The 56,704-nt window shown below is 74.5% G+C and carries 44 protein-coding genes and 2 pseudogenes; 17 read left to right on the forward strand and 29 right to left on the reverse strand.

The features are described from left to right. Positions 1-696: 696 nt before the first annotated feature. The gene (locus ACZ6Y7_RS21905; protein WP_465759573.1) at positions 697-1,329 is read right to left on the reverse strand and encodes a TetR/AcrR family transcriptional regulator; all 633 of its coding nucleotides are present in this window, start codon (positions 1,327-1,329) and stop codon (positions 697-699) included. A 121-nt stretch (positions 1,330-1,450) separates the two neighbouring features. Here ACZ6Y7_RS21905 and ACZ6Y7_RS21910 point away from each other — a divergent pair, with 121 nt between their 5' ends. Next, complete coding sequence (locus ACZ6Y7_RS21910; RefSeq protein WP_465759574.1) at positions 1,451-2,197, forward strand: SDR family oxidoreductase; 747 nt, start codon at positions 1,451-1,453, stop codon at positions 2,195-2,197. 203 nt (positions 2,198-2,400) lie between these two features. After that, a complete protein-coding gene (locus tag ACZ6Y7_RS21915) occupies positions 2,401-2,742 on the forward strand; it encodes a hypothetical protein (RefSeq protein ID WP_465759575.1) in 342 nt (113 codons plus the stop codon). A gap of 4 nt (positions 2,743-2,746) precedes the next feature. Here the strand turns inward: ACZ6Y7_RS21915 and ACZ6Y7_RS21920 are convergent, their stop codons facing one another. The 4 genes from ACZ6Y7_RS21920 to ACZ6Y7_RS21935 all read right to left on the reverse strand — a co-directional run bounded on the left by ACZ6Y7_RS21920 (position 2,747) and on the right by ACZ6Y7_RS21935 (position 7,199). Next, positions 2,747-4,150, reverse strand: coding sequence for an SDR family oxidoreductase (locus ACZ6Y7_RS21920; RefSeq protein WP_465759576.1), 1,404 nt, complete (start codon positions 4,148-4,150; stop codon positions 2,747-2,749). 375 nt (positions 4,151-4,525) lie between these two features. Further along, complete coding sequence (locus ACZ6Y7_RS21925) at positions 4,526-4,675, reverse strand: hypothetical protein (protein WP_465759577.1); 150 nt, start codon at positions 4,673-4,675, stop codon at positions 4,526-4,528. Between the two features lie 160 nt (positions 4,676-4,835). Continuing rightward, on the reverse strand, positions 4,836-6,374 hold the full coding sequence (locus tag ACZ6Y7_RS21930) for a carbohydrate binding domain-containing protein (RefSeq protein WP_465759578.1): 1,539 nt from the start codon (positions 6,372-6,374) through the stop codon (positions 4,836-4,838). A gap of 225 nt (positions 6,375-6,599) precedes the next feature. Beyond that, positions 6,600-7,199, reverse strand: coding sequence for a choice-of-anchor C family protein (locus ACZ6Y7_RS21935; RefSeq protein WP_465759579.1), 600 nt, complete (start codon positions 7,197-7,199; stop codon positions 6,600-6,602). Positions 7,200-7,478: 279 nt separating this feature from the next. On the opposite strand from ACZ6Y7_RS21935, the gene ACZ6Y7_RS21940 reads away from it, so the two are divergent. Next, the gene (locus tag ACZ6Y7_RS21940) at positions 7,479-8,120 is read left to right on the forward strand and encodes a GDSL-type esterase/lipase family protein (RefSeq protein WP_465759580.1); all 642 of its coding nucleotides are present in this window, start codon (positions 7,479-7,481) and stop codon (positions 8,118-8,120) included. Between the two features lie 278 nt (positions 8,121-8,398). Continuing rightward, entirely contained in the window at positions 8,399-9,352 is a 954-nt protein-coding gene (locus tag ACZ6Y7_RS21945) for an aldo/keto reductase (RefSeq protein ID WP_465759581.1), read from the forward strand. Between the two features lie 150 nt (positions 9,353-9,502). Here ACZ6Y7_RS21945 and ACZ6Y7_RS21950 read toward each other — a convergent pair whose 3' ends face one another. From ACZ6Y7_RS21950 to ACZ6Y7_RS21965, 4 genes are all read right to left on the reverse strand, one after another. Beyond that, positions 9,503-10,126, reverse strand: a complete 624-nt coding sequence (locus tag ACZ6Y7_RS21950; protein WP_465759582.1) for a GNAT family N-acetyltransferase — start codon at positions 10,124-10,126, stop codon at positions 9,503-9,505. A 353-nt stretch (positions 10,127-10,479) separates the two neighbouring features. After that, positions 10,480-11,178: a nitroreductase family protein gene (locus tag ACZ6Y7_RS21955; RefSeq protein WP_465759583.1), complete on the reverse strand. Its 699-nt coding sequence runs from the start codon at positions 11,176-11,178 to the stop codon at positions 10,480-10,482. Between the two features lie 90 nt (positions 11,179-11,268). After that, the gene (locus ACZ6Y7_RS21960; protein WP_465759584.1) at positions 11,269-12,906 is read right to left on the reverse strand and encodes an ABC-F family ATP-binding cassette domain-containing protein; all 1,638 of its coding nucleotides are present in this window, start codon (positions 12,904-12,906) and stop codon (positions 11,269-11,271) included. 104 nt (positions 12,907-13,010) lie between these two features. Next, entirely contained in the window at positions 13,011-14,228 is a 1,218-nt protein-coding gene (locus ACZ6Y7_RS21965; protein WP_465759585.1) for a trypsin-like serine peptidase, read from the reverse strand. A gap of 563 nt (positions 14,229-14,791) precedes the next feature. On the opposite strand from ACZ6Y7_RS21965, the gene ACZ6Y7_RS21970 reads away from it, so the two are divergent. Next, positions 14,792-16,402: an ABC-F family ATP-binding cassette domain-containing protein gene (locus ACZ6Y7_RS21970; RefSeq protein ID WP_465759586.1), complete on the forward strand. Its 1,611-nt coding sequence runs from the start codon at positions 14,792-14,794 to the stop codon at positions 16,400-16,402. A gap of 48 nt (positions 16,403-16,450) precedes the next feature. Here ACZ6Y7_RS21970 and ACZ6Y7_RS21975 read toward each other — a convergent pair whose 3' ends face one another. From ACZ6Y7_RS21975 to ACZ6Y7_RS22000, 6 genes are all read right to left on the reverse strand, one after another. Continuing rightward, positions 16,451-18,061 carry a S41 family peptidase gene (locus tag ACZ6Y7_RS21975; RefSeq protein ID WP_465759587.1) on the reverse strand — a complete coding sequence of 537 codons (1,611 nt, stop codon included), beginning with the start codon at positions 18,059-18,061 and terminating at the stop codon, positions 16,451-16,453. Between the two features lie 490 nt (positions 18,062-18,551). Further along, positions 18,552-19,202 carry a Pr6Pr family membrane protein gene (locus tag ACZ6Y7_RS21980; protein WP_465759588.1) on the reverse strand — a complete coding sequence of 217 codons (651 nt, stop codon included), beginning with the start codon at positions 19,200-19,202 and terminating at the stop codon, positions 18,552-18,554. Positions 19,203-19,451: 249 nt separating this feature from the next. Then, positions 19,452-20,102 carry a response regulator gene (locus tag ACZ6Y7_RS21985; RefSeq protein ID WP_465759680.1) on the reverse strand — a complete coding sequence of 217 codons (651 nt, stop codon included), beginning with the start codon at positions 20,100-20,102 and terminating at the stop codon, positions 19,452-19,454. Between the two features lie 125 nt (positions 20,103-20,227). Then, on the reverse strand, positions 20,228-21,499 hold the full coding sequence (locus tag ACZ6Y7_RS21990) for a sensor histidine kinase (protein ID WP_465759589.1): 1,272 nt from the start codon (positions 21,497-21,499) through the stop codon (positions 20,228-20,230). After that, a complete protein-coding gene (locus tag ACZ6Y7_RS21995; protein WP_465759590.1) occupies positions 21,496-22,479 on the reverse strand; it encodes a hypothetical protein in 984 nt (327 codons plus the stop codon). The genes ACZ6Y7_RS21990 and ACZ6Y7_RS21995 overlap by 4 nt, the downstream gene beginning before the upstream one ends. Positions 22,480-22,711: 232 nt before the next feature. After that, entirely contained in the window at positions 22,712-23,248 is a 537-nt protein-coding gene (locus ACZ6Y7_RS22000; RefSeq protein ID WP_465759591.1) for a GNAT family N-acetyltransferase, read from the reverse strand. Between the two features lie 216 nt (positions 23,249-23,464). Here ACZ6Y7_RS22000 and ACZ6Y7_RS22005 point away from each other — a divergent pair. The 4 genes and pseudogenes from ACZ6Y7_RS22005 to ACZ6Y7_RS22020 form a co-directional block, all read left to right on the forward strand. Beyond that, positions 23,465-24,631: pseudogene (locus tag ACZ6Y7_RS22005) on the forward strand (CaiB/BaiF CoA transferase family protein); the annotation flags it as partial. Positions 24,632-24,882: 251 nt separating this feature from the next. Further along, complete coding sequence (locus tag ACZ6Y7_RS22010) at positions 24,883-26,025, forward strand: acyl-CoA dehydrogenase family protein (protein ID WP_465759592.1); 1,143 nt, start codon at positions 24,883-24,885, stop codon at positions 26,023-26,025. Positions 26,026-26,062: 37 nt separating this feature from the next. Next, a complete protein-coding gene (locus ACZ6Y7_RS22015; RefSeq protein WP_465759593.1) occupies positions 26,063-27,277 on the forward strand; it encodes an acetyl-CoA C-acetyltransferase in 1,215 nt (404 codons plus the stop codon). Positions 27,278-27,316: 39 nt separating this feature from the next. Next, positions 27,317-29,497 (forward strand): 3-hydroxyacyl-CoA dehydrogenase NAD-binding domain-containing protein, encoded by a 2,181-nt coding sequence (locus ACZ6Y7_RS22020; RefSeq protein WP_465759594.1) that lies wholly within the window; start codon positions 27,317-27,319, stop codon positions 29,495-29,497. 187 nt (positions 29,498-29,684) lie between these two features. Here the strand turns inward: ACZ6Y7_RS22020 and ACZ6Y7_RS22025 are convergent, their stop codons facing one another. The 4 genes from ACZ6Y7_RS22025 to ACZ6Y7_RS22040 all read right to left on the reverse strand — a co-directional run bounded on the left by ACZ6Y7_RS22025 (position 29,685) and on the right by ACZ6Y7_RS22040 (position 34,260). Continuing rightward, the gene (locus tag ACZ6Y7_RS22025; protein WP_465759595.1) at positions 29,685-30,491 is read right to left on the reverse strand and encodes a MerR family transcriptional regulator; all 807 of its coding nucleotides are present in this window, start codon (positions 30,489-30,491) and stop codon (positions 29,685-29,687) included. Positions 30,492-30,761: 270 nt separating this feature from the next. Beyond that, complete coding sequence (locus ACZ6Y7_RS22030; protein WP_465759596.1) at positions 30,762-31,805, reverse strand: isopenicillin N synthase family dioxygenase; 1,044 nt, start codon at positions 31,803-31,805, stop codon at positions 30,762-30,764. A gap of 368 nt (positions 31,806-32,173) precedes the next feature. Continuing rightward, the gene (locus ACZ6Y7_RS22035; protein WP_465759597.1) at positions 32,174-32,821 is read right to left on the reverse strand and encodes a response regulator; all 648 of its coding nucleotides are present in this window, start codon (positions 32,819-32,821) and stop codon (positions 32,174-32,176) included. Further along, a complete protein-coding gene (locus ACZ6Y7_RS22040) occupies positions 32,773-34,260 on the reverse strand; it encodes a sensor histidine kinase (RefSeq protein ID WP_465759598.1) in 1,488 nt (495 codons plus the stop codon). The genes ACZ6Y7_RS22035 and ACZ6Y7_RS22040 overlap by 49 nt, the downstream gene beginning before the upstream one ends. 277 nt (positions 34,261-34,537) lie before the next feature. Between ACZ6Y7_RS22040 and ACZ6Y7_RS22045 the strand changes: the two genes are divergently transcribed. Both ACZ6Y7_RS22045 and ACZ6Y7_RS22050 read left to right on the forward strand, forming a co-directional pair. Beyond that, complete coding sequence (locus ACZ6Y7_RS22045; protein ID WP_465759599.1) at positions 34,538-35,251, forward strand: ABC transporter ATP-binding protein; 714 nt, start codon at positions 34,538-34,540, stop codon at positions 35,249-35,251. Further along, a complete protein-coding gene (locus ACZ6Y7_RS22050) occupies positions 35,248-37,698 on the forward strand; it encodes an FtsX-like permease family protein (RefSeq protein WP_465759600.1) in 2,451 nt (816 codons plus the stop codon). Before ACZ6Y7_RS22045 ends, ACZ6Y7_RS22050 begins: the two co-directional genes overlap by 4 nt. Positions 37,699-37,999: 301 nt before the next feature. Here the strand turns inward: ACZ6Y7_RS22050 and ACZ6Y7_RS22055 are convergent, their stop codons facing one another. The 3 genes from ACZ6Y7_RS22055 to ACZ6Y7_RS22065 form a co-directional block, all read right to left on the reverse strand. Next, entirely contained in the window at positions 38,000-38,761 is a 762-nt protein-coding gene (locus ACZ6Y7_RS22055; protein WP_465759601.1) for a MerR family transcriptional regulator, read from the reverse strand. 266 nt (positions 38,762-39,027) lie between these two features. Beyond that, complete coding sequence (locus ACZ6Y7_RS22060) at positions 39,028-40,137, reverse strand: DUF2332 domain-containing protein (RefSeq protein ID WP_465759602.1); 1,110 nt, start codon at positions 40,135-40,137, stop codon at positions 39,028-39,030. A gap of 82 nt (positions 40,138-40,219) precedes the next feature. Continuing rightward, on the reverse strand, positions 40,220-41,341 hold the full coding sequence (locus ACZ6Y7_RS22065) for an SUKH-4 family immunity protein (protein ID WP_465759603.1): 1,122 nt from the start codon (positions 41,339-41,341) through the stop codon (positions 40,220-40,222). A gap of 256 nt (positions 41,342-41,597) precedes the next feature. Here ACZ6Y7_RS22065 and ACZ6Y7_RS22070 point away from each other — a divergent pair. Continuing rightward, positions 41,598-42,540: pseudogene (locus ACZ6Y7_RS22070) on the forward strand (hypothetical protein); the annotation flags it as partial. A 73-nt stretch (positions 42,541-42,613) separates the two neighbouring features. Here the strand turns inward: ACZ6Y7_RS22070 and ACZ6Y7_RS22075 are convergent. After that, positions 42,614-43,549 carry a hypothetical protein gene (locus ACZ6Y7_RS22075; RefSeq protein WP_465759604.1) on the reverse strand — a complete coding sequence of 312 codons (936 nt, stop codon included), beginning with the start codon at positions 43,547-43,549 and terminating at the stop codon, positions 42,614-42,616. A 561-nt stretch (positions 43,550-44,110) separates the two neighbouring features. After that, complete coding sequence (locus tag ACZ6Y7_RS22080; protein WP_465759605.1) at positions 44,111-44,308, reverse strand: hypothetical protein; 198 nt, start codon at positions 44,306-44,308, stop codon at positions 44,111-44,113. Between the two features lie 58 nt (positions 44,309-44,366). Between ACZ6Y7_RS22080 and ACZ6Y7_RS22085 the strand changes: the two genes are divergently transcribed. Then, positions 44,367-44,585, forward strand: a complete 219-nt coding sequence (locus ACZ6Y7_RS22085; protein WP_465759606.1) for a hypothetical protein — start codon at positions 44,367-44,369, stop codon at positions 44,583-44,585. A gap of 94 nt (positions 44,586-44,679) precedes the next feature. Here ACZ6Y7_RS22085 and ACZ6Y7_RS22090 read toward each other — a convergent pair whose 3' ends face one another. Continuing rightward, positions 44,680-45,270 (reverse strand): DinB family protein, encoded by a 591-nt coding sequence (locus ACZ6Y7_RS22090; protein ID WP_465759607.1) that lies wholly within the window; start codon positions 45,268-45,270, stop codon positions 44,680-44,682. 706 nt (positions 45,271-45,976) lie between these two features. Between ACZ6Y7_RS22090 and ACZ6Y7_RS22095 the strand changes: the two genes are divergently transcribed. Beyond that, complete coding sequence (locus tag ACZ6Y7_RS22095; RefSeq protein WP_465759608.1) at positions 45,977-46,465, forward strand: hypothetical protein; 489 nt, start codon at positions 45,977-45,979, stop codon at positions 46,463-46,465. Positions 46,466-47,162: 697 nt separating this feature from the next. Here the strand turns inward: ACZ6Y7_RS22095 and ACZ6Y7_RS22100 are convergent. From ACZ6Y7_RS22100 to ACZ6Y7_RS22110, 3 genes are all read right to left on the reverse strand, one after another. Then, complete coding sequence (locus ACZ6Y7_RS22100) at positions 47,163-47,735, reverse strand: dihydrofolate reductase family protein (protein ID WP_465759609.1); 573 nt, start codon at positions 47,733-47,735, stop codon at positions 47,163-47,165. A 119-nt stretch (positions 47,736-47,854) separates the two neighbouring features. Further along, a complete protein-coding gene (locus tag ACZ6Y7_RS22105; protein WP_465759610.1) occupies positions 47,855-48,592 on the reverse strand; it encodes an SRPBCC family protein in 738 nt (245 codons plus the stop codon). Next, a complete protein-coding gene (locus tag ACZ6Y7_RS22110) occupies positions 48,589-49,209 on the reverse strand; it encodes an ArsR/SmtB family transcription factor (RefSeq protein WP_465759611.1) in 621 nt (206 codons plus the stop codon). Before ACZ6Y7_RS22110 ends, ACZ6Y7_RS22105 begins: the two co-directional genes overlap by 4 nt. 246 nt (positions 49,210-49,455) lie before the next feature. On the opposite strand from ACZ6Y7_RS22110, the gene ACZ6Y7_RS22115 reads away from it, so the two are divergent. The 3 genes from ACZ6Y7_RS22115 to ACZ6Y7_RS22125 all read left to right on the forward strand — a co-directional run bounded on the left by ACZ6Y7_RS22115 (position 49,456) and on the right by ACZ6Y7_RS22125 (position 55,562). Further along, positions 49,456-50,223, forward strand: a complete 768-nt coding sequence (locus ACZ6Y7_RS22115) for a hypothetical protein (RefSeq protein ID WP_465759612.1) — start codon at positions 49,456-49,458, stop codon at positions 50,221-50,223. A gap of 61 nt (positions 50,224-50,284) precedes the next feature. After that, a complete protein-coding gene (locus ACZ6Y7_RS22120) occupies positions 50,285-52,114 on the forward strand; it encodes a DNA polymerase Y family protein (RefSeq protein WP_465759613.1) in 1,830 nt (609 codons plus the stop codon). Positions 52,115-52,172: 58 nt separating this feature from the next. Beyond that, positions 52,173-55,562 carry an error-prone DNA polymerase gene (locus ACZ6Y7_RS22125; protein ID WP_465759614.1) on the forward strand — a complete coding sequence of 1,130 codons (3,390 nt, stop codon included), beginning with the start codon at positions 52,173-52,175 and terminating at the stop codon, positions 55,560-55,562. A gap of 204 nt (positions 55,563-55,766) precedes the next feature. On the opposite strand, the gene ACZ6Y7_RS22130 is transcribed toward ACZ6Y7_RS22125, so the two are convergent. Next, on the reverse strand, positions 55,767-56,618 hold the full coding sequence (locus ACZ6Y7_RS22130; RefSeq protein WP_465759615.1) for a TIGR03084 family metal-binding protein: 852 nt from the start codon (positions 56,616-56,618) through the stop codon (positions 55,767-55,769). Between the last annotated feature and the right edge of the window lie 86 nt (positions 56,619-56,704).

The raw sequence follows: 56,704 nt of genomic DNA on the forward strand, positions 1-56,704 counted from the left end.
ACACCAAACCCCCCCCACCCCCCCCCCCCCCCCCCCCCCCCCCCCCCCCCCCCCCCCCCCCCCCCCCCCCCCCCCCCCCCCCCCCCCCCCCCCCCCCCCGCGGCCCTGCTGCCAGAGGACATATGTGGACCGGTCGTCATATTCGCCGCTGCCCGTCCCCCGGCCGGCTCAGGAAGTCGGCCCGGCTGACTTCCTGCGTACCGCGCTCCGCCTGTCCGGCCAATCTGTAGACCGGTCGTCATAGTTGAGGCGGGTTGGGGTGTGCGCGGCCGCGCGAGAAGTCGGGCTGGTCGACTTCTGGTGCACGGCACGTTTTCGGGGGGTAGGTCTGTGGGCCGGTCCTCGTGGTCCAGCGCGCGCTGCGGTGTCGTCGCGTGAGAAGTCGGCTGGGCCGACTTCCTGTGTCCGGTGGTTCGCTGCTGCCCCGATGGATTCTGTAGACCGGTCGTCATAGTTGATGCGGGGCGGGGTGCGCGGCCGCGCGAGAAGTCGGGCTGGTCGACTTCTCGCGCGGCAGTTGGTTGGTTGGCGGGTGGGTCCGGGAGCCGGCCTCCCTATGCCAGGCCGCGTTTTGTGGGCTGTTGCGTGAGAAGTCGGGTGGGTCGACTTCTGACGCGCGGCGGCGTGGTTGCCCTCGACCGGAAATCTGTAGACCGGTCGTCATATTCGGTCCCGGCTGGCTCGGTGGGAGGGGCCTCAGGTGGGGGTGTTGGGGGCGAGGAGGGTGTCGGCGAGGCGTTCTGCGGTGGTGGGGTCGAGGGGGGCGTGGCCGAGGAGGAAGCGGTACCAGAACACCCCGTAGACCTGGTCGACGATCAGGTCGAGGTCGGCGTCCGCGGCCAGTTCGCCGCGTTCGAGGCCCCGGGCGAGGAGGTCGCGCAGGGCGGTGCGGCGGGTGGCGGTGAAGGTCCGCATGAGGTCGGCGAGGTGGGGGTCGCGGGCGGCTTCGCGGGCGAGAGTGCGCAGCGCGGAGGCGGTGGTGCTCCGCTGGGCGGCGTCGAAGGTGGTGGTGACGAAGGCGCGGAGGTCGGTGCGGAGGCTGCCGGTGTCGGGGCCTTGGACGTCCTGGTCGGCGCGGTCGGTGAGGGCGTCGAGGAGGACGGCGCCCTTGGAGGGCCACCACCGGTAGACGGTCTGCTTGCCGACGCCGGCCGTGCGGGCGATGGCGTCGATGGTGACGGGGGTGCCGTCCGAGTCGGCGAGGAGTTGCAGGGCGGCGTCGAGGATGGCCCGGTGGGCGGCTTCGTTGCGGCGGCGTCCGGTGTGCGGGCGGGTGGACGGGGTGGCCCGCTCGCTCTCCCGCCCCGGCCGGGGTTCGGTCTCGTTCATGGTCGCCCTCATCTCCTGCCCGGTTCGCCCGGCGTTCCTTGGCCTTCCCTTGACAAGACTATCAGTCTCGACAAACATCATTGCCGGAACCAGCAGTCTCGACAAGCTGAAAGGCCTCACCATGAGCAGCACTGCGTCAGACCTCTTCGCCGGACAGCGCGTCGTCGTGATGGGCGGCAGCTCGGGCATCGGCGAGGCGGCCGCCACCGCCTTCGCGGCGGACGGCGCCGAGGTCGTGGTCACCGGGCGCGACCGCGAACGACTGGACGCGGCCGTCGCCCGGATCGGCGGCAAGACCACCGGCCGGCAGCTGGACGCCGCCGATCCCGCCGCGGTGACGGCCTTCTTCGCGGAGGAGGCCACCGTGGACCACCTGGTGGTCGCGGTCAGCGGCGCGGCGGGCGGCGGCCGGTTCGCCCAGCTGGACCTGGCCGAGCTCGCGACCGGCTTCGACGCCAAGTTCTGGCCGCAGGTCCGCGTCCTGCAGGCGGCGCTGCCGCACCTGCGCGCGGACGGTTCGGTCACCCTGGTCACCGCCGCCTCCGCCCGCGCCGCGATCCCGGGCACCGCCGGGCTGGCCGCGATCAACGGCGCGCTGGAGGCGATGGTCCCGCCGCTGGCCGTCGAGCTGGCCCCGCTGCGGGTCAACGCCGTGTCGCCCGGCGTCATCGACACCCCGTGGTGGGACCGCGTCCCGGCCGAGCAGCGCGCCGCGCTCTTCGAGGGACTGGCCGCCACGACCCCGGTGGGCCGGGTCGGTCGCGCCGAGGACGTCGCCCGCGCGATCCACATGCTCGCGGCCAACACCTTCGTGACGGGCGTCGTCTTCGACTGCACCGGCGGGGCCAACCTGCCCACCGGGCGCTGAGCGTCCGTACGGCCCGGCCAGGGGGCGCACCGTGCCCCCGGCCGGGCCGTTGTCACGGGCTGCGGCTGCGGTTCGACCGTGAACGTTCCCGAGCTGATCCCGATCCGGCGTGAACCGGAAGGGCGCACCCGCACCATCGGCCGCTGGCAGGGCGGTCAGGTCTTCGCCTCCGTGACGGGGCCGGCCGGCCGGGGTGTTATGCCGTGCTGCACCGCTTCGACGCCGACGGGCGGCACCTCGCATCGAGCATCGAGGCCGCCGGCACGGGCGCCGAGGCCCGCCGGGTGCTGGAGGAGTGGCTCGGCGCCCTGCCCGGTCGCGAGTACGGGGACATCGCGATCGCGCCGTTCGAGGTCCGGGTCGACGGCGAGCTGTTCGGGCTCGTCGTGGAGGAGGACGTCGAGGTGGGGGGTGATGAGGTGGAGGACGTCGAGGTGGAGGATGTCGAGGTGGAGGAGGGCGAGGAGGACTACCGCTTCACCGCCGAGCTCCACCCCGACGGCCTGGGCTTCCACGCCCCCTGGTGCGGCTGCTACGACACGTGAGCCGTCACCACTCCGCCACCCGGTAGTCCTTGAGGAACACTCCGGACACCGGGTGCCCGGCCTCGCCCCGGACGATCGGGTCGTAGACGCGGGCCGCGCCGTCGACGATGTCCAGCGGGGTGCGGAAGCCGCGGGCGGCGATCCGGGCCTTCTTGGGCGCCGGGTTCTCGTCGGTGATCCAGCCGGTGTCGACGGCGCACATGTGCACGCCCTGCGGGACGAGTTCGGCCGCGCTGGTGCGGGTGAGCATGTTGAGCGCGGCCTTCGCCATGTTGGTGTGCGGGTGCCGGGAGGTCTTGTTGCGGACGGCGAACCGGCCCTCGACCGCCGTCACGTTGACGATGTACCGGGCGGGGTGCGGGGAGGCCAGGAGGAGCGGCAGCAGCCGGTCGCAGAGCAGCGCCGGGGCGAGGGCGTTGACCAGCTGGGTCTCCAGGATCTCGGCCGGGTCGAGCGAACCGAGCGTGGCGGACCAGGAGTTGGCGGGGGCGAGGTCGGGCAGCAGCCCGGCCTCGTCGGTCAGGTCGAGCAGGTTGCCCACGCCCGGGGGGAGTTGCGCCTGCCCGGTGAGCGGTCGGAACCCGGGGGCGTGCTCGATCGCCCGCCGGTCGGCGGCGGGCAGGACGTCCCGCTCGCCGGCGGCCAGCAGCGCGTACGACTCGGGCGGGCGGCGGAGCGTCTGCGCGGCGTTGTTGACGAGGATGTCGAGCGGACGTCCGTCCGCGCGCAACTGCTCCGTCAGGCCGAGGACTTGGCGCGGGTCGCGGAGGTCGATGCCGACCACGGTGAGCCGCTCCCACCACTGCGCGCTGCCCTCGGCGGCGCGGAAGCGGCGGACGGTGTCCTGCGGGAAGCGGCTGGTGACGATCAGCTCGGCACCGTCGCGCAGCATCATCAGCGCGAGCTGGAAGCCGATCTTGACCCGCCCGCCGGTGAGCAGCGCGCGGCGTCCGCGCAGGTCGGTGCGCAGGCTCCGGCGCGCGGTGTTGTCGGCAGAGCAGTCCGGGCAGAGCATGTGGTAGAAGCCGTCGACCTGGCGGTACGCCTGTTTGCAGACGTAGCACCTGCGGGGGACCAGCAGCTCGCCCACGGGCCCACCCGCCGGGTCGAGCGGGGCGTCCTCGCGGCGGTTCCGGGCGCCGGTCGCGGTGGTGGCGAGGAGGTCGGCGTCGCGGTCGCGAAGGGCCTGCCGCGACTCCTGGCGGCGGCGCTTGCGGCTCTCCATGACGAAGGAGGCGAGCTGCCGCTCGGCGTGCAGGCGGGTGTGGTCGTGCGGGGGGAGCGCGCGCAGCCGGCCGAGGGTGCGGCTGAAGGCGTCGAGTTCGGCCGCGCTGAGGCCGTCGGCGCACGCGGTGTCGCTCGTCGGATGGATGGTGATCAGGTGGTCGTGGTCGTCCCGGACCGTCATGTCCGCCCCCTCGTGCCGTACAGGTGGGAGGGACAGTAGCCGACGGTCCGGGGCGATGAGATGTCAATTTCCCCCGGCTGGTCAGCCGGGCGGCCAGCCAGGCGGTCAGCCGCAGTCGGAGGTGAGGGAGCCGACCCGGCGGCCGTCGAGTTCGTGCTCGCCGAAGCCGGTGAGCGCGAGTTCGTCCCCGCCGAGGTCCGGATCGTCGTTCAGGCGGACGATGCAGGCGAAGTCGTCGGGGAGCGGATTGACGGCGGGCAGCAGGTGGATCGGCGGCTCGATGTCGTCCGGCTCGCGCAGGTCGAAGCCGTCCGACGTGACGTGGGCGTCCTCGTCGAGCAGGACGCGGCCGGTCTGGTGCGGGCCTTCGAGGAGTCAGAGGTGGCCCTTGGGGCAGTCCGCGGGGCCGGTGGGGCCGGTGGGGGCGGCGTGGACGGCGTGGACGGCGGGGGCGGGGGCGGTGGCCGCAGCGAGGCCGGGCGCGGCGGCGGAAGCGAGGGCGGCGCGGAGCAGCCGGTGGTGCACGGGGGCTCCCGGCACGAGACGGTGACCGACGGTGTCGTCAACGTCACCGCATGCTGGACGGCCCCTGGGCGAACGGCCGGTGCGGCGCGGGCTTTCGGACACCTCGACGCGTGGGTGCCGACGGCCCCCTGGCCCGTCGGCACCCCGGAAGCGCTGCGGTTCAGCCCGCGTACCGCCCGAAGATCTTGGCGAACTCGTACGGCTGCTGCGGGATGTTGGTGCACTTGGACAGCGAGCCGCCGGTGCAGGCGTTGGCGTCCCGGGTGGCGTCCCAGAAGGCGAGCAGGCCGAGGTGGTTCTGCTGGGCGAAGGCCACCAACTGCTGGGCGGCTGCCTGGTTGTAGACCTGGTGGTCGTCGTTCTCGCCGATCATCGGGGTGACGCCGACCATGGACCACAGCTGGGCGTCGGTCTTCGCCGGGTAGAGCGCCTTGAGCTGGCCGAAGAGCGACTGGGCGGCCTGGACGGCGGCGTTGCCGTAGTCCGTCCCGCTGCGGTAGTAGTCCATCGCCATGATGTTGACGAGGTCGGTGCTCACCCCCGCGTCCCGGGCCGACTTGACGAGGGCGACGCCCTCGGCGGTCAGGCCCTCGGGCAGGACCGGCAGGGTGAAGGAGACCTTGAGGCCGGGGTGGGCCTGCTGCAGCCTCGCGAGCGCGGCGGAGCGGCGGTCGTTGGCGGCGGTGTCGGCGATCGCCGCGCCCTCGACGTCGAAGTCGACGTAGCGCAGGCCGTAGGCCTTCACCACGGCGTCGTACTCGGTGAACAGCGAGTCCACGGAGGTGCAGGCGGCGGCGAGTTCGGTGCCGCTGGCACCGCCGAAGGAGACCTTGACGTCCCCGCCGGCCGCGCGCAGCGCGTCGACCTGGTCCTTGGCCCACCCGGTGCGCGGGTCGTAGGCGTTGAACCAGCTGGCCTTGCAGCCGACGCCGGTGACGAAGCCCATCGTGTAGCCCTTGAGGTTGCCGGCCCTGGCCATGTCGGGCATGGACGGGGTGGGCCAGGCGCCCATGTCGATGTACGGGGCGACCGGGAGCGCGGCGTTCGGCGGCGGAGTCGTCGGCCCGCCCGTGGGCGTGCCCGTCGGCGTGCCGGTCGGGGTGGCGGTGGGCGTGCCGGTCGGGGTGGTCGGGGTGCCGCCGGGCCCGGTGAGGGCGATGTCGTCGGCCAGGTAGCCGCCCTGCCCGTACCAGCCGTGCAGGTAGACGGTGACGCTGGTGGTGGCCGGGCCGGTGGTGAAGCTGGTGGAGAGCTGCTGCCAGCCGGCGCCGCCCGGGGTCCAGGTGGCCGGGTCGGTGACACCGCTGCCGGTGGCGCCCAGGTAGACGTACTGGCCCTGCACCCAGGCGCTGAGGCGGTACGTGGTGTCGGGCCGGACACTGACGGTCTGGCCGCACTGCGCGGTGTCGCTGGTGCCCACCGCGCCCTTCAGGGCGTACGTCCCGCTGTGCGCGCCGGAGTCGACGACGCTGCCGGTGCCGGCGGAACAGCTCCAGGGGCCGAGGGTGCCGCTCTCCAGGCCGGCGTTGGCGAGCAGGTTGCCGTCGGCTGTCCCGGCGGCCCCGGCGTTCCCGGCGAGGGCGGCCAGGCCGCCGGCGGCGAGCGCGGTGGCGGCGGCGAGGCTGAGCAGGGTGGTCCGGCGGGCGGGGCGGCGGTCTGTGGGGGTGTGCTGGGGCGTGTGCTGGGGCGCGCTGGGCATGGGGGTGCCTCTCGGGACGTGGGGCCGCCCGGCCCGCGAGGGGGAGACACGGGGCGGGCGGCGGCCTGGGGGTCCGGTGCGGGGGAGCGCGGTGCTGAGCATCAAACTGGACTAGACCAGCTGTGCACGTCAAGCACTTCCCGGCACCCGGCACGTCGCCGGAGGCAGGTTTGAGGGAGCGTTAAGGCAGATGGCCGGCGCGGTGGCGGCGCGGGTTCCGGCCGGTCAGCCGCAGCACGGCTTGCACTCCTTGACCTGCACGTTGTCGATCACCGGCCCGTACGCCCCGGCCACGGTGCTGGAGAAGGTCAGCGTGGTGGAGGAGTTCTGCGCGACGAAGCTGAACTGCCGCCCGACGTACCCCATCGCGGGCCTGGTCCTGCCGGTGGAGTCGAAGGAGAAGTCCTGGAAGTCCTGGCCGTCGATCAGCGCCCGGCCGGTCTTCACGGCGGGCCCGCCCGCCGGGTTGGCGGCCAGCGCGTACGTCACCGAGTAGGTGGTGCCGGGCACGGTGGTGAAGGTCTGGGCGATGGTGCCGGCGCCGCCGCCGTTGAGGTCCACCGACTGGTCGCCCTCGGCGGCCTGCCAGAAGCCGGCGCCGATCAGGTCGACGGTGCCGGCGGTGACCTGCCACGGGCCGATGGTCTGACCGGCGCTCAGTTCCATGAAGGCGTTCGCCGGGGCCTTGGGCGTCTCGAAGCTGCCGTCGTCGAAGCGGCTGAGCGCGCGGTGTCCGCCGGCGGCCTGGGCCGGGGCGGCGAGGGCGACGGTGGCGGCCGCGAGCAGGGCGGCGACGGTGGCGGCGCGGAGGCGCGAGAGCTGCATGGGGTCCTCCCCGATGGGGTTGTGCGAGGCGATGAGCCGATGATCGGCTGTGCACAGAGCGTCGACGGTCGCGGCGGGCCCTGCCAAGACCGGGCGTGCGGCGCCCGGTGGTGCGAACGGGCCCTGAGCAGTTCCCCACGCGCCGGTTTGACGATCGATCACCTGCTGTGGCCGGGCGAAAGATCCGGGGACGAACCATGGCGGGTCGACGGTCGGGGTCCGGTGGCCCGGTGGTGAAACCGGAAGCGCGCGCCCTGCTCGCACCCCTACGGTGGGCCGATGACCATACAAGCCAGCTTCGACGGCCCCCGGATCTGCTTCCTCGGCGACTCCTTCACCCAGGGCCTCGGCGACCCGGAGTTCCGCGGCTGGGTCGGCCGGGTGCTGCAGGCCGCCGCCCCGGCCGCCACCGCCTTCAACCTCGGTGTCCGCCGTGACACCTCGGCACAGGTGCGGCAGCGCTGGCGCGGCGAAGTCGAGGCGCGGACCCTCTCCGGCGCGGACAACCGGCTGGTGCTCTCCGTCGGCGCCAACGACGCGATGCCGGCGGACGGCGCCCCGGGAGCGGGCGGCGCACCGCGCGTGGCCCGCGAGGACACCCTCGCCAACCTCGCCGCCCTGCTCGGCGGGGCCCGCGAACTGGGCCTCGGGGCCCTGGTGGTGGGCCCGCCACCGGTGGTCTACGGAGGGGCCGTCCACCGGGAGCGGCTGCGCGAGCTGGTGCCCGCGATGGCGGAGACGTGCGCGGCGTTCGGGGTCCCCTTCGTCGACGTCACCGAGGCGCTGGCGGCCGATCCGGTCTGGACGGCCGAGGCGGCGGCCGGGGACGGCGCCCACCCGGGCGCGGCCGGGTACGGGCGGCTGGCCGACCTGGTCCTGGCGGGCGGGTTCCGAGAGTGGGTCGGCACCGAGCGGGGGTGATCGGAAGGCGGCGGAGCCGGCAGCGGCGGACGGGGGAGCGGCAGTCCGGAAGGCGGCGGAGCCGACAGCGGCGGACGGGGGAGCGGCAGTCCGGAAGTCGGCAGTCCGCAAGGCGGCGGCGGACGGGGGAGCGGCAGTCCGGAAAGCGGCGGCACGGTAAGCCGCGGATGGGACTTGACCTTGAGTGCACTCCAAGGTGAAAGCTGAACGCGTTGATCACGCAGCACCCCCGGAACCGCGAAGCGGTCCGCGGAACGAACCACGATGGGAGCACCGTCATGCGCAACGCCCCGTTCGGTACCAACGGCCCGGAGATCGGCGTCATCGGTCTCGGCTGCATGGGCATGACCTGGGCCTACGACGTGCAGAACCGCGACGACGAGAACTCCGTCCGGGTGATCCGGCAGGCGCTGGACCTCGGTGTCGGGCTGATCGACACCGCCGACATGTACGGGCCCTACACCAACGAGGAGGTCGTCGGCGCCGCGCTGGCCGGCCCCCACCGGGAGCGCGCCTTCCTGGCCACCCAGGTGGGCATCGTCCCGGGCGGCGGGGGTCAGCAGGAGCGCAACGGGCGGCCCGAGCACGTGCGCCGCTCGATCGACGAGAGCCTGCGCCGCCTGGGCACCGACCACGTCGACCTCTACCAGCTGCACCGGGTCGACCCGGAGGTCCCGATCGAGGAGACCTGGGGTGCGTTCGCCGAGCTCGTCGCGGCCGGCAAGGTCCGCCACATCGGCCTCTCCGAGGTGACCGTCGAGGAGATCAAGCGGGCGCAGTCGGTGCACCCGGTGGCCTCGGTGCAGAACGAGCTCTCGCTGTGGACCCGGGACGCGCTGGCCGAGGTCCTGCCGTACACCGAGGAGCAGGGCATCGCGCTGCTGCCGTTCTCGCCGCTCGGCCGGGGCTTCCTGACCGGGAGCATCTCCTCCTTCGACGAGCTGCCCGCCGACGACTTCCGCCGCCGGCTGCCGCGCTTCCAGCAGGACGCGCTGAAGGCGAACCTGGCGCTGGTCGGGAAGGTCCGGGAGGTCGCCGAGCGGATCGGTGCCACGCCCGCGCAGGTGGCGCTGGCCTGGGTGCTGGCGCAGGGCCGGTACGTCTTCCCGATCCCGGGCACCAGGACGCCGCGCTACCTGGTGGACAACGTGGGGGCGGCCGGGGTCGCGCTCTCGGCGGCCGACCTCGCCGAGCTGGACGCGCTGCCGGCGCCGACCGGCGGACGGTACTGACGCTCGGCGCCGGCGGTGCGGGCCGGTGGTCCTTGCGGACCGGCCGGCGTCACCGACCGGTCGGTGCTGGGGACCGACGGGCGTCACCGAGCGGTCGCCGTTGCGGACCGGTGGGACCACCGACCCGTCGGCGCTGCGGACCGGCCGGAGTCACCGACCCGTCGGCGTCGCGGACCGGTCGGGGCCCGACGGAGCCCGGGGCGCCGGCCGGTCCCGGACCCACACCAGCTGCCGTCCGGTCTCGCCCGGAGCCCGGACGGCGACGGCGGTGACCCGGTCCAGCCGGTAGCCGAGCTTGCGCGGGACGGCGGCACTGGCGGCGTTCGCCCGGTCGCAGCGGATCTCCACCCGGGTGATCCCGGGCAGGGCCAGCGCGGCCTCGGTCAGCGCCCCGGCCGCGGCGGTGGCGATGCCCCGGCCGACGTGCCCGGCCGCGACCCAGTAGCCGATCTCCAGCGCGCCCGGCCCGAGCCGGCCGTGCAGGCCGAAAGCGCCGATCACGCCGCCGGGTTCGGTGTCCAGGCCGGCCAGGTACATGAAGTCGGTGCCCGCCTCCCAGGCGGCGGAGCCGGCCCGGGTCAGCTCCGCGGTCTGCGCCCGGGTGGGGGCCTCGGCGGCCCATTCCATCCAGGGCCGCAGGTGGTCCAGGTTGGCGCGGACGGCCCGGTTCAGCGCCACCGTGTGGGTGCTGCGGCGGCGGCGCAGCCAGAGGCCGCCGGGCAGCCGCAGCAGTTCGGGCGGCCGCCCGGGGGTCGCCTCCACCGCCGGCCGCACGGCCGCTGTGTCCTGCGCGGCCCCGGCGTCCTGTGCCGGTCCCGGTCCCGGTCGGGGCCCGGATCCGGGGCCGCCGTCCTGCGCGGCCCCGGCGTCCGGTGCCGGCGCGCCCGTGCGCTCCCGCCCGACCGCGCGCTCCCGCTCGCCCGCGCGCTCCCGCTCGGCCGTCCGTGCCCGTGCGGGAGCGGGTTCCCGTCCGACCGGGGCGGGTTCACAGGAGCGTGGCTGTGCGTGGCTCATGACGGCGATTATGTCCTTGGCCGGGACCTGTCACCATCCGGTCCGCTCCCGCACGCCCGGACGGCGGGCGTGCGGGACCGCCGCCGTCGGCGCCCGCGCACGGGGGCGGCGCGTCAGAGCCGGACCATCACCTCGTCGAGCTCCTTGCGCCGCAGGTCGGGCACGCGCGCCCCCTCGGCCGGGTAGCCGACCGGGATCACGTACGCGGCCCGCTCCTCGGCCGGCCGGTCGCAGACCTCGTTGAGGAACTTCATCGGGCTCGGCGTGTGGGTCAGGGTGGCCAGCCCGGCCTGGTGCAGCGAGGCGAGCAGCAGCCCCACGGCGATCCCCACCGACTCCTTGGTGTAGTACGGGCGCGGCGAGTGCGGCCCCTTGTGCACCTCGAAGACCACGATCACGGCCGGCGCGTCCTCCAGGAACGGCTTGCGCCAGTCGGTGCCGATCGGCGCCAGCGCGGCCAGCCACTCGTCGGACGCCCGGTGGCCGTAGAACTCGCGCTCCTCGGCCTCGGCGGCCTCGCGCAGCCGCCGCTTGCGCTCCGGGTCGGTGATCACCACGAACCGCCAGGGTTGGACGTGGGCGCCGCTGGGGGCGGTGCTCGCCGTCCGGACCGCCCACTCGACCACCCCCTCCGGGATCGGGCGCGTCGAGTAGTCGCGGACGGTCCGGCGCCGGGCCATCACGTCGTGGAAGGACCTGCTGCGGGCCTCGGCCTCGTGGGCCGGGACCGTCATCGGGGCGAGCGGGACGGTCGGATGGGACGTCCCCGTCGCGGCACCGTTCGTGCTGTCAACAGCCGTGTCGTCAACCATGGCCGACAGCACAGCACATGACGCCGACTTCGGGAAGAGGTAGAGACCAATCCCGAAGCCGGTCGGCCCTCGCGCGTCCCGCTGCTCCGCCTACAGCTCGTGCACCCGCCCGTCCCGGACCTCGATCCGCCGGTTCACCGAGACGGTGTCCAGCATCCGCCGGTCGTGGGTGACCAGCAGCAGGGTGCCGGTGTACGAGCCGAGCGCGGACTCCAACTGCTCGATCGCGGGCAGGTCCAGGTGGTTGGTGGGCTCGTCCAGGACCAGCAGGTTCACCCCGCGGGCCTGCAGCAGCGCCAGCGCGGCCCGGGTGCGCTCGCCGGGGGAGAGGGTCCCGGCCGGGCGCAGCACGTGCACGGCCTTGAGGCCGAACTTGGCCAGCAGGGTGCGCACGTCCTCCGGCGAGAGCTCCGGTACGGCGGCGGCGAAGGCCTCCGCCAGCGGCTCCCCGCCGAGGAACAGCCCGCGCGCCTGGTCGACCTCGCCGACCACCACGCCGGAGCCCAGGGAGGCGCTGCCGCCGTCGAGTTCGAGCCGGCCGAGCAGGGCCGCCAGCAGCGTGGACTTGCCCGCGCCGTTGGAGCCGGTGATCGCGACCCGGTCGGCCCAGTCGATCTGCAGGTCCACCGGCCCGAACGCGAAGTCGCCGCGGCGGGCGGTGGCGCCGTTCAGGGTGGCGACCACCGAGCCGGAGCGCGGCGCGGTGGCGATCTCCATCCGCAGCTCCCACTCCTTGCGCGGCTCCTCGACCACCTCCAGCCGCTCGATCATCCGCTGGGTCTGGCGGGCCTTGGAGGCCTGCTTCTCGGTGGACTCGGCGCGCATCGCGCGGCCGATCTTGTCGTTGTCGGAGGACTTGCGGCGGGCGTTGCGCACCCCGTGCTCCATCCAGCCGCGCTGCATCCGGGCGCGGGCCTCCAGCCCGGCCTTGGTGTCGGCGTACTCCTCGTACTCCTCGCGGGCGTGCCGACGGGCCACCGCCCGCTCCTCCAGGTACGCCTCGTAGCCGCCGCCGTACAGGTTGACCTGCTGCTGGTGCAGGTCCAGCTCCAGCACCTTGGTCACGGTGCGGGCCAGGAACTCGCGGTCGTGGCTGATCAGCACGGTGCCGGCGCGCAGGCCCTTGACGAAGGACTCCAGCCGCTCCAGGCCGTCCAGGTCGAGGTCGTTGGTGGGCTCGTCGAGCAGGAAGACGTCGTAGCGGGAGAGCAGCAGCGAGGCGAGGCCGGCCCGGGCGGCCTGGCCGCCGGAGAGCGCGGTCATCGGCAGGTCGAGCGAGACCTTCAGCCCGAGCGAGGCGGCGACCTCCTCGGCCCGTTCCTCCAGGTCGGCGCCGCCGAGGTCGAGCCACCGGTCCAGGCTCGCCGCGTACGCGTCGTCGGCGCCCGCCCGGCCCTCGACCAGGCCCTCGGTGGCCTCGTCCAGCGCGGCCTGGGCGGCCGCCACGCCGGTGCGGCGGGCCAGGAAGGCGCGCACCGACTCGCCCTCGCGGCGCTCCGGCTCCTGCGGCAGGTGGCCGACGTTGGCACTGGCCGGGCTCAGCCGCAGCGAGCCGCCCTCGGGGGTGTCCAGGCCCGCCAGCAGCCGCAGCAGGGTCGACTTCCCGGCGCCGTTCACGCCGACCAGGCCGATCACGTCGCCGGGGGCGACCACCAGGTCCAGGCCGGAGAAGAGGGTGCGTTCGCCGTGGCCGGCGCTGAGGTCCTTGACTACGAGTGTCGCGCTCATGATGGGGCCGATTGTAGGAGGACCGGGGCCGACACCGGAAAAGCCCGGGGGCCGCGGCCGTCGCAGCCGCGGCCCCCGGGGCGGTGGGGATCATCCCCCGTGGATCACTTGGCCTTCTTCGAGAAGTACTCGAACATGTGCTGGGCCACGTCCTCCAGGTAAGGACCGGCCTCGTAGGTGTTCGCGCCGTTGCCGATGGAGGTGTCGCTGACCAGGGCCGGCTTGCCGTCCTTCGTCGCGAACCAGCCGCCGCCGCTGCTGCCGCCGGTCATGTTGCAGCCGATCACCAGCATGGCCGGGCGGCTCGGGTCGCCGGTCTTCTTGGCCGGCTTGCCGCCGTCGCAGTGCTCCAGCTCGACGCCGTCGAAGGGCTTGCCCTCCGGGAAGCCGTAGTTGGCGACGGAGGCGAGCTGGTCGCGCGGGGCGTTGAACCACAGCGGCACCGAGCCGCCGACGGTCTCCTCCAGCGACTTGCCGTTCGGATCGGGGTTGGCGACCTTGATGATGCCGAAGTCGTACTGGCTCCACGGGCCGCCGTGCTCCGGGTCGGCCTCGCCGGTCCACTGCGGGGAGACCATGCCGGCGGTCGCGCCCCACTCGCCGTACGGTTCGGCGTCCTCCAGCTTGGACTTCTGCTTGTTGCCGTTGCTCAGCACGCCGTTGCTGTTGAAGGCCGGGGCGAAGGTGATGTCGGTGTAGTACGTGTTGCCCTTGCCGCCGTGCAGGCAGTGGCTGGCGGTCCACACCAGGTTGCTCTTGCCCGGGTTGGCCGGGTCGGAGACGACGGTGCCGGAGCACACGTAGTCCTCGTTGCCGTCCTTGAAGAAGATCTTGCCGTTGACGTGCATGGTCTTCGGGAACGGGTGCGCGACGGGCTTCGCCGGGACCACGGAGGGCATCTGGTCCGGGCCGGCCGGCGGCTGCGCGGCGGTGGGCTGGGCCGGGGCGGCGCTGGTCGGCTGCGCCGTCGGCTGGGCGGGCGCCTGCGTCGGGTCCTGGGCCGGCGCCTGCGGCAGCGGCTTCGGCTTGGCGTTCAGCAGCTTCTGCAGGGTCCAGTAGCCCTTGACCGCCGGGGTGATGACGTTCGCCTGGGCCCACTTGTCCCAGTCCTCGGCCTTCCAGCCCTTCAGCTCCTCGAGCGTCGGAAGCTTGATCGGCGCCGCGCCCGGCTTGCCGGAGGCGCTGGCCGCGACCGTGGGGGCCGTGCTCTGCGCCACGACCGGGTCGCTGTTGTCCGGTCCGCACGCGGTGGCGACCACCATGGTCAGCGCGGCGACGGAGGCGCCCAGGACGGCACGGCTCGGCCGGGATATCGATGACATGAGTTCAAATCCCCCTGTGTGACTACCGCCATACGGCCCGTCCCTCGGGTGCGGCCCGCTCGGCCGCAGGTATGGCAGGTGAGGAGTCTGCCACGTGGATAAGGAAGTCCTTACATCCGCCCCCGACCGGGACGAGGCTGTCACCGGATCGGCACGGGATCGGCACGGGGCCTCCGTCGGGGGCGGGGAGCCGGGCTCCGCCGGAGCGGGGGACCGGGTCTGAGCCGGGGCGAGGCGGGGCCTGCGCCGTGGGCGGAGTGAGGAGGGCGGAGCGGATCCCCGGAAAACCGGTTGCACGCGTTCCGCGGGGTCCCTAGCGTGGTCGGTGTCGTCAGCCAGACAAGGAGAAGGCCGTTGCTCTACTGAGGTCCCGGACACCGCCCCGCCGCGCAGGCCCAGTTGCCGCGTGGTGCGCGTGTGTGCGACCTCGGTCACGGCCCCGTGGCGATCCTCTCCGTGACGCCACCCCTTCGGTTCCCTCCGGCCGTCCTCACCGGTCCCGCACCCGCGGTGTCTCCCCGTGTTGCTCCTCACCCCTTCGGCAACCATCCCGGGAGTCCTGCATGGCACAACCCACCACCACCGCCGTCCTCTGCACCGATCTCGCCTTCGAGTGGCCCGACGGCAAGCCCGTCCTGGACGGCTTCCAGCTCGCGGTCGGCCAGGGCCGCACCGGTCTGATCGGGCTCAACGGCGCGGGCAAGTCCACGCTGTTGCGGCTGATCGCCGGCGAACTCACCCCGACCGCGGGCACCGTCCGGGTCGAGGGCGAACTCGGCTACCTGCCCCAGGGCCTGACGCTCGACACCACCCTGCGGGTGGACGAGGCGCTCGGCGTCCGGGCCGCCCGTGAGGCCCTGCACGCCATCGAGTCGGGCGACACCGACCAGCGGCACTTCGACGCCGTCGGCGACGACTGGGACGTCGAGGAGCGCGCCCGCGCCACGCTCGACCGGCTCGGCCTGCGACGCCTCGACCTGGACCGCACCACCGGCGAACTCTCCGGCGGCGAGGCGGTGTTGCTGCGGCTGGCCGCCCTGCTGATGGCCCGCCCCGACGTCCTGCTGCTCGACGAGCCCACCAACAACCTCGACCGGGCCGCCCGCGAGCGGCTCTACGAGACGGTGGCCGGCTGGCACGGCGTGCTGCTGGTCGTCAGCCACGACCGCGAACTGCTGCAGCACGTCGACCAGATCGCCGACCTCCGGGACGGCGGGGTCACCTGGTACGGCGGCAACTTCGCGGAGTACGAGCGCACCCTCGCGGCCCAGCAGGAGACGGCCGAGCGGCTGCTGCGCAACGCCGAGGCCGACGTCCAGCGCCAGAAGCGGGACCTGGTCGAGGCGCGGAGCCGACTGGAACGCAGCGCCGCGTACGGCAAGAAGCGCTCGGTCACCCGCAACGACCCGCACATCTTCGCCGGCATGCTCAAGCGCAAGGGCCAGGAGACCGCCGGGCGGCTCCAGGGCATGCACACCGAGCGGCTGGAGGAGGCCAAGGCGCGGCTCAGCGCGGCCGAGGAGGCGGTCCGCGACGACGCCGAGATCCGGATCGACCTCCCCCGCACCGCCGTGCCGGCCGGGCGCACCGTGCTCACCCTGGAGAGGGTCCGGCTGCCGCACGGCGTCACCGCCGACCTCGACCTGCGCGGCCCGGAGCGGATCGCCCTGGTCGGGCGCAACGGGGCCGGCAAGTCCACGCTGCTGCGCACCATCGCGGGTGAACTCTCCCCGCTGGAGGGGGAGATCACCACCCCGGTGGCGATGCGGCACCTGCCGCAGCGGCTGGACCTGCTGGACGACGAGCGCACCGTCGCGGAGAACGTCAAGCTGTTCGCCCCCGCCGCCGGGGAGAACGCGATCCGCGCGCGGCTCGCCCGCTTCCTGTTCCGCGGCGCCCGGGCCGACCAGCTCGCCGCCACCCTCTCCGGCGGCGAGCGGTTCCGCGCGACGCTGGCCGCCCTGCTGCTGGCCGACCCGCCGCCGCAGCTGCTGCTGCTCGACGAGCCGACCAACAACCTGGACCTCGCCAGCGTCCGCCAGCTCACCCAGGCGCTGGCCGCGTACCGGGGCGCGCTGATCGTGGCCAGCCACGACCTGCCGTTCCTGCGCGGGCTGGGCCTGACCAGGTGGCTGGAGCTGGACGGCGAGCTGAGGGCGGTGGATCCGATGTAGCGGGAGCGGCCCCGGCGGTGGCGGCCGGGGGAGGAGCCCCGGCTGCCGCTACTGCTGGTCGCCTTGGTCGCCTTGGTCGCCTTGGTCGGTCCGGTCGGTCCGGTCGCCTTGGTCGTGCCGGTCGTGCCGGTCGTGCTCGTCGGGCTGGTCGCCCCGGTCGTGCCGGGTGTCCTGGGCGTCCTCGGTGAGCACCCGGTGGGCCGTGCTCAGGGCCGAGTCCTTGAGCCCGGCCAGCTCGCCCGGGGTGAACACCGGGGTGCGGATGTCCGGGGGGATGCCCGGCCCGTCGAAGGTGCCACCGCCGCGGGTGAGGTACTTCTCGTTCGGCAGGGCGACCAGCAGATCCGGTGAGAGCGTCTTGACCAGCACGTCGGAGAAGACGCCCTGGGTGTTCTCGCCGATCCGGGTCACGCGCGGGGAGCGGCCCATCAGGGCCTGGGTGAAGGTCTCCGCCGCGCTGGCGGAGATCGAGGAGGTGAGCACCGCCACCGGTCCGGTGTAGTGCGCGCCGGCCGAGGGCTGCACGGTGATCGGCTGCGGCCGGGTGAAGCGAGTCGGATCGGCCGGGTCGTTCCGGGCCACCTTCCGGTAGGCGAGGTACGGGCGGTCGGTGAGCCGGGCGGCGATGTGCAGGCCGAGCGCGTCCGAACCGCCGCGGTTCAGCCGGACGTCGACGACCAGGCCGGTGAGCCGGCCAGGGCCGGCGAACAGGGCGTCCAAGGACTTGTCCAGCTCCGCGACCTGGCTGCGGTAGTCACCGTCGGTGTACCTCTGGAAGCCGCTCACCCGGAGGTAGCCGATGCCGTCGGGCAGCCGGCCCACGCCGATCCGGCCGTCGGCGAAGGGCTGCTCCGGGTCGGTGAGTCGGGCGGCCGAGGCCTGCCGGGCCCGTGCGGCCAACTCCTCGGTGTACGTCGTCGTGCCGGGCCGCCGCCCGCCGAAGACCGGGTCGGGCTTCCCGCCGACCATCCGGGCCAGCCCGGTGTGCGCGTCGCCCAGCGGCCGGAGCATGGCGGTGAAGACCTTCTCCAGGTCGTCGACGGTCGTCGCCGGGGTGATCCCGCGCCGCTGCTCCTCCCGGACGGCGTGCCAGTCGATGCCCTTGGCCGCGAAGAAGGGGTAGTTCTCCTCGAAGGTCTCCCAGAACCGGTCGAAGACCGCGAGCGGGTCGTTCGGCGCCGGCCGGGTGCACAGCGGCGGCAGGGCGTCGAGGCGGTCGAGGGTCTTGCTGCCGACCCCGCCCTCCTCGCGCTCGACCGCGCGGTTCCGTCCCTTCGGGGTGAGCGTCAGGGCGTCGTGGTCCACGGTGTAGCGGGTGGTGCCGTCCGGCCCCGGCGGGCCGTCCTGGGTCGCGGTGAGCCACGCGGGCACGCAGCTGTGCGCGGTCACGTCGTAGGTGGCGAGCCGGCCGCCGTCGACCGCGATCACCAGGCCGTAGCCCTCCGTCCGCCAGACCCCCGTCAGCGCGTTCCCCGGCGTGCCCCCCTGGGCCGCGGCCGCCCCCGGCGCCGCCAGGCCCGCCGCCGTCGCGAGCGCCACCGCCACCGCTGCGGCCCGGCCGCCTCTGCGGGTGCGGCGCGGCCCGTCGGCCGGCTCGTGGGCGGGCTCCAGCCCGCGCGCCTTCCTCGGCCTGCCCGTCTTCTCCGGTCCGTCCGTCATCTCCGGCCTCCGCCGAATCCCGGTCTCCCCCGCGGAACCGCTCCGCCACCGCTCCCGACGCTACGGGTGACCTCGCCGCCCCGGCGTCATCCGCCGCGCCGCCACCCCTTCCTCCTGCGGGCTGACCCGGCGGCCGCGCGGAACGCTCCTCGGGAGGATCGACAGCAAAGCGTTTTGACGACGGGTGGAAAACCATCGGTGCCGGCGCCGACGGCCGGTGCCGGTGCCGGTGGCCGGGCGCCGCGGCACCGTCGGCGCCATGTCCGAGCCCACCGCCGAGCAAAGCACCCGGAGCGCGGGCTCGCCGCGATCCGCGGGGCCGTCGCGTGGACGGCACGAGCGCGCGGGCGTACGTCCACGACCTGAGCGCGCCGGAGCAGCGGCGGCGGCCTTTCGTGGAGCACGCGAGATCGGTCCGGCTGACCCGCGACCTCGCGGAGCGCCGGGCGCCACGGCCCCGCTGCGTCCGCGGCCGGGCGCTGCGGGCCCGCTACGCCTGCGGTGCGGGCCGCAGCTTGCCGGCGACGAGCGTGCCGAGCCGGTCCAGGCCGACGACGAGGGCGGCGAGCACCACGAACTCGACGGTCAGCTGGGCTATTTGGCCCCAGACGTAGCCGTAGCCCTTGGTGGTCGGGTCGAAGAAGAAGTACGGGTACGGCGTGGGGAAGTCGTCGAAGAGCGCGTTGCGGGTGAGCACGATCGCCGCGTAGCCCAGCGGGAAGGCCAGCCAGAGCGGGATGTCCTTCCAGGCCGCCGCGTTGCGCGGCTTCAGCACCAGCCAGTCGACGATCACCATCACCGGCGTCACGTAGTGCAGGAAGAAGGACGACCAGTGCGCCAGTCGGTCCGGCCCGCTGACCAGCCCGGGCAGCGGGTTGGCGCCGTGCTGCAGCAGGATGTGCGAGACCAGGCCGGTGATCAGGATGTACAGGGTGGCGGCGCCGCGCAGCCGGGGCGCGGGCGCGTCCACGGTGCCCCGCTTGAGCATCCAGTACACCGCTCCGATGAAGTAGCCGAGCACGATCACGTTGCTCTGCACGGTGAAGTACACCAGCGAGGCCGTCCCGAGGGTCAGGCCGAGGCCCGCCGAGAGCACGATCCCCATGCGCCACCACAGCGCGGGGCGGGTCCGGACTGTCATGCGGTCACCAGTTCGTTCCAGGCGATACGGGAGGTATCGGGCGGTTGAGGGGAAGATCGCACTCTACTCGCTGGTACCGGCGAGGTGGAACCCGTGTGCGAGACCCTCGGACGAGCCCGGTGACGCGCCCGATGGGGACCGGTCGGGTGGGGCCGAGGTGGTCGCGCAGACCGGGGGGTGCGGGCCCGGTGGTGCCGGTCCGGTCTCGCCGGCCCTCTCGTGGGGCCGGTCTCGGGGCCCGGGTGGGGATCAGCCCGGCAGGACGAAGCCCGACTCGTAGGCGGCGATGACCGCCTGGGTGCGGTCCCGCGCGCCGAGTTTGGCGAGCACGCTGCCGACGTGGGTCTTCACCGTCTCCTGGCTGACCACCAGCCGGGCGGCGATCTCCCCGTTGTTGAGCCCGGTGGCCATCAGCCGCAGCACCTGCCCCTCCCGCTCGGTCAGCCGGCCGATCGGTCCCCGGTCGACGGCGGCCTCCCGGCGGCGGTCCGCGCCGTGGCGCAGCGCGAGGTCGCGCACGGCCGCCGGGAAGAGCAGCGAGTCCCCGCGCGCGACCAGGCGCACCGCCTGCACCATCTCCTCCGCGCGCGCCCGCTTCAGCAGGAACCCGGCGGCCCCGGCGCGCAGCGCGTCGTACACGTGGTCGTCGTGCTCGAAGGTGGTGACGACCAGGATCCGCGGGGGCTCGGCCATCCCGGCGACCAGCTGTTCGGTGGCCCGGATCCCGTTGATGCCGGGCATCCGGACGTCCATCAGCACCACGTCCGGCCGCAGTTCGCGCACCAGCGGGACGACCTCGGCGCCGTCGGCCGCCTCGCCGACCACGGTGAGGTCCGGTTCTGCGTCGATCACCACCCGCAAGCCCGTCCGGACCAGCCGTTCGTCGTCCGCGATCACCACCCGGACGCCGTCCGCGTGCCCGACCGTCCCGCCGTCCGCGTGCCCGTCCGTCCCGCCGCCGGGGGGCCCGTCCGTCCCGCCGTCCGCACGTTGGTCCGTCCCGCCGCTGGTGCCGGTTCCCTCGTTCACTGTGCAGTCCCTCCCACCGGCAGCCAGACGGCCAGCCGCCACGTCGTTCCGTCCTCGCTCGGCCCCGCCGCGCTGCCGCCGCGCAGGGCCGTGGCGCGTTCGCCGATCCCGCGCAGCCCGCGCCCGCCGCCGGGGCGGCTCGGACGGGCGGGGCCCAGCGGGTTGGTCAGTTCGATCTCCAGTCGTCCGCCGGTCAGGGCGACCCGCAGCCCGGCGGGGGCGGGGCCGGCGTGCCGCAGCACGTTGGTGAGGCCCTCCTGCACGATCCGGTACGCCTCGCGGGAGACCGGGGCGGGCAGGCCGGTCAGGCCGGGGGCGAGCTGGGCGTCCACCGTCACGCCGGTGCGGGCGAGTTGGCGCAGCAGGTCGTCCAGCCCGGCGAGGGTGGGCCCGGCCGGTCCGGTGCCCTCCGGGTCCTCCTCGCGCAGCAGGCCGAGCACGGTGTCCAGTTCGGCGACGGCGGCCCGCGCGGTCTCTTCGATGGCCTGCAGCGCCTCGGCGGCGAAGCCCGGGTCGCTGCGCAGCACCCGGGCGGCGGCCGAGGCCTGGATGCCGACCGCGCTGAGCGCGTGCCCGACCGAGTCGTGCAGTTCGCGGGCCAGCCGGTTGCGCTGGGCGAGCACGGTGGCCCGGCGTTCGGCGGCGGCCAGCCGCTCCTCCGGGGTCGGGCCGAGCAGGGCGGGCGCCCAGCGGACGAGCAGTGCGCCCGAGCCGGCGTTGGTCAGGGCGAGCAGCAGCAGAAGGGCGACGCCCAGGGTGGGGCCGGTGAACATCCAGCCGGGGAAACGGTTCTCCCAGTACCCGACGAGGTCCTGGCCCCCGCCGAAGCCGAAGATCAGCACCACCGCGAACGGCACCCCGGCCAGCGTGATCCCGGCGACCACCCCGCCGAGGAACAGGTGCAGCGTGAACCAGAGCGCGGTGCGCCACCGGGCCGGCCACGCGCGGGCGGGCCCGGTGGCCAGCTCCTCCGGCCGCGCGACCGAGCACAGCGCCCGCGCGGCGGCGCCCTCCAGCCCCCGGACCGTCGGCACCAGCGCGGTGACGGCCGCCATCGGCAGCGAGGTGAACAGCGAGAGGAACTGCAGCAGCACCTGCCTGCCGTGCCCCTGCTCGGGGTTGAGCGCTCCGAGCAGCACCACCGACAGCAGCCAGTACGGCATCAGCAGCGCGCCGCCCAGCACCAGGTGCACCCAGCGCAGGCGGGCCCGCCGCCCGAGCAGCGCCCCCGTCGCACGCCGCAGCCGCGTGTCCGCCCCCGTGATCACGCAGGTGACTCTACGTCAGCGGCGCGGTGCCTGGCTCCCCATTCGGTGAGCGCCATCGCCCCGGCGGCCAGCACCAGCAGCCCGGCGACGAACTGTCCGGCCTCCACCAGGACCATCAGCCCCGGCACCGCGCTCGGCAGGTCAGCCACCCTGGTCGTGGTCCCGAACGCCACCAACTGGTAGCCGCCCCAGCCGAACAGCGAACCGGCGCAGAGCCAGGCCACCGCCAGCGGCAGCCGCAGCCGCCGCCGGGGACCGGCGCGGAAGGCCAGGAGCAGCACCGCCACCGCGGCGGCCACCGCCATGACGGCCGTCACGGAGTCCATGACCGTGATCGACCGGCCGCGCTCGTCGACCCAGCGCAGCGGCAGTCCCACCGTGCCGCCGGCCGCCCAGTACGCGCGCCCCGCCGCGGCCCCCAGGGCGAGCAGGGCGGCGATCGCGGCGAAGGCGCGCTGCACGGTGCGGGTGGGGGAGTCGGGCAGGTCGCCGATCCGGGCGCGCAGCAGGCCCGCCCAGCGCCGTCGGGCGTACAGCAGGAAGGCGGTGATCAGGGCGATGCCCTGGACCGCGAAGCCGCCGTAGACGAGCGTGAACACCCAGCTCGCCAGCCCCTGACCGGCCTGCTGCGTGGGCGGGCGGTGCTCCGGGCCGAGGAGCAGCGAACCGATCAGGTCCGCCGGGACCGCCACCAGGACCGTCCCGAGGAGCCCGGTCGCGACCCACATCGGGAACGCCACCAGCCCGGCTGGCGCCCGCCACCCCCACGGCCGGGCGAAGGCGAGGGCGAGCGCCAGCGCGATCGCGTCCATGCCGAAGGTGAGGAGGTTGAGCGTCCACAGGGCGTCCAGCGCCTCCGTGTCGCTCGCGCCCACGTGGGAGCCGCCCAGCCAGAGCAGTTTCAGCGTCAGGTAGGGAAGGGTGGCGGCCATCGCGACCCCGGCCGCCGCCACCCGCACCGCATCGTCCTTGCGTCTCATGCCTCCACGGTCGCGTCCGGAGCGGGCCCGGTATTCCGCCCGGCGACCGATCCGGGTCCCCCCGGCGGGGGATCTCCGGGCGTGCGGCCTCCGGCCGGGAAGCCCCCGTCGGGTCGGGTGGGGCGGCGGGTCGGGCGGGCCGGTCGGGTCGGGTGGGCGAGGCCGGTCGGGCGGTCCGGGATCCCGGGGGTCCGAGTCCGGGGCCGGGGCCCGGGGGACGGGGACGACCGGCTCAGGGCATCCGGTGGATCAGCCGGTCCTCGTCGTCGACCCGCCCGGCCGGGTCCGCCACCAGGCCGAGGCGTTCCGCGAGCCGGCGGGAGGGCAGGTTGTCGGCACGGATCAGGGCGACCACCGGGATCCCGGGGAACCGCGGCCGGGCCTCCGCCATCGCGGCCCGGGCGGCCTCCGCCGCGTACCCCTTGCCCCAGGCGGACGGCCGGAACCGATAGTAGAGGTTGAAGACCCGCTCCCCGTCCAGGGTGTGCAGGTAGAGCCCGGCGTACCCGATGATCGTCTCCGGCTCCTCGCGCGTCGACACGGCGCAGTACCCCACGCCGTCCCGTACCCAGTCGGCCACGAAGCCGTCCAGCGCCTCCTGCGCCTCCGCGAGGTCCCGCTGCGGCCCCTGCGGGTTGTGGCGGTTGGTCTCCGGATCCCCGTGGACGGCGAACATGGCCTCCACGTCGCCCTCCTGGGGCCGGGTGAGCACCAGCCGCTCGGAGACGGCGACGACCGTGCGGGCGGCGGTCCGGTCGGTGGTGGTCATGGCGCTTCCCCCGGGAGTTCCTCTGTCATAGGTGCTCCGCAGGATAGGCCATTACGCCCACGGGCGTCCGGTCGTTTTCCACGGTCGGACCGGGGCGGCCCGGACCGGTGCGGAGGTCTTGTTACCGGCGGGTCGCTTGCCTATCATCCCGAGTGTTACAGCTTTACTGTCAAACCCCGAAGGGTTCTGCGGCCAGTGCGTGACACAAGCAGTCCGGTGGGCGAGGGCGCCCGGGGCCCGTTGGCCGGCGTGCGGGTGGTGGAGCTCGCCGGGATCGGGCCGGGGCCGTTCGCGGCGATGCTGCTGGGGGACCTCGGCGCGGACGTGGTGCGGGTGGACCGGCCGCAGCCGTCACCGCTGGGAACGGACCCGGCGTACGACCTCAGCAACCGCAACAAGCGCTCGGTGCTGGTCGACCTGAAGTCGCCCGAGGGGCCCGGGCGGGTGCTGGACCTGGTCGAACGGGCCGACCTGCTGATCGAGGGCTACCGGCCCGGCGTCGCGGAACGGCTCGGAGTCGGCCCGCAGGAGTGCCTGGCGCGCAACCCGGCGCTGGTCTACGGGCGGATGACCGGCTGGGGGCAGCACGGGCCCCGGGCCGCGACCGCCGGGCACGACCTCGGGTACGCGGCGGTGGCCGGGGTGCTGGGGATGGTGGCGACGCCCGGCGGGGCCGACGAACCGCCCGGCATCCCCGCCAACCTGCTCGGCGACTACGCGGGCGGATCGCTCTACCTGGTCGTGGGCCTGCTCGCCGGCCTGCACCACGCCCGGGCCACCGGCGCGGGCCAGGTGGTGGACGCCGCCGTCGTGGACGGCTCGGCCCACCTCGGCAGCATGCTCTGGGGCCTCCTGGCGGCAGGGCACTGGCAGGACCGCCGGGGCGTCAACCTGCTGGACGGCGGCGCCCCCTTCTACGCCGTCTACCGGGCGGCCGACGGCGGCCACCTCGCCGTCGGCGCGCTGGAGCCGCGCTTCTACGCCGAGTTCGCCCGGCTGCTGGAACTCGGCCCGGACGCACCCGGCCAGCACGACCTCGCGCGCTGGCCCGAACTGCGCGCCCTGATCGCCGCCCGCTTCGCCACCCGGACCAGGGCCGAGTGGGAGGCCGTCTTCGCGGGCTCCGACGCCTGCGTGGAACCGGTCCTGACGATGCGTCAGGCAGCTGCGGACGGGCACCTCGTGGCGCGCGGCACCTACGTCGAGGTGGACGGCGTCACCCAGCCCGCCCCCGCTCCCCGCTTCTCCGCCACCCCCGGCGCACTGCGCCGCCCCCCGGCCCGGCCGGGCGCGGACACCGCCGAGGTCGCCCGGGACTGGGCGGTGCCGTCCCTCGATGCGGCGGGCGACGGGTCGTCTCCCGATGCCGCGACCGGGCCGTCCGGGGCCGGGTGCCCTGCCGCGGGGTCGTCCGGGGTCGGGTCGTCCGTGAACGAGTGCCCTGCCGCGACCGGGCCGTCCGCCGGCGGGCCGTCCGCTGCCGAACCGTCCGCCACCCGGCCGTCCGCCGCCGAACCGTCCGCTGCCGAACCGTCCGCCACCCGGCCGTCCGCCGCCGAACCGTCCGCAGCCGAACCGTCCGCCACCGAGCAGCCCGTGGCCGGGCAACCCGCAGCCGAGCAAGGAGAGTAGCGTTGCAGCGCGAGATCTTCACCGAGCAGCACGACGACTTCCGGGCCACCGTGAAGGCCTTCCTCGCCAAGGAGGTGCTGCCGCACTACGACCGCTGGGAGCAGGCCGGCATCGTCGACCGTTCCGCCTGGCTCGCGGCCGGCCGGCAGGGCCTGCTCGGCATCGCCGTGCCCGAGGAGTTCGGCGGTGGCGGCACCCCCGACTTCCGCTACGCCGCCGTGCTGGCCGAGGAGTTCGCCCGGGCGGGTGCCTCCGGCCTGGCGATCGGCCTGCACAACGACATCATCGGCCCCTACCTGACCTCGCTCACCACCGAGGAGCAGAAGCGCCGCTGGCTGCCCGGCTTCTGCTCCGGCGAGCTGATCACCGCGATCGCGATGACCGAGCCCGGTACCGGCTCCGACCTGCAGGGCATCCGCACCCAGGCGGTCGACCGGGGCGACCACTTCCTGCTCAACGGCGCCAAGACCTTCATCTCCAACGGCATCCTCGCCGACCTCGTCATCGTGGTCGCCCGCACCACCCCCGAGGGCGGCGCGCACGGCCTGAGCCTGCTGGCCGTCGAGCGCGGCACGCCCGGCTTCGAGCGCGGCCGCAACCTCGACAAGATCGGCCAGAAGGCCCAGGACACCGCCGAGTTGTTCTTCGAGGACGTCCGGGTGCCGAAGCGGAACCTGATCGGCGAACTCAACGGCGGTTTCGTCCACCTGATGCAGAACCTCGCCCAGGAGCGGCTCACCATCGCGGCCTCGGCGATCGCCGGCGCCGAGTACCTGGTCGAGATCACCACCGACTACGTCAAGCAGCGCGAGGCCTTCGGCCGACCGCTCGCCAAGCTGCAGCACGTCCGCTTCGAGATCGCCGAACTGGCTACCGAGTGCGCCGTCACCCGGACCTTCGTCGACCGCTGCATCACCGAGCACAACCGCTACGCGCTCACCCCGGCCGACGCCTCGATGGCCAAGTGGTGGGCCACCGAACTGCAGAAGCGCACCGCCGACCGGTGCCTCCAACTGCACGGCGGCTACGGGTACATGAGCGAGTTCCCGGTCGCCCGGGCGTTCACCGACGGCCGCATCCAGACGATCTACGGCGGCACCACGGAGATCATGAAGGAGATCGTGGGCCGCTCCATCCTCGGCTGACCCGCCAAGCCCCCCGCCCCGAAAGGCCATTCCCATCGTGACCACCGAAGCGTACGTCTACGACGCGATCCGTACCCCGCGCGGCCGGGGCAAGGCCACCGGCTCGCTGCACGGCACCAAGCCGATCGACCTGGTCGTCGGTCTGATCCACGAACTGCGCCGCCGCTTCCCCGGGTTGGACCCGGCGGCGATCGACGACATCGTGCTCGGCGTGGTCAGCCCGGTCGGCGACCAGGGCTCCGACATCGCCCGGATCGCCGCCGTCGCGGCCGGCCTGCCGGACACCGTCGCCGGCGTCCAGGAGAACCGCTTCTGCGCGTCCGGACTGGAGGCCGTCAACATGGCCGCCGCCAAGGTCCGTTCGGGCTGGGAGGACCTGGTCCTGGCCGGCGGCGTGGAGTCGATGTCCCGGGTGAAGATGGCCTCCGACGGCGGCGCCTGGTTCGCCGACCCGATGACCGCGTACGCGACCGACTTCGTCCCGCAGGGCATCGGCGCCGACCTGATCGCCACCATCGAGGGCCTCTCCCGCACCGACGTGGACGCCTTCGCGGCCGAGTCCCAGGCCCGCGCCGCCAAGGCCCAGGCGGACGGCCTGTTCGACCGTTCGGTCGTCCCCGTGCGCGACCGCAACGGCCTGGTCGTGCTGGAGCGCGACGAGTTCATCCGCCCCGGCACCACCGTCGAGACCCTGGCGGGCCTCAAGCCCTCCTTCGCCGCCATCGGCGAGGCCGGCGGCTTCGACGCCGTCGCCCTGCAGAAGTACCACTGGGTGGAGGCCATCGACCACGTCCACCACGCGGGCAACTCCTCCGGCATCGTGGACGGCGCCGCGCTCGTCGCCATCGGCAACCGCGAGGTCGGCGAGCGGTACGGGCTGCGCCCGCGCGCCCGGATCGTCTCCGCCGCCGTCTCCGGCTCCGAGCCGACCATCATGCTCACCGGCCCCGCCCCGGCCACCCGCAAGGCGCTCGCCAAGGCCGGGCTCACCGCCGCCGACATCGACCTGGTCGAGATCAACGAGGCCTTCGCCGCCGTCGCGCTCCGCTTCATCCGCGAACTCGGCTTCCGCGCGGACCAGGTGAACGTCAACGGCGGGGCGATCGCGCTCGGCCACCCGCTCGGCGCCACCGGCGCGATGCTGCTCGGCACCGTGATCGACGAACTGGAGCGGCGCGACCTGCGCTACGGCCTGATCACCCTCTGCGTCGGCGGCGGCATGGGCATCGCCACCATCGTCGAGCGCGTCTGACCACCCCGCCCCTCGGATCCCCTCGGAGACCCTGAACTCATGAGCGACACCACCACCATCCGCTGGGAGCAGGACCAGGACGGCGTGGTCACCCTCGTCCTCGACGACCCCACCCAGTCCGTCAACACCATGAACGAGGCCTTCACGGCCGACTTCGAGGCCGTCGTCGCGCGCCTGGCCGGCCTCGGCGACGGACTGCGCGGCGTCGTCGTCACCTCCGGCAAGAAGACCTTCTTCGCCGGGGGAGACCTGCGGATGCTCTCCGCCGCCCGCCCCGAGGACGCCGAAGCCGTCTTCGAGAAGTCGATGCGGATCAAGCGCTCGCTGCGCACCCTGGAGACCCTCGGCAAGCCCGTCGTCGCCGCTCTCAACGGCAGCGCGCTCGGCGGCGGCCTGGAGATCGCCCTCGCCTGCCACCACCGGATCGCGCTGGACGACCCCGCCGGCCGGATCGGCCTGCCCGAGGTCACCCTCGGCCTGCTGCCGGGCGGCGGCGGGGTGGTCCGCACGGTGCGGCTGTTCGGCATCACCGACGCCCTGCTGAAGTTCCTGCTGCAGGGCCGCCAGTACCGCCCGGCGCAGGCGCTGGAGCACGGACTGGTGCACGAACTGGTCGACACCCCGGAGGAGTTGACGGTCCGTGCGCGCGCCTGGATCGACGCCAACCCGACCGCCGTCCAGCCCTGGGACGTCAAGGGGTACAAGATCCCCGGCGGCACCCCGGCCACCCCGGCCTTCGCCGCCAACCTGCCCGCCTTCCCGGCCAACCTGCGCAAGCAGCTGAACGGCGCGCCCTACCCGGCCCCGCGCAACGTGCTGGCCGCGGCGGTGGAGAGCGCCCAGGTGGACGTCGACACCGCGATGGCGATCGAGGCCCGCTACTTCACCGAACTCGCCTGCGGCCAGACCAGCAAGAACATGATCCAGGCGCTGTTCTTCGACATGCAGGCGGTCAACTCCGGCGCCGGGCGCCCCAAGGACGTCGAGAAGCGGCCGGTGCGCAAGGTCGCCGTGCTCGGCGCCGGGATGATGGGCGCGGGCATCGCCTACGCCTGCGCCAAGGCCGGCATCGAGGTGGTGCTCAAAGACGTGAGCACCGAGGCCGCCGAGCGCGGCAAGGCCTACTCCGAAGGCCTGCTCAACAAGGCGATCGCGCGCGGCCGCTCCACCGAGGCCAAGCGCGACGCACTGCTCGCCCGGATCACCCCCACCGGCGACGCCGCCGACCTGGCCGGCTGCGACGCGGTGATCGAGGCGGTCTTCGAGAACACCGAGCTCAAGCACAAGGTGTTCCAGGAGATCGAGGGCGTCGTCGCCCCCGACGCGCTGCTCTGCTCCAACACCTCCACCCTGCCGATCGGCCTGCTCGCCGAAGGCGTCCGGCGCACCGGCGACTTCATCGGCCTGCACTTCTTCTCGCCGGTCGACAAGATGCGGCTGGTGGAGATCATCCGCGGGCCGCAGACCGGCGACGAGGCGCTGGCCCGCGCCTTCGACCTGGTCCGGCAGATCGACAAGACCCCGATCGTGGTCAACGACTCGCGCGGCTTCTTCACCTCGCGCGTGATCGGCCAGTTCCTCAACGAGGGCGTCGCGATGGTCGGCGAGGGCATCCACCCGTCCAGCATCGAGCAGGCCGCCGCCCAGGCCGGCTACCCCGCCAAGGTGCTCTCTCTGATGGACGAGCTCACCCTCACCCTGCCGCGCAAGATCCGCGACGAGTACCGGCGCTCGGTCGAGGCCGGCGGCGGCACCTGGACGCCGCACCCGGCGGACGCCGTCATCGACCGGATGGTCGACGAGTTCGGCCGCCCGGGACGCAGCGGCGGCGCGGGCTTCTACGAGTACGGCGAGGACGGCACGCGCGGGCGGCTCTGGCCCGGCCTGCTGGAGCACTTCGGCGCCGCCCGGGACGCGGCCCCCGACGTGCCGTTCGACGACCTCAAGGAGCGGATGCTGTTCAGCGAGGCGCTGGACTCGGTGCGCTGCCTGGAGGAGGGCGTGCTGACCTCGGTCGCCGACGCCAACGTCGGCTCCATCCTCGGCATCGGCTTCCCGGCCTGGACCGGCGGCGTGTTCCAGTACATCAACGGGTACGAGGGCGGCCCGGCCGGCTTCGCGGCCCGCGCCCGCGAACTCGCCGCGGCCTACGGCGAGCGGTTCGCGCCGCCGGCGCTGCTGGAGCGGATCGCGGCCGAGGGGCGGACCTTCACGGACTGACCCCGGCTCCTGGCCGGCGGGCCCTGGCCCCTGGTCGGGGCCGGTTCAGGGAGCTTCGGGCTACGGCGCTCCGGGTGGGGCCGTCTCGTGGACGGTCCCGCCCGGCGCCTCGCCGGTGCCTCGCCCGGTGCCTCGTCGGGCTCCTCTGCCGGCTCCTTCGTCGACTCCGGGCGGGTTGTCTGCCCGGCTACGCGCCCGGCTTCTCGCCGAGCTCCTGGCTGAGCTCCTGGCTGAGCTCCTCGCCGAGTTCTTCGCCGAGTTCTTCGCTGAGTTCCTCGCCGAGCTCCTCCCGCAGCGAGCGCTGGAACGCCGTCACCAGGGCCTGCGCCACCATCGGCTGGATGTGGTCCGTCAGTGCCTTCATCCGGGCCAGCTCGGTCGGCGCCGGCTCACTCTCCCGGTACGGCTTCCACACCGTCTCCCGGAACAGCCGCTGCAACTCCCGCGCCGTCGCCCGGCTGTGCTCCACCACGACGGCCCGGGCGGCCAGCAGCGTCTCCAGCGGGATCGGCACGTCCAGGATCCGCACCCCCAGCGGCAGCAGCCCCGGATCCACCCGGAACACCTCCGGGTCGTCGGTGCGCTCCAGCGCGCCCATCGCCGCCAGTCGCTCGACCTGCTCCTCCGACAGCCCGCGACCGGCCCGCCGCTCCAGCTGCGCCCGGCCCAGCTCCTCGGCGGACTCGGGCGTCCAGGACGCCACCAGTGCCCGGTGGATCGCCAGGTCCAGCGGGGTGCTGTCCTCCGGCAGCCGCGCCAGGTACCGCTCGATCGCCGCCAGCGTCAGCCCCTGCCGCTGCAACTCCTCGATCAGCTCCAGCCGGTCCAGGTGCGCAGCCCCGTACAACCCGACCCGACGCGGTCCCAGCACGGGCGGCGGCAGCAGCCCCTTCGTCCCGTAGAAGCGCACCGTCCGCACCGTCACCCCGGCCCGGGCCGCCAACTCGTCCACCGTCAGCCGCACCCCGCCCGCGACGGCGCCGTGCTCCCCCATCTGCTGCCTCCCGCGCTGGCACACTCCTGCTGTGACAGCAGCAGTGTGACAGTGCGACCCGTACGGGTCCACCGCTGCCGGTGACGGGCATGCCGACGCCCCTGCCCTCCGCCGGGACGACGGCTTCGGACAGGGGCGTCGGGTCACGATCCGCCGGTCGCGACCCCGGGCCGGGGGCAGGGCGGCGCGGGACCGGGCGTCGGGCCGGGCTCGCGTCGGAGCTCAGGGTTCAGGGCTCAGAGCTCTCGGAACTCGGGGCTCGGCGGCGGGTCAGGCGAGGGCGGCGTGGTGGCGGCGGGTGACCTCGGGGTGGGCGCGGGTGTAGCCCTTCCACTCGTTGAGTCCGAAGTCGGCGAAGAGCGGGTTGTCCGGGTCCTCGGTGGCGCCGGGGGCGTGGTGGGCGAGCGGGAAGTCCAGCGGCGCGATGTGGGCGTCGCGGCGCGGGTTGTAGAAGAACGGGACGGAGTAGCGCTCGCGGGCTCCGGGTGGGCTGACCACGCGGTGGCTGGTGGCCTTGAGGTAGCCGTCGGTGGCCACCTCCAGCAGCTCGCCGAGGTTGACGACGAAGGCGCCCTCGAGCGGCGGGACGTCCAGGAAGGTGCCGTCCGGGCGCTCGACCTGGAGGCCGCCCACGGTGTCCTGGAGCAGCAGGGTGATGAAGCCGTAGTCCTTGTGGGCGCCGACGCCCTGGCCGGCGCCGTCCGGGGCGGTGCCGGGGTAGCGGACCAGCTTGAGGCGCAGGTGGGGGTGGCCCGCGAAGGCCTCGTCGTAGAAGTCGGGGCGGGCGCCGATCGAGCTGAGGAGCTCGTGCAGCAGCCGCCGGGCGACGGCGCCGAGGCGGTCGATCCAGCCGAGCGCGGCGGTGCGCAGCTCGGGGAGCGCCTGCGGCCACTGGTTGGGGCCCTCCAGCCACCAGTACGGGGGCTCACCGGCGCCCGGGACGTGCGGGGGCAGCTCGGCGCCGATGTCCAGCTGGTCGCGCCAGTCCTGGCTGCCGCCGGTGCGCTCGTCGCCGGTGCGGGTGTAACCCCGGTAGTGCGGGGAGTTGAGGTTGCTCACGGCGAGCCGGTCGGCTTCGGGGAGCGCGAAGAAGGCGCGCATGGCCCGGGTGAGCGCCGCCGTTTCCTCCGGGGTGACGCCGTGGCCGACGAGCTGGAAGAAGCCGACGCCGGTGGCCGCGGCGCGCAGGTCGTCGTGCAGGCGGCGACGGTCCTCGGGGCTGCCGTCGGCGAGCGAGAGGTCGATCACCGGGAGGGCGTCCGCGAGGGTGGAGCCGGTGCCGGTTTCGGATATGGGAGTGTGCTGCTGCGTCATGTGTGACATCCGCTGGGTCTCGTCCCGGCCTGTCCCGGTGGTCGACCGGGGGCGCCGGAGCATCGCCTGGTGCGGCGGGTGCTCGGGGGCCGGGAGGCGGGGGCGGCCGGGTGGGGCCGCCGTTTGAGGGTGGGTGGAGCGAGGTTCAGCCGGAGCGTCGACAGGACATGGTGGTCACGCGGAGCAGGTCCACGTGGCGGCGGCGAACAAGGATGAGCACGCCACCAGCCTAAATGACCGGTTCGGCGGCGAGCGAGCCCCCTGCAGCGGAGGGCCACTCCCCACTTGTCGGTGGTCGTTCAAAGGTGGGCGAGTGGTGGTCGAGTGGCGGCTGGGATGGTGGTCGGGATGGTGGTCGGCGCCTCCCTTCAGGAGTTGTTGAGGTAGGCCAGGACGGCCAGGACCCGGCGGTTGTCGTCGTCGGAGGGCTGGAGGTCGAGCCGGACGAAGATCGACGCGGTGTGCTTGGCGACCGCCCGTTCGGTGATCACCAGTTGCTGGGCGATGGCGGCGTTGGAGCGGCCCTCCGCCATCAGCGCCAGCACCTGCCGTTCGCGCGGAGAGAGGGTGGAGACCGGGCCGGCCGAGGAGTTGTGCGTGAGCAGTCGGGTGATCACCTCCGGATCCATCGCGGTACCGCCCTGGGCGACCCGCCGGACGGCGTCGATGAACTGGTCGCCGTCCATCACCCGGTCCTTGAGCAGGTAGCCGATCCCGCCGGTGCTGTCGGCCAGCAGCTCCCTCGCGTACAGCTGCTCGACGAACTGCGACAGGACAAGGACGGGCAGGCCCGGGTGGGCCTGACGGGCGGCCAGCGCGGCCCGCAGCCCCTCGTCCGAGAAGCTCGGCGGCAGCCGGACGTCGACCACGGCGATGTCGGGCCGGTCGGCGGCCACGGCGGTGAGCAGTTGCTCGCCGTTCTCGACCGCCGCGGTGACCTTCATGCCGTTGGCCTCCAGCAGCCGGGTCAGGCCGTCCCGGAGGAGGAAGAGGTCTTCGGCGATGACAACGCGCACGGGATCTCCAGGTTCACGATGGTCGGGCCACCGCAGGGGCTGCTGATCGCCAGCACCCCGTCGAAGGCGGCCAGTCGGCGTTCGGTTCCGCTGAGGCCGGTGCCCCGGGACGGGTCGGCGCCGCCGCGCCCGTCGTCGGTGACCGATATCCGCAGCAGTCCGCCACTGTGCCCTATCTCGATCCAGACGTGCGAGGCCCCCGCGTGCTTCACCACGTTGGCCAGCAGTTCGCTGACCGCGAAGTAGGCCGCCGACTCGACCGGTGCCGGGGCCCGGCCGGGCAGGACCCCGGTGAAGGTGACCGGCAGCGGCAGGTCCAGCGCGGTCGCCCGTACGGCGTCGGCCAGCCCGCGGTCGGCCAGCACCGGGGGGTGGATGCCGCGGACCAGGTCCCGCAGCTCGCCCAGCGCCTTCACCGAGGACGTCCGGGCCTCGGCGAGCAGCGGGGCCAGCGCGTCCGGGTCGTCCTTGAGCTGCTCGGCCACGGTCAGCAGCATGCCCAGGGCCACCAGCCGGGCCTGCGCGCCGTCGTGCAGGTCCCGCTCGATCCGGCGCAGCTCGGCCGCCCCGGCGTCGATGGTGTCCGCCCTGGTCCGGGCCAGGTGGCTGACCCGGTGGGCGAGCCGGGCCTGCCGGGAAGGGCCGAGCAGGGCCCGGACCGCCCTCTCGTGGATCCGCAGGACGGGTGGCGCGGCCCACAGCGCGGCGGCCGGGGCGGCGCACAGGCCCATCCCGTAGACGAGGCCCAGCGGGAAGATCGGCCCGTTCCGACCGAAGACCTCCAGGGCGATCGGGGTGACCAGGACGAGGGCGGCGGTGAGCAGCACGGCGGAGCCGGAGAGCAGGGCCCAGGCCAAGTCCCGCCAGGTCGCCGGGTCGGTCAGCCAGCCGCCGGTCCGCAGCCGCCGCCAGGCGCCGGCGGTCCCGGGCGGTCGGCGGTACGGCACCGGGACCGGCCGCCCGCTCCACGCGCCGACCGTCCGCCTGCTCTCCGTCGCGATCCAGCGCGCGCCGAACAGCCCGAGCACCACCAGTGAGGGCGCCAGCCAGAGCGAGACCGACCGGCCGCCGGGCGCGGCGCCGCCGTACAGGTGCGTCGCCATCACCGCGAGCGCGCCCGGTGCGAACAGGGCCGCGCCGACCGCCCGGCCGCCGCCCCCGGTGGCCCAGCAGAGCGCCCAGACGGCGACCGGAGCCAGCGGCACCAGGAGGACGAGCGGGCCGCCCGGCCCGAACGGCCCGGCCTCGTCCGGTCCGAACAGCGCGGACACCCCCAGGACCGGCCCGGCCAGCAGCGCGATCAGGCCCGTCACGGCCAGCGTCACCGCGTACCAGGCGCGCACGCCGTCCATGCAGGCCCGGCCCACCCGTCGGGCGGCCCGGCCCGCCGCTCCCGTGCCCGCCTCGGCGCGCACCGCCGTACTCGTTTCCGCACCCATGAAGCGCCCCCTCGCCGTTCCGCGGCCCCCGTCGGAGGCCCCGAAGCCCGTGGCCCCGCAGCCGCTGCGGGCTCCGGTTCCGATCTTCCGCCGGTCAGTCTGCCCGGCCGCGGCCACCGGCGATCTAGGGCTGGACACCCAGTTCGGGGTGTACCTGGATACACCTCGCGGACACCGTCCAGACGGCTGTCCGCACCCCCGGGCGGGTTCGTAGCGTCGTGTTCCGTCAGCCGGCTCCGGGCCTCTCCGGGGCCGGACCCCGAACCGTGGAGGGCCCGTGAACGCGCCGATCATCCGGATCCGCGGCGTCAGCAAGACGTACGACCGGTCCGAGGCCGTGCCGCCCGCGCTGGCCGGGCTCGACCTGGAGGTGCGGGCCGGCGAGGCGCTGGCCGTGCTCGGCCGCTCGGGCAGCGGCAAGTCCACCCTGCTGAACCTGATCGCCGGCCTGGACCGCCCGAGCGCGGGCACGGTCGAGGTGGCGGGCGTGGCCGTGCACGAGCTCGGCGAGGCCGCACTGGCCGAGTACCGGCGGCGGCGGATCGGCATGGTGTTCCAGTTCTTCAACCTGCTGGACGACCTGACCGCCGAGGACAACGTGCTGCTACCGGCACAACTCGCCGGAATGTCGCGGGACCGGGCCCGTGCCCGGGCCGCGGAGCTGCTGGAGCGGCTGGGGGTGGCCCGGCACGCCAAGGCCTACCCGGGCCGGCTCTCCGGCGGCGAGCGCCAGCGGGTCGCGGTGGCCCGGGCGCTGATGAACCGTCCGCCGGTCCTCCTGGCCGACGAGCCCACCGGGGCGCTGGACACCGCCTCGGCCGCCGACGTCCGCGACCTGCTGCGCGGGCTCCACGCGGAGGGGCAGACGGTCCTGCTGGTCACCCACGACACCGCGCTCGCCGAGGCCTGCGCCGACCGGACGATCGAACTGCTCGACGGCCGGCTGGTCCGGGACAGCGCGGCCCTGCCGACGCCCGGGGCGGCCCGATGAGCGCCCTCGGCACGGTGGTCCGGGCCGGGGTCGGCCGCAGGCGGGTGCAGACCCTGGTCATGGTGCTCACCACGATGGTGTCCGTGACGGCGTGCGTCCTCGCGGTCGGGCTGCTGGTCGCCGCTCGGGGCCCGTACCAGCGCTCCTTCGCCGACCAGCACGGCGCGCACCTCAACGTCCTGTACGACCCGGCCAAGGCGAGCCCGGCCCAGCTCGCCACGACCGCGCACGCGCCCGGCGTGACGGCCTCGGCCGGCCCGTACCCCGCGGTCACCGTCACGCCGCGCTCGGGGGAGGACACCCGGTTGCCGCCGCCGGGCAGCCCGCTCCCGTCGATGACGCTGGTCGGCCGGGCCCAGGACGGCCCGATGGACGGCCTGCGGATCACTCTCGGCCGCTGGGTCGCGGGCCCCGGCGAGGTGGTCTTCCCGGACGGCCGCTCCCCGCTGGCCGTCGGCGACAGCATGCGCTTCCCGGACCTCCCCGGGCAGCCGAAGCTCACGGTGGTCGGCCTCGCCTCCTCCGTCTCCTGGAGCGCGGACGGCTGGGTCGCCCCCGAGCAGATCGCCGGCCTGACGGCGCCCGGCACCAGCCCGGCCGCCCAGTACCTCTACCGCTTCGCCCACGCCGGCACCGACGCCGAGGTGGCGGCCGACCACGCCGCGCTCACCGCCGCGGTGCCGGCCGGCGCCCTCCTCAGGGCGACCTCCTACCGGCCCGCCCAGGCGGAGGCGAACAGGACGGCCTCGGTCTTCGTCCCCTTCGTCACGGCCTTCGGCCTGCTCGGCCTCGCCATGTCGGTGCTGATCATCGGCGTGGTGGTCAGCGGCGCCGTCACCGCGGCCACCCGCCGGATCGGCATCCTCAAGGCCCTGGGCTTCACCCCGGCGCAGGTGGCGCGTGCCTACGTCGGCCAGGCCCTGGTCCCCGGCGGGACCGGCACGGCCCTCGGCGTGCTCGGCGGCAACCTGCTCTCCGTGCCGGTCCTCGGCATCGCCCACAAGGCGCTGCGCGGCGGGCTGCTCGGCATCCCGCCCTGGGTCGACCTCGTCGTCCCCGCGGCGGCCCTGACCGCGGTGGTGGGCACCGCCCTGGTCCCGGCGCTGCGGGCCGGGCGGCTGCGCACGGTGGAGGCCCTGGCAGTCGGTCGCGCGGCGCCGGCTGCCAGACGGGCCGCCGCCGAGCGGACCGATGCCGAACGCACCGGCTCCGAGCGCGCCGGCTCCGAGCGCGCCGCCGCCGAGCGCGCTCCGGGCCGGATCGGGGCCCTGGGAGTCCTGGCAGGGCTCCGGAACGGGATCGGCCGACTGCCGGTGCCGCGCGCGCTGAGCCTCGGGCTGGCCACCCCGCTCAACCGGCCGGGCCGCTCGGCGACCACCGGGGCCGCCGTGGTGCTCGGCACGGCCGGGGTCGCCCTCTGCGTCGGGCTGACGCTCTCGCTCGGCCTGCTCCAGGACGGCCTGGAGGCCGGGCGCGGCGGCAAGGCCGTGGTCCGGGTCCCGATAGAGAACGCCCCTGCCGCCGCCCACCCGGACGAGGCGGCCGCCGCCCGGGCGATCGACACCCGACCGGGCACCCGGGCCTGGTACAGCAGCGTCCCGACCCGGGCGGCCGTGGCCGGGAACACCGGCCGCTCCGAGGTGGTCGCGTTCACCGGCGACGCCTCCTGGGACGGCTACCAGCTGGTCTCCGGCCGCTGGTTCCGCGGACCCGGCGAGGTCGTGGTCGGCGCCGCCTACCTCCGCGCCGCCCGGGCGAAGGTCGGCGACAGCCTGACCCTCACCGACCACGGGCGCACCACCCCGGCGAGGATCACCGGCGAGGTCCTGTCCACCGGCGACGTCGTGTACACGGACCGGGCCACCCTGGCCCCGCTCGGCGGCGCCGTCGCCGCCGAGGCGATCACCTTCCACATCGACCTCACCCCCGGCACCGATCCGGTGGCGTACGCCGCCGCGCTCGACGGCGAGGTCCGGGCACTGGGGCTGGGCGCCGAGCCAGGCGAGCAGCACGTCAACATCGTGCTGCTGGCGATGAACACCCTGGCCGGGACGCTGACGCTGCTGCTCTCCGTGGTCGCGGGGCTCGGGGTGCTCAACACGGTGCTGCTGGACACCCGGGAGCGGGCGCACGACCTCGGGGTGCTCAAGGCGCTCGGGATGTCGCCCCGGCAGACCGTCGCGATGGTGCTCACCTCGGTCTGCGGCAGCGGGCTGGTGGCCGGGCTGATCGGGGTGCCGCTCGGGATCGCGGTGCACCACCGGGTGGTGCCCGCGATGGCCCGCGCCGCCGGGATCGGCGTGCCCGAAGCCGACCTCGGAGTGTTCGGCCCCGCGGTGGTGGGGCCGCTGATACTCGGCGGCCTGGTCCTGGCCCTGCTCGGTGCCGCCCTCCCCGCCACCTGGGTGGCCCGCACCCGGACGGTCACGGCGCTGCGGACGGAGTGACGGCCGCAGGCCCGGTGCTCCCGCAGGCTCCGTCTCCTGCGGGAGCACCCCCGGGACTGGGCCCGGGGCCCCAGGCCCGGGCCCGGGCCAACCGGGGTCAGGGAACAACCGGGCCCGGGCCAACCGGGGTCAGGGAACAACCGGGCCCGGGTCAACCGGGGTCAGGGAACAACCGGGCCCGGGCCAACCGGGGTCAGGGAACAACCGGGCCCGGGCCACCGGGGTCAGGGAACAACCGGGCCCGGGCCAACCGGGCTCAGGGGCACCTGGGTCTGGACACCTGCACTCAGCGCAGGCGTCCTCAGGACAGCCGCGCCGCCGCGTACGCCTCCATGGCAGCGCGCTGGTACGCGGCAAGGCCCGGAGCGATGGCCTCGTACGCGGCGTGCCACTGCTCGTTCTCGGTGCAGGAGCGCGCGATCGCGAGGTACTCCTCCGTCGGGACGGCCCGGATCGTGCCGAGCAACCGGTACTCCTCGTCGGTCGCGCTCTGGACGGGCTCGGCGTCGGCGGGGTGGCCGGCCGCCATCAGCTCGGCCAGGCGGATCATGCGCGCGGTCCGCTCCCGCTGCCCGGCCGCGATCTCGTCCGGGCTCATCGCTGCGGTCACGCGCCGGGTCGCCTCGGCGTGCTCGGGGAAGTCGCGCAGGCTCGTGTCGATGTCGGCGGGCTGGATGCCCTCGAACAGGTTCTCGGGGCGGTTGATGACGGTCATGGGCGTGCCATCCTCTCGGGATCGCTCCAGGTCGACGATCGTGCGGAGGACGGTGGCGGCCAGGGCGTCCAGCCGGTCGCGTTCGGCGACCAGCCGCTGGTGGTGGCCCCGCAGGGCGTCCAGCTCGTCCACCTGCTCGCCCAGGATCCTGGCGATCTCGGGCAGCCCCAGACCCAGGGCCCGCAGCACGAGGATCTGCTGCAGCCGCAACAACTGCCCTTCCTCGTAGTAGCGGTGGCCGTTGGAGCCGATCCGGGCGGGTGGCAGCAGCCCGATCTCGTCGTAGTGCCGCAGCGTCCGGGCGGTCACTCCGGACATCCGGGCGACCTCCGCAATCGGCCAGGCCATGGCCGCCTCCCTCGCTCCCGCGTCCGTACGTTCGTCGTACCGAGGCCGGTTCCTCCGGCCCTGGTCACGACGGTAGGAGCTGCCGCTGCGGCAACTTCAAGCCCGGACCCGTGGGCGACGGTCCGAGCGGCTGCGGCGTTCGCGCCCGCTCGACCGTCAGGGCGGCCACGCCACAGAGGACCACCCGGAGCGCCTCCGGGCTACTCCGAGGTCCTCCGAGATCCTCCGAGATCCATCTGAGCTCTTCTGACTTCCGCCGAGCCCGCCTACGCGTCGCCGAACCAGTCCAGGGACTGGCCGTGCGGGCCGGTGAAGGCCACCGGCCGCCCGTCCAGGGCGAGCGCGAACAGCCCGGATCCGGAGGGGGCCGGGCGGGGCAGGCGCCGGGCGACGTCCGGCAGTACGGAGACCGCCTCGTTGGAGATCCAGTGCCCGGGCAGCCCGCGCACGGTCACCGCGAACTCCTCCCGCGCCTCCGGCGACAGGTAGGCGAGCACGGCGCTGTGGAACACCACGGGGGTCGCCCCCACGGGTACCTGCGCCACCAAGTCCCGTACCGTGGCGTTGAGATCACCGCGCACCAGCAGCGGAGGCTCGGCCCGGGCGACCCGGACGGCGCCGCGCAGCCGGTCCAGGCGGTGGGTCTGCTCCGGCCAGACCAGCGACTCCAGCCAGCGCACGTCCTCCTCGGCCCGGACGTCGAGCGGGTTGAGGTCGATCCCGGCCCGCCACACCACCTCCGGCAGCCGCTCCCGCAGGCGTGCGGGGAGCGGCACCGGTCCGCTCACCACGCAGTCCAGCGTCACCGGGCTCGCCGCAGCACCGAACTCGGTCACCGCGAACTCGGTCACCGCGAACTCGCTCGCCGCGGACTCGGTCACCGCGGACTCCCTGCCCCCGGACTCGGTCACCGCGGACTCGGTCCCCGAGCACTCGCTCACCGCCCCGCCCGCACCCTCGGCGGACAGGTACCGGTAGCGGTACCTGTCCGGGTACAGGCAGAGCCCCGCCGAGGCGCCCACCTCGATCAGCGCGAGCGGCTGCGGAAGCGTCGCCAGCAGCGGCAGCAGGGTGGCGCAGCGGCCCGCCTCGTTGGTCTGCGTCCGACGCTCCACCATGGTGGCCGACGTCTCGTCCCAGTGCGCCGTCACCCAGGCGCGGAAGGCGGGCCAGCCGTCCGTCACCGGGCCGCCCAGGTGGCGGACGGCCCCGAACAGCAGGTTCGGCTGCCGCTTCGCGGCGGGCAGTCCGTCCAGCAGGGCGTGCAACTGCCCGTCCTCGGCGACGCGTTCGGCCAGGTCCTGGTAGATCGCCGAGTTGCCCCGAGCCTCCCGCTCCGCGAAGCCGCGGTAGAGGTCCCCCGTCGTGCCGTGCATCCCTCGTCCGCCCCTTCCGGATGATCGATTCGGCCCAGCGTACGCCCGGCCGGTTCTCGGTCGGCCTCCGGGCGGCTCGGCGTCACCCCAGCAAGCCGCCCATGTGCCCGTCCTCGGCGAGCAGCCGCCAGGAGCAGCCGGGTGAGGCGAAGGCCTCCGGGTCGACGGCCTCGACCAGCCGGTCCACCACCGTGCTCAGCAGCGACTGCGGGTCGAACACCGCCCAGGTTTCCTGGGCTCGGCCGTGGTCCCAGCGGTCCCACTCGACGCGCAGCCGCTCGTACGTCCAGAGCGCGTAGAGCAGGGCGGACAGGTCGCGGTTCAGGTAGGCCTCGGGCTGGCCGTCGTCGTACCAGTCCGGCAGCTCCAGTCGGCCGGTCGTGCCGTCCAGGGCGATCGTGAGGTCCGTCGGCCAGTCCCCGAGGGCGATGAAGTCCCGTTGGTACGGGCGCTCCTCCTCGCCGTCGAAGTACTCCGGGTACGCCTCGCCCATGGTGACCAGCGGTTCGTCGCACACCCCGAACATCGCCCCGCCCAGCGGCAGCCCGACCTCGGTCAGCAGGCGCCGGGTCGGTTCGTGCACCAGGGCGGCGGGCAGGTGCTCGGGCCGGAAGCGGTGCACCCGGCCGGGGCCGTCGTCCTCGTCCGTCAGTGCCGCGAGTTCGGCCACCAGCTCCGGGCCGACCTCGTACGCGGGTCCGCCCGGTCCGCCCGGCAGCGCTCCCCAGCCCAGCGCGTGCACCAGCAGCGCCGTGCCCCAGTGCGCGGGCGGGGTCGGACCGCTCGCGAACAGTGCGGGATCGACCTCCCGCATCCGCTGCTCGGCCTGCGCCACGACCTCGGCCACCACCGCCGGGCCGCGACGCCCCTCCAGCGCCTCCGGCCGCCGGGCGGCCTCGGCAACGGCCTCCACCTCGCGAACCAGCCCGGCCAGCGCGGTCAGGTCGGAGGCCAGCCGGTCCCGTCGCGGGCCGCCGTTGTCGAGGAACACCTCACCGGTCGACCCGTCCAGCAGCACCAGGTTGCCGACGGCGGCGAACGGCGCGCAGTAGTCGGTCTCGCCGAGGACGAACAGCCCCTCCGCGTCCGCCGCGAACGGCCGCACCGCCCCGAACTCCAGGAACGCCCCCGCGCCCGGCAGCCCCTCCCGCGCCAGGAACTCCCGGCTCCCCGCGTGCACCACCCCGCCCGGCGCACCGGTCACCTGCTCACACTCCACGTATCCCCACCCCTCCCCGGCCCTGATCCACAGACCCTAGCGGCCCGGCCCGACAACGCCACGCCGGTTCCGGATCCGGAGACGGGGGAGACGCTGCCGCGCCGGGGCGGTTTCGCCACGGAGGGTTCGGTGGGTTCGGTGGCGGCACTCCCGGAGTCCGGAGCCGCTGGACGAGGACTCCTGAAGCCGGCTGCATGTGCGGGGTTCTGCTCCGGACGTGCAGGAGGGTGTCCGGCACCGGGTGGGGACGACCGAAGGGCCGGACACCCTCCTGACGGCACTCCACGGGCAGACCGACGATCATCCCTGCCGACCACGGCGGTTGGCGCCCGCCGCCGCTGACGGAATCCGAGCCGCCCTGCCTGGCCGGCCGTGGCGCGGGCCCCGCTCGGGTACCGCCCCGAAGCGCGCTGGACCCGCTCCGCCACGGTGCCCGTCCGCGCGGCGCGTTCGCCCCCTGCCCGAACGGCCCGGCCACACCAAGCGCCTGCGCGCCGCCCGTCCGCTGCTCCGGCAGGCCATCCGGGACCTGGCGAAGGCGACCGACCTGCGGGCCGACCCAGTGTGAACCACCGAGTCGACACCAGTGAGGTGCCGGTTGTCGCGCGACACCGTGCGCCGTTCGGCACTGGCGCAGTGGGTCGGCCACGGCCACGGCCACGGCCGCCCGCATTCCCGCATTCCGCATTCCTGCTGGTCCCGGGGCCTGAGGCCGCGCCCCGTCCGCACTCCGGCCGGGCTGCCCGTCACCTGGCCCCGAGCTTCGGCCGGCCCGAAGGCCGACGAGCGCGAGCTCCTGGCCGCGGTGATCGAGACCGAACCCGCCCCCGTGCGCGAGCGGCCCGGCCTGCCGATCCTCGCCGACCGGGGTGACGTCTCCGCCGAACACGACCGCTTCCTCGACCGGTACGGGGCCCGGCTGCTGCGACCGTCCCGTCCAGCCAGCGCTCCGCGCCCCGGCGGGGGCCTGCCGGGGAGTCCGTGCGTCAGCTGATCGAGTCCGTCCACGACACCTTCAAGGGCCGGCTCAGTCTCGAACAGTACGGAGCCGGCTCAGTCTCGAACAGTACGGAGGCGGAGGCGGAGGCCGCACCGCCGAAGGCGTTGACGCGGCGGGTCGGCCTGCGGATCTTCCGCCCATGATCTGCGTGATCTGGCACAACCGCACCACCAGCCGAGCCGTCCCCCCGCTCATCGATCGCCCGTCGACCACTGACCGGCTTCGGACCCACGTGGCCATGAGCCCGCCGTCCGTGGCTACACCCCGGCGGTCCGGTCCACGTTCCAGTGCTCGGGCAGGTCCGCGTCGCAGAAGGCGCAGGCGTAGTGTTCCTCCCGGACGAGGTTGTGGGCGGCGCACCGGGGGCAGCGGCGGAAGACCACCCCGTAGCTGAAGGCACCGGGGTGCGGCAGGCCGATCCGGGCGAGGGCGGCGGTCACGGCGGGCCAGGACGCGGTGTCCGGGCAGTAGCCGGTGGAGAGGTTGCTGACCGTCTCGACCTCCCAGCCCCCGCCCGACCGCCGGAACCCGATCTCCCCGGCGCTCAACACCGGTTCCCCGCCCGCGCAGGCCACGTGTTCGCTGCGGCGCGGCGCGAGCCGCAGCGCACCGCCCAGGTCGACCACGAAGGTGAACGGTTCCGCGAGCGCCTCGGCCGTCCGCGCGTCCACCCAGGCGGCGAACTCGTCGGCCGTCCGGACCGGGTGCCCGCCAGGGCCGCCGGCCTCCCGCAGCTCAGGCGGCCCCACGTAGCGGTACGCCCGGCCGAAACCGTCCGTCACCTCCGTCGCCACGCCCCGCTCGGCCAGCCGCGCCTGCCAGTACGCCATCTCGACGAGCGTCCCGCTCAGCCCGAAGTCCCGCAGCTCGGACAGCAGTTCACGCGCCTGCCGCAGCGAGACCTCCGCGCCCTGCCGGATCGCCCGCAGCGCCGCCACCGGGCCGACGAGCGGCTCGGCGAGCCGGAGTCGGCCCGGTCCGTAGGTGGTCAGGAACGCCTCGCGGATGTCCGCCGGCAGCTCTCCCGGGCCCGAGTGCTCGCACCGGTAGCGGTCGCAGCGCGGGCAGGAGAACTCGACGTCCCACCACAGATCCCGCTCGTGCATCAGGAACTGCCCGACGCTCCGGACGGCGGTGCCCCCGCAGTCCTCGCACCGGACGGCTATCCGCACACCCTGCCCCGCTTCGGTCATGCCCGACACCCTACGGCGGCCCCACACTGACCGGCCGCCGCCGAGTCCGGCACCCACGGACCGGTCACAGCCGACCGGTCACCAGCGGCCCGGCTCTGCCGGAGGACTGCGGGGTGCGCGGACGAAGCTCCGCCTTGCCCTGCGCCCTCCGCCACCGTCAGCCCCAGGGGGCGGGGGCGACGACGTGAGGGTGCCGGCCCGGTGGAGTCGGCCGGCATGCGGGCCCAGGCGAGCCGGCTGTTCCCGGGCACCGGGGAACGGCACGTCGGGGGACCCGGTCTGGCGGTGGCGTCTGGCGCTCGAACGGGCCGGCGCGTGCCCGACGGCGGTGTGGGAGGCGGACGGTCGGGCGATGGCCTGGGGGGCTGGAGCTGCCGGACGAGCCGATGCTGCAGGTCGACCCGGCGCATTCGGAGCTCGCCGACGAGGTGCCGGCGTGGGCGGAGCGGCGCGCGTACGGGCCGTTGGTGGCGGAGGTCGCGGCGACCGAACCGTACCTGGTGAGGCGCTGGAGCATCAGGGCCGGGCTCCGGCGGCCGACGGTGAGCCCTTCCTGTCCGGCTACCGGATCCGCCCGGCTACCGCATCCGCCTGCAACCGGCCGAAACCGCCGCAGCCGCCGCAGCCGCCGAAGCCGTCGATGCCGCCGCCTGGGCGGCCGTCCGCCGGGGCCGCGTCCGGCTCGGCCCGGGTGACCGCCGCGCGGCTCGCCGGGCTGCGCCACCGGCCGCCGAACCGGCCGGAGACGGACCCGGCCATGACGGCCCCTGACGGCAGCGTGGCCGCGTACTGCCGGGGCTGGCGGACGAGGTGAACGATGTCGGCGCGTTCGCCGGTGGGCACCCGTCGGGCGCACCGCCGCCTCGGCCTCGCCCGCGCGGTCGGTACGGCCGTCCTGCACGGGTCCGTCGCCGGGGCGTACGAGGCGGTGGCCAACGCCCGGGACGATGCGGCCCGTCCAGCGCCCAGCAGGCTCTCCGCCTCGCTGGGTTTCGGGCCGCACCCCCGCACCCGCGCGTACCGCCGCCACCTCTGACCGGCATCTCCGGCCGGTACCTCTGACCGCCGCCCCCGACCGGCGCGCGCCGCCGACGCGCACCAGGTGGCGCGGACGCGGTGCCGCCCGCCGGTCAGTCGAGCCCGCCGGCCTTCCGGGCGGCCTGCTCCACGCGGTCGTGGTGGGCTTGCCACCAGTCCGCGTCGCCCTCGGCGGTGTTGATGCCGTCGGGGCGCTGCCCGATGGCGCCGTCCACGAGCTCGCGGACCAGGTCGGCGTGGCCGATGTGCCGGTGGCTCTCGGCGATCATGTGGACGAGCACCCGGTGCAGGGTCTGCTCGGGGCCGTCGCCGAACGGCAGCCGACCGGTCGCGTCCAGCGGCAGGGCCTCGATGGTGGCGTCCGAGTGCGCCCAGACCCGCCGGTAGCGCCCGACGACCTCCTCGGTGCTCTCGTCCGCCCGCGCCCAGAGGTCGGCGTTCGGCTCGACGTTGCCGGTGAACCACAGCGGGGTCGGTTCCGGGAAGGGCCGCCCGAAGGTGTCGCCGAAGTACATGGCCTCGGCTCCGGTGAGGTGCTTCACCAGGCCCAGCAGGTTGGTTCCGGTGGGGGTGAGCGGGCGGCGAAGGTCGTACTCGGAGAGGCCGTCGAGCTTCCAGAGCAGCGCGTCGCGGGCGTCCTGGAGGTAGATCCGGAGGTCGGTCTTCTCGTCCGTCGCAGTCATGGGACCAGTCTGTTGGTCACACCCGGCCTGTCCATCGATTTCCGCTCCCGGACGATCGCCGACCCGTGCCACGATCAAGCCCGTTTGCTCGTCGGCTCGTTGGCTCGTTGGCTCGTCGGCTCGTTGGCTCGTCGGCCCGTTGGCCCGTCGTCCCATTGGTCCATTGAGCTGTTGCCCAAGGAACCTCGACGGCCCGCAGGAAGCGGAACCAGGGACCGGTCACCATCGACGAGACACGAGTCTTCACGCTGTGGCTCCAGCAGAACAAGTTCCCTCGCCACAAGCCCCGTTCCGGGCGCGCGGGTACGGTGAGCGCCAAGACCGGCAGGCGGCGACCGGGGAAGGGCACAGCTCCCCGGACGATCCGTCAGACTTTCTGTTGGACTGCCCTGACGCCCCACGCCGAGGTCGACCACTGGGACCGCACGGTCACCCGCGCCCTGGACCAGGTCATCGGCCTGCAGTTCTCCTTCAGCTACGGCAGCCCGGCCCAACTCGTCGACACGAAAGATGACTTCGAACGCGACCTGCGTCAGGCGCTGGTGGAGTTCAGCCCCGGGGCACCTTCGACGAACTCGTACGCACCGAGGCGATCATCGCCACCCGACCCAGCTGACCGACGGTTCCTCACCATGCGGACGCGAGGCATGGCGCTGCTACGTTCCGACCGTCGTCGGTCTGACGGCCAGAGCCCGAGGAGAGAGCAGTGACCATCCACATAGAGCCTTCGGCGTTCGGCCCGGTCAGGGCCGTCGCGGCTGAACACGTCGTCGCTCACTGGCTCAGCGTGAAGGGCGGTGAACCCACCCTCTACGGGGGGCGGCGCAAGGGCCATGACATCGTCGACGGCGACTGGCTCATCGACGCCAAGCTCCTGGTGACAGCGTCCGCGAGCGAGATCTCCCGCATCCCTGGCTGCACTCACAAGCTTCGCCGAGACCTGTGGAAGCCGTTCGATCCAGACCGCACCACGCACATCATGCTCGTGGAGTTCCCGCTGGACTGGACTGCGGAGAGCACCACGTCCTTCGCCCAGACGACGATCATCATCCGGCACGAGGACGTCCACCTCTACCTCGTCGAAGTCGCCGAGTTCAACGAGATCCTGTTTGAGAGGCGCGAGGAAGCCGAAGCCGAGAAATGGGCCTTCATCCACCTCGACGACGTCTGGCTGAAGGAGCACCGCGTCCTGTGACCACCTCGTCCGGGAGGGCAGTGGCCAGCCCTCCCGGGCTGCAGCGGAGGCAAAGTCGTGAGTTCAGAGAAACCGGATGGACCGCGACCTCGTGGCGGCGGCCGTACGGCGGATGCTGCGCCCCGGCGGCGCACTGGTGCAGATCCCGGACCTGAAGGCCACGCGGCCGGACCCGCTGTCCCCGATCCCGGACCCGAAGGCCGCGCCGCCGGACCCGCTGTCCCCGGCCCTGGCGGGTGCACCCCTCCCCGCCCTGGGGCTCGCGCATCCGCCGGTGCCGTACGGCGCGATCGGCGAGCTGGTCCGGCGCTGCCTCGGGCCGGTCCGTCGGGCCGGTCGGGGCCTGCTGCCGCACGGCACGCCGGGCGGGGGAGGCGATCTCCTCGCCCGGGCGGGCTTCACCGGACCGCAGCGGATCGTCGTTCCGGGCGGCGGGCCGCTGGAGCGTACGGTGGACGACGCGGTCGCGGGCGTCCTCTCGCTCTCCTCCCCTCTCGCTCTCCTCCTCGGCCCCGCAGCTCTTCGCCGACCGCCTCCCGGACTTCGAGGCGGACCTCCGCGACCTGCTGGCGCGGTCCTCCCCGGGCGGGCCCTTTCGTGGAACGGCAGTCCGACACCGAGTTTCTCATCTTGCCTACCTGGCGGGTGAATTGACGACAAGTCACTTCGCCGTTGCTCCGGGCAGCGGGATCGCGTGTCAGTGGACCACGTCGAAGACCTGCTTCTGTAGGCCGTTGCCGTAGACCTCGTGCTCGACCAGCTTCAGCTTCTGGGCGTCCTTGTCCGTGGTGCTGAACAGGCGCTTGCCCGCGCCGAGCAGCAGGGGGAAGACGAGCAGGTGGTAGCGGTCGATCAGGCCGGCGTCGGAGAGGGCCCGGTTCAGGGCGGCGCTGCCGTGGACGATGATCGGCCCGCCCTCGGTCTCCTTCAGGGCGGCGACCTCGTCCAGCGACCGCAGGATGGTGGTCTCGCCCCAGTTCGACACCAGGTCCTCGTCGGTGAGGGTGGTGGAGACGACGTACTTGGGCAGGGTCTTGTAGCGGGCGAAGTCCGCCATGTCCGGCCACACCGGGCTGAACGCCTGGTAGCTGACCCGGCCCAGCAGCATCGCGGTGGCCTCCTCCTGCTCCCGGCCCTTGATCTCGAAGGCCTCCGGGAGGAACTCGATGTCCTTGAAGGTCCATCCGGCGTTCCGGTAGCCGGCCTCGCCGCCGGGGGAGTCGACGACGCCGTCGAGCGAGATGAAGGCGGTGCTGATCAGGGTGCGCATCGGTGATTCCTCAATTCCTTGTTCCAGTGGGTTTTGCGGAGCACGTTCGGAGCACGTTCGGAGCACGTCCAGGGCAGATCCGGAGCGCATCCGGAGCCCGCCCGGTACAGGTAGGGCGTTCAGGCGAAGAGCCCGGTCAGCCACTGCTGCCAGGCGGCTTCGGCCGCCTCCGGCGCCGGGCCGAAGAGGTGGTGGAACATCAGCACCACACCCGAGCCGTGGTGGAAGGTGTGGATCGCGTCGGCGGAGCGGAGCTCGAAGCGCTCGTCGTCCGCCCAGACCACCTCGGCGTCCAGCGGGGGCAGTCCGGCCGGCTCTGCGTAGGCGCGTGCGCCGGTGGTGACCGGGAGCGGCAGCGACAGGGCGTGGGCGAGGGCGGCCCGGATCTCCGTCTGCGGGCGGTCCCCTGACGGCGCGGCGGCGAAGACGGGCGCGGCGGTGCGCCCGGGGAAGTGGCTGAGGTACTCGCGGAGCGTGTGCAGGTGGAAGGGCCAGCCGCGGCGCAGCGCGTCGTACTCGTCCTGCCAGTCGTCGCCGAGCAGGCCGCTGTGGACGACGCGGAGCACGGTGGAGCCGCCGTCCCGGCCTTCGACCAGGTACTCGAAGGCCATGAACCGGCCGTCCTCGGCGGTGCTCGTACGGGTGGCCAGGCGCTTGCCGGGTTCGTAGGCGGTGATCACCGCCTCCGCGCGGTGGCCCCCGGTCTCCATGACGGCGGTGCCGCCCTCGCGCGGGTCCAGTTCGTTGCGGCCCATGAACCAGGAGTCGATCCCCGGGCCGGTGGCGATCGCCTCCCAGACCTGTTCCGGGGTCGCCGGCAGGGTGGTCTCCAGCTCGATCTCGAACGGGTGCGTCATCGTGGGGCCTCCTGGGGGGCGGCGGGTGCCGCCTGCGCGGTCGCCGGGATCCGGTGGAGCCCGACGACCACCCGGTGGCTGCGGCCGCCGGGGGCGGATTCGTCGTGGTAGCGGCCGACCAAGGCCGCCACGGCGTGGGCCAGTTCCTCGGCGAAGGCCGTCCGGTCGGCCGCGGAGGCGAACCGGACCTCGGCGTCGATGCCGAAGGTGGCGACCCGCTGCCGGGCCCGGGCGGCGCCGGTCAGCAGGCTCCCGACCTCCTGCACCAGCCGGGAGCCCAGGGCGAGCAGCCAGTGGGCGGAGAGCTGGTCGGGGGAGCGGGCGGGGTCGGGGCTGACGGCGGCCAGGACGCCGGGGGAGATCACGTAGGAGGCGGCGGTGGCGCGGTACACCCGTTCGGTGACGTTGCCCTTGCGCCGTTCCTCGACGAGTTCGACGAGTCCGTGCCGCGCCAGTTCCTTGAGGTGGTAGTTGACCTTCTGCCGGGGCAGGTCCAGGCGGCCGGCCAGCATGGCGGCCGAGCCGGGTTCGGCCAGGGCGGCGAGGATGCGGGCCCGGATCGGATCCAGGGACGCCTCGGCCGCGGCGGGTTCTTCGATCACAGCGACGTCCAGCACCCCTCCAGGCTTCATCCGACAAGAAAATTTGTCAAGGAAAAAAGACTTGTCGGTAGTCCGGTCGGCCGAACGCCACCACCCTTCCGGGGCCGCACCAGCCGCGACCTGGCACGGAGAGTGACGGGTGGGGCTACCGGGTCGGACTTGAATCTTTGCGAACGGATGTTCGATCCTGGGGCTGTGCCCGTTTTCGAATCTGTTTTCGAATCCACCGCCGAGCAGGCCACGCGCCCCCCGCTCCGGCCGGTGGCGCTCCCGGCTGCCCTGCCGGGGGAGCCGGGCGGCGGACGGCCAGGCGGCGGGCAGCCCGGCGGCGGGCAGCTGGGGCCCCGGGGGCTGCTGCCGGTGCCGCCCGCGCTGCGGGAGGTGCTGCCGGACGGCGGGCTGCGGCGCGGGAGCGCGGTGTCGGTGGCGGGTGGGGATACCGGGCTGCTGCTGGCGCTGGCCGCCGGGGTGCGGGAGACCGAGGGGGGCTGGGCGGCGGCGGTCGGGCTGCCGGACCTGGGACTGGCCGCCGCCGAGGGGTACGGACTGGACCTGCGCCGACTGCTGGTCGCGGACGACCCGGGCCCGCACTGGGCCGAGGTGGTGTCGGTGCTGGCCGGCGCGGTCGAACTGGTGATGCTGCGCCCGGACGGGCCGGTGCCGCCGAAGCTGGCCGCCCGATTGGCGGCGGTGCTGCGGCGCAGCGGCTGCGTACTGCTGGTGGCCGGACCGTGGCCGGGCGCCGCGCTGCGGCTGGGGGTGCGGTCCGGGCGCTGGTTCGGCCTGGGCGACGGCCACGGGCAGCTCGCCGGCCGGCAGGTGGAGGTGGTGGCGGAGGGGCGCGGCTCGGCGGTGCGCGGCCGGACGGCCCGGCTCTGGCTGCCGGACGAGTACGGCGAGGTGCGCCCGGTGCGGGAGCAGCCGGCCCGGGTGGGCCTGCCCCAGGAACAGCCGCAGCTCGTGCCGGAATCGGTGGAACCGGTCGAACGGGTCGAACCGGCGCACCCACGTGTCGCGGCGGTGGTCTGAGATGCCCGGGAACGGGAGGTCCGGAGCCGAGATGTCCGGGAACGGGAGGTCCGGGAACGGGGTGTCCGGCCCGTCCGGAGTCGCGGAGGACCGGACCCCGCGGGTGCTGGTGGTCTGGTGCCCGGACTGGCCGGTGGTGGCCGTCACGGGTGACGACCCGGTGGCGGTGACCGAGGGCGGGCGGATCCTCGCCTGCTCGGCGGGTGCCCGGGCGGCCGGGGTGCGGCAGGGGCAGCGGCTCAAGCTGGCCCAGCGGCTCTGCCCGGAGCTGGAGCTGCGCGACCGCGACCCGGAGGTGGAGACCCGCCGCTTCGAGCCGGTGGTCGCCGCGGTGGAGGCGTTCACACCCCGGGTGGAGGTGATCCGCCCGGGCCTGTGCGCCATTCCGGTGAAGGGCCCGGGCCGCTACTTCGGCGGCGAGGAGGCGCTGGCCGCCAAGGTCCGTACGGCGGTGGCGGACGCCCTCGGGCAGCCGCTCGTCCCGGACGCCGTCCCGGGCGCGGTGAACCCCGAGGCCGCCGACACCCCCGAGGCCGCCGACCCCCCGGAGGCCGCCGACGCTTCCGAGGCCGCCGAAGCACCCGGCGCACCCGGCACCCCCGGCGTGCCCGGCACCCCCGGTGCGCCCGTCACCCCGCACGCCCAAGTCGGCGTCGCCGACGGCCTGTTCGCCGCGGTGCTGGCCGCCCGTGCCGGGGTGCTGGTCCCGGCGGGACGGACGGCGGAGTTCCTCGCCCCCTACCCGGTGAGCGCGTTGGGCGACGAGGCCGTGGCCGAGCTGCTCGGGCGGCTCGGCCTGCCCACCGTGGGGTCGTTCGCCGCGCTGCCGCCGGAGGCGGTCGCGGACCGCTTCGGACCGCCGGGGACGGTCGCACACCGGCTGGCCCGCGGGTTGCAGCCGCGTCCGCTGGTCCCGCGCGAGGAGGAGCCGGACCTCGCCGTCGAGCACCGCTTCGATCCGCCGGAGCCGCTGGCCGAGCCGCTGGTCTTCGTCGCCCGCACGCTGGCCGAGGCGCTGCACCAGCGGCTGGCCGGGGCAGGGCTGACCTGCCGCCGGGTGGCCGTCGAGGTGGCCTGCGCGGACGGCCGGACGGCCTCCCGGCTGTGGCGGCACGAGGGCCGGCTGTCGGCGACGGCACTGGCCGAGCGGGTCCGCTGGCAGCTCCAGGCCTGGCAGGGCGCGGGCACCTTCGGCCCCGCCGTCGAAAGCCCCGACCGGGGCCCCGGCCGAGGGCACGACCGGGGCCTCACTCAGGGCCCCGATCGAGGCCCCGGCCAGGGCATCGACGAGCAGGGCCCCGACCAAAGCCGCGACGAGAGCCCCGACACCGGCTTCATCCTGCTCCGGCTGGCCCCCGACGGCTTCTCTCCGGACCAGGGCCGCCAGCTGGCGCTGTGGGGCCAGGCCGTCGCGGACGACCGGGTGGAACGCGCGGTCGCCCGGGTGCAGGCGGTGCTCGGGCACGCCGGGCTGCGCCGGATCGAGCCGGCCGGCGGGCGGGGCCCGGGCGAGCAGGTGGTCAAGGTGCCGTGGGGCGAGCCGTACGAGGCGGCGGTGCCGGCCGACGCGCCCTGGCCGGGGCGGCTGCCGGAGGTGTGGCCGGCCGTGGTGCTGCGGGATCCCGCACCGGTGCGGGTGCTGGACGAGACCGGGCAGCCGGTCACGGTGGACGGCCGGGCGGGGGTGTCGGCCCGGCCGGCCCTGGTCGTGATCCGGGGGCGGGAGGAGCCGGTGGACGGCTGGACCGGGCCCTGGCCGGCGGTCGAGTACTGGTGGGACCAGTCGCTCGCCCGCCGCCGGGCGCGGTTCCAGGTCGTGCTGGGCGGCGGCCGGGCGCTGCTGCTCACCGTGGAGGGGGGTGCGTGGTACCTGGAGGCCGGTTACGACTGACCGGCGGTCCGACCAGGGGGGAGCAGGACGAGTACGAGAACGACGAAGGCAACCCCCGATGGGCTTCACCAGCCACCCCACCCTCCCCTGGAGCGAGCTGCACCGCCGCCTGACCGGCCCGGCAGGCGCGGCACCGGACGCTACGGGCCGCACGGACGGCACGGCACCGGACGGCGCGGCACCGGACGGCACGGGCCGCACGGACCGCACGCACGGTACGGACCGTACGGTCGTCCCGCTGCGCCCCCACGTCGCCCCGGAGGAGCCCCCGGCCGCGCCGGAGCGTGCCGCCGAACCCTGGGCCGAGCTGCACGTCCACTCCGCCTTCAGCTTCCTGGACGGCGCCAGCGACCCGGAGGACCTGGTCGCCGAGGCGGCCCGGCTGGGCGTGGAGACCCTCGCGATCACCGACCACGACGGCCTGTACGGCGCCGTCCGGCTCGCCCAGGCGGCCCGGGGCACCGGGGTGGCCACCGTGTTCGGTGCCGAGCTGACCATCCGCCACGAGCGGAGCACCGAACACCTGCTGGTCCTCGCCCGCGACCCGGTCGGCTACCGCCGCCTGTCCGCCGCGATCGCCGCCGCCCAGCTGGCCGGCGGCGCGAAGGGCCGCCCGGCGTACGACCTCGCGGCGCTGGCCGAGGCGCACGGCGGCCACTGGGCGGTGCTCACCGGCTGCCGCCTCGGCCGGGTCCCCGCCGCCCTCGCCGAGGCACGCGAGCGCCGCGGCCGCGACCACCAGCACGCCCCCGACCGCCCCGCCCCCGACCGGCGCACCCACGCCCCCGGCCACGCCGAGGCCGAGCGCCGACTGCGCACCCTCACCGAGGCGTTCGGCCGCGAGAACGTGTACGTCGAACTGATCGACCAGTGGCTGCCCGGCGACGACCGGCGCAACGACGCCCTCGCCGCCCTCGCCGCCCGGGCGGGCCTGCCCGTCGTCGCCTCCACCAACGCCCACCACGCCGGCCCCGCCCAGGGCCGCCTCGCGCAGAGCCTCGCCGCGCTGCAGGAGCGCCGCACCCTGCAGGACGCGGTCGGCTGGACCAGGGCGGCCGGCACCGCGCACCTGCGCTCGGGCCGCGAGATGGCCGGCCGGTTGGCCCGCTTCCCGGGCGTGCAGCGGGCCACCGTCGACCTCGGCCGGGCCTGCGCCTTCGACTTCGCCACGCTGGACCCGGAGCTGCCGGGCTATCCCGTCCCCGAGGGCGAGACCGAGATCAGCCACCTGCGCGCCCTGGTCGCGGCCGGCGGCCCGGCCCGCTTCGGGCCCGGCAACGCCGCCGCCCGCCGCCAGCTCGCCAAGGAGCTGGACGTGATCGAGGACCTCGCCCTGGCCGGCTACTTCCTGATCGTGCACGACATCGTGGACTTCTGCCGGAGCCGGGACATCTGGTGCCAGGGCCGCGGCTCGGCCGCCAACTCGGCGGTCTGCTACGCCCTCGGGATCACCGCCGTCGACCCGATCCACTACAAGCTGCTGTTCGAACGCTTCCTCTCCACCGCCCGGGACGGGCCGCCCGACATCGACCTGGACATCGAGAACCGCCGCCGCGAGGAGGTCATCCAGTACGTCTACGGCCGGTACGGGCGCGAGCACGCCGCCCAGGTCGCCAATGTGATCACCTACCGGCCCCGGCTGGCGATCCGCGACGCCGCCCGGGTGCTCGGCTACCCGCAGGGGCAGGTGGACGCGTTCAGCCGGCAGACCGACTTCCGCTCCGCCCCCGGCGCGGACGCCGTCATCCCGGCCGACGTGCTCTCGCTCGCCGGTCAACTGCACGGCCTGCCGCGCCACTTGGGCATCCACTCGGGCGGCATGGTGCTCACCAGGGAGCCGATCGGCGAGATCTGCCCCACCGAGTGGGCCCGGATGCCCGGGCGCTCCGTCCTGCAGTGGGACAAGGAGTCCACCGCCGGCGCCGGACTGGTGAAGATCGACCTGCTCGGCCTCGGCATGCTCGCCGCGCTGCACGACGCCTGCGACCTGGTCGCGCTCCACCACGGCCTGCGCTACGACCTGGCCACCATCCCGGACGACGACGAGGGCGTGTACGCGATGCTGTGCCGGGCCGACACCGTCGGGGTGTTCCAGGTCGAGTCCCGGGCGCAGATGGCGACCCTGCCCCGGCTCAAGCCGGACCACTTCTACGACCTGGTGGTCGAGGTCGCGCTGATCCGCCCCGGGCCCATCCAGGGCGGCTCCGTCCACCCCTACCTGCGCCGCCGCGCCGGGGCCGAACCGCCCGGCTGCCCGCACCCGCTGATGGAGAACGCGCTCGGCAAGACCCTCGGGGTGCCGCTGTTCCAGGAGCAGATGATGCAACTCGCCATCGACTGCGCCGGGTTCACGCCCGCCGAGGCAGACCGGCTGCGGCAGGCGATGGGCGCCAAGCGCTCGCACGAGCGGGTCGCCCGGCTGCGCGAGCGGCTGCTGGGCGGGATGGCCGAGCGCGGCATCCCGCCGGAGGTCGCCGAGGACGTCTACGGGAAGATCGAGGCCTTCTCCCACTACGGCTTCCCGGAGAGCCACGCGATCAGCTTCGCCTACCTGGTGTACGCCAGCGCCTGGCTCAAGTACCACTTCCCGGCGGCCTTCACCTGCGCCCTGCTGGCCAACCAGCCGATGGGCTTCTACTCGCCGCTGAGCCTGGTCGCGGACGTCCGGCGGCACGGCGTGCGGGTGCGCGGGGTGGACGTCAACGCCAGCGGCGCGCGCCCCACCCTGGAACCGTACCGGGGGCCGACCCCGAAACCGCCGCTGACCGCCGGGCGCCCGCAACCGGCCATCCGGCTCGGCCTGGAGACCGTCCGCGGCATCGGCACCCCGCAGGCCGAGGCGATCGTCGCCGGACAGCCGTACGCCGACCTGGAGGACTTCGCCCGCCGCACCGCTCTGCCCGCGCCCGTCCTGGAGGCGCTGGCGACGGCGGGCGCCTTCGACTGCTTCGGCCTGACGAGACGTCAGGCCCTGTGGTCGGCGGGGGCGTTCGCCGGTGTCTCGGCCGAGCTGATCCCCGGCACCACGCCCGGCACCGAGGCGCCGGAGCTGCCCGGCATGAGCCCGGTCGAGGAGACCATCGCCGACCTGTGGGCCACCGGCACCTCCGCCACCAGCCACCCGCTGCAGCATCTGCGGGGCCGGCTGGAACGCGGCGGCGCGCTCTCCGCAGCCCAACTCCCGGACGTGCCACCGGGAACGGAGGTGGTGGTCGGCGGTCTGGTCACCCACCGGCAGCGGCCGCCGACGGCCGGCGGGGTGCTCTTCCTCAGCCTGGAGGACGAGACCGGCCTGATCAACGTGATCTGCAACCGCCCGGTCTGGGAGTCCCAGCGCCGCACCGCCCTGGACCGCGCCGGTCTGCTGGTCCACGGCCGCGTCGAGCGCGACCGCGGCGCCACCAACCTGATCGCCACCCGGCTCACCCCGCTCCGGATCGGGCTGTGACCTCCGGAGCCCCGGCCCGCTCAGTCGGGGTAGCGCACCAGCGCGCTCAGGTCCAGGTCGAAGTCGAAGGGAGCGGGGATGCGCACTCGACGAAGTCGCGGTACCGCACGTAGAAGCTCATGGGGCCTCCGGCGCCTCCGGTGCATCCTCCGGCGGGTGCGTTCGGCCGGCTCGCAGTCTATGCGCGGACCGGGCCGCGACCGCTCAGGTGCCGGAGGCGGGCGGCCGCCCCTGGCCCGGCGCCCCGGCGAAGGCCTGGGCGATCGGGAGCCAGGCGGTGGCGACCGGGCCGGTGGCGGTGAGGGCCAGGTCGTCGCGGTGGCGGCGCTGGGTCACCAGCAGGCAGAAGTCCAGGGCCGGGCCGGTCACCACGTCCGTGGCCTCGGCCGGGCCGAGGGCCCACAGGCCGCCGTCGGGGGCGGTCAGTTCGAGCCGGACCGGGCGCTCCGGCGCGGGCAGGCCGTGCGCGCCGAAGGCGAAGCCCAGGGTGCGCAGCCCCAGGTGGGCGATGTGCCGCAGCCGGTCGGTGGGCTCACGGGTGACACCGAGGGCGTCCGCGACGTCCTGGCCGTGCGCCCAGGTCTCCATCAGTCGGGCGGTCGCCATCGACGCGGGCTTCATCGGCGGGCCGAACCAGGCCAGCCGGACGTCGGACGGCGCGGCGGCCAGCGCGGCCAGCACCTCGGCCCGGCCGGTCCGCCAGCGGGCCAGCAGGGCATCCGGTTGGGCGGTCGCGCCCTCGCGGGCGCCCTCCTCGACCGGGTCCACGCCGGCTTCCAGCAGGGCGCCGAAGCGCTCGCCGAGCGCCGCGCCGAAGCCCTCCGCGTCGCGCGCGGCCAGGGCCGTCCAGTCGTCGGTCCAGGCCAGGTGGGCGATCTGGTGCGCGATCGTCCAGCCCTCGGCGGGCGTCGGCCGGGCCCAGTCCTCCGCCGGCAGCCCGCTCACCAGGTCGTCCAGCACCGCGCTCTCGGCCGCCACATCGGCCAGCAGGCCGTGCAGGACGGGCGGGACGGGCGGGACGGGCGGGGGGTTGCCCGGGGCGTTCGGGTCGGTCATCGGCTTCCCTTCCGGTCACGGCAGTCGGTACTCGTCGGTAGCCCGCGGCGGCACCCTACGCCCGCCCCGCCGCCGGCGCCCGCCAC

Source organism: Kitasatospora sp. NPDC053308 (assembly GCF_055585785.1).

Excerpts from the sequence above, each read along its gene's own strand:
- ACZ6Y7_RS21960 (WP_465759584.1), bottom strand. The coding sequence starts at position 12,906 with ATGAGCGCGACACTCGTAGTCAAGGACCTCAGCGCCGGCCACGGCGAA.
- ACZ6Y7_RS22080 (WP_465759605.1), bottom strand. The coding sequence starts at position 44,308 with ATGGCCGGGTCCGTCTCCGGCCGGTTCGGCGGCCGGTGGCGCAGCCCG.
- ACZ6Y7_RS22030 (WP_465759596.1), bottom strand. The coding sequence starts at position 31,805 with ATGACGCAGCAGCACACTCCCATATCCGAAACCGGCACCGGCTCCACC.
- ACZ6Y7_RS21980 (WP_465759588.1), bottom strand. The coding sequence starts at position 19,202 with ATGACAGTCCGGACCCGCCCCGCGCTGTGGTGGCGCATGGGGATCGTG.
- ACZ6Y7_RS22130 (WP_465759615.1), bottom strand. The coding sequence starts at position 56,618 with ATGACCGACCCGAACGCCCCGGGCAACCCCCCGCCCGTCCCGCCCGTC.
- ACZ6Y7_RS21945 (WP_465759581.1), top strand. The coding sequence starts at position 8,399 with ATGCGCAACGCCCCGTTCGGTACCAACGGCCCGGAGATCGGCGTCATC.
- ACZ6Y7_RS22025 (WP_465759595.1), bottom strand. The coding sequence starts at position 30,491 with ATGGGGGAGCACGGCGCCGTCGCGGGCGGGGTGCGGCTGACGGTGGAC.
- ACZ6Y7_RS21920 (WP_465759576.1), bottom strand. The coding sequence starts at position 4,150 with ATGACGGTCCGGGACGACCACGACCACCTGATCACCATCCATCCGACG.
- ACZ6Y7_RS21955 (WP_465759583.1), bottom strand. The coding sequence starts at position 11,178 with ATGGTTGACGACACGGCTGTTGACAGCACGAACGGTGCCGCGACGGGG.
- ACZ6Y7_RS22000 (WP_465759591.1), bottom strand. The coding sequence starts at position 23,248 with ATGACCACCACCGACCGGACCGCCGCCCGCACGGTCGTCGCCGTCTCC.
- ACZ6Y7_RS21995 (WP_465759590.1), bottom strand. The coding sequence starts at position 22,479 with ATGAGACGCAAGGACGATGCGGTGCGGGTGGCGGCGGCCGGGGTCGCG.
- ACZ6Y7_RS21965 (WP_465759585.1), bottom strand. The coding sequence starts at position 14,228 with ATGTCATCGATATCCCGGCCGAGCCGTGCCGTCCTGGGCGCCTCCGTC.
- ACZ6Y7_RS22090 (WP_465759607.1), bottom strand. The coding sequence starts at position 45,270 with ATGACTGCGACGGACGAGAAGACCGACCTCCGGATCTACCTCCAGGAC.
- ACZ6Y7_RS21940 (WP_465759580.1), top strand. The coding sequence starts at position 7,479 with ATGACCATACAAGCCAGCTTCGACGGCCCCCGGATCTGCTTCCTCGGC.
- ACZ6Y7_RS22020 (WP_465759594.1), top strand. The coding sequence starts at position 27,317 with ATGAGCGACACCACCACCATCCGCTGGGAGCAGGACCAGGACGGCGTG.
- ACZ6Y7_RS22055 (WP_465759601.1), bottom strand. The coding sequence starts at position 38,761 with ATGGCCTGGCCGATTGCGGAGGTCGCCCGGATGTCCGGAGTGACCGCC.
- ACZ6Y7_RS22085 (WP_465759606.1), top strand. The coding sequence starts at position 44,367 with ATGTCGGCGCGTTCGCCGGTGGGCACCCGTCGGGCGCACCGCCGCCTC.
- ACZ6Y7_RS22040 (WP_465759598.1), bottom strand. The coding sequence starts at position 34,260 with ATGGGTGCGGAAACGAGTACGGCGGTGCGCGCCGAGGCGGGCACGGGA.
- ACZ6Y7_RS21975 (WP_465759587.1), bottom strand. The coding sequence starts at position 18,061 with ATGACGGACGGACCGGAGAAGACGGGCAGGCCGAGGAAGGCGCGCGGG.
- ACZ6Y7_RS22060 (WP_465759602.1), bottom strand. The coding sequence starts at position 40,137 with ATGCACGGCACGACGGGGGACCTCTACCGCGGCTTCGCGGAGCGGGAG.
- ACZ6Y7_RS22105 (WP_465759610.1), bottom strand. The coding sequence starts at position 48,592 with ATGACGCACCCGTTCGAGATCGAGCTGGAGACCACCCTGCCGGCGACC.
- ACZ6Y7_RS22050 (WP_465759600.1), top strand. The coding sequence starts at position 35,248 with ATGAGCGCCCTCGGCACGGTGGTCCGGGCCGGGGTCGGCCGCAGGCGG.
- ACZ6Y7_RS21905 (WP_465759573.1), bottom strand. The coding sequence starts at position 1,329 with ATGAACGAGACCGAACCCCGGCCGGGGCGGGAGAGCGAGCGGGCCACC.
- ACZ6Y7_RS21970 (WP_465759586.1), top strand. The coding sequence starts at position 14,792 with ATGGCACAACCCACCACCACCGCCGTCCTCTGCACCGATCTCGCCTTC.
- ACZ6Y7_RS21930 (WP_465759578.1), bottom strand. The coding sequence starts at position 6,374 with ATGCCCAGCGCGCCCCAGCACACGCCCCAGCACACCCCCACAGACCGC.
- ACZ6Y7_RS22125 (WP_465759614.1), top strand. The coding sequence starts at position 52,173 with ATGGGCTTCACCAGCCACCCCACCCTCCCCTGGAGCGAGCTGCACCGC.
- ACZ6Y7_RS21910 (WP_465759574.1), top strand. The coding sequence starts at position 1,451 with ATGAGCAGCACTGCGTCAGACCTCTTCGCCGGACAGCGCGTCGTCGTG.
- ACZ6Y7_RS22100 (WP_465759609.1), bottom strand. The coding sequence starts at position 47,735 with ATGCGCACCCTGATCAGCACCGCCTTCATCTCGCTCGACGGCGTCGTC.
- ACZ6Y7_RS22075 (WP_465759604.1), bottom strand. The coding sequence starts at position 43,549 with ATGACCGAAGCGGGGCAGGGTGTGCGGATAGCCGTCCGGTGCGAGGAC.
- ACZ6Y7_RS21935 (WP_465759579.1), bottom strand. The coding sequence starts at position 7,199 with ATGCAGCTCTCGCGCCTCCGCGCCGCCACCGTCGCCGCCCTGCTCGCG.